This window comes from Tabrizicola sp. (assembly GCF_036781545.1).
Taxonomy (GTDB): Bacteria; Pseudomonadota; Alphaproteobacteria; order Rhodobacterales; family Rhodobacteraceae; genus Tabrizicola.
Map to the genome: position 1 here is coordinate 1 of NZ_DAIQAT010000012.1, position 49,103 is coordinate 49,103.

Here is a 49,103-nt window from a genome sequence, read left to right on the forward strand (position 1 = left end):
GCCTTCAACTGGTCGCCGGAAGGCGTGGTCAACGAATACCTCAACGACTGCGAAGTGATCGAGGAAGGCGTGCTGAAATCGGTCTCGGCGATGGAATGGCTGGAGACGATCTATATCGACGGCATGCAGCTTGAGGCTTTCACCACCTCGGGCGGTCTGGGGACGATGTGCGAAACCTATGCCGACCGGATCGAGAACCTGGATTACAAGACGATGCGTTATCCGGGCCATGTGAAGCTGATGAATTTCTTCTTCCACGAGCTTCTGATGCGCGAGAACCGAGCCGAGGCCGGGCGGATCCTGACCAATGCCAAGCCCCCGGTCGATGAGGATGTGGTCTATGTCCATCTCGCCGCCGAAGGCTGGCAGGGCGGCCAGCTGCGCCGCAAGGAGTTCGTCCGCTCCTATTACCCGATCGAGATCGGCGGCAAGATGCGCACCGCGATTGCCTGGACGACCTCGGCCTCGGTGGTGGGCGTGATCGAGATGGTGCGCGGCGGCCACCTGCCGCAGCAGGGTTTCCTGAAGCAGGAGTCGATCCCGCTGGAGCCCTATCTGAAGACGCGGACCGGCAATTACTACTCCGTCGGCCACCGCAGCCGCCACGCCTGAGCGGTCTCGGGACGAAGGGCCTGACCGCCATCCGGTTCAGCACATTCCGGGCCGGGGCAGTCCCGTTTCGTTCTTCCCCGACTCGGATGCGCCTGCTACAGATGGGGGCATGACGCTTCACACCCCCAAGATAACGGGCGCGCAAGGCCGCCCGGTGATCCGGCAACTGGACGAGGCCGCGATCAACCGCATCGCTGCCGGCGAGGTTGTGGAACGCCCGGCCTCGGCGGTGAAGGAACTGGTGGAGAACGCGCTGGACGCGGGCGCCGCCCGCATCCAGATCGACATCGCCGATGGCGGCAAGACGCTGATCCGGGTGACGGATGACGGCTGCGGCATGACGGCTGAAGACCTGCCGCTGGCCCTCTCGCGGCATGCCACCTCGAAGATCGACGGATCGGACCTTCTCGACATCCGCAGCTTCGGTTTCCGGGGCGAGGCTTTGCCCTCGCTCGGCGCCGTGGGCCGGTTGACGATCACCTCCCGCGCCGAGGGCGAAGCCGCGCAGATCGGTTGCGAGGGCAGCCGGATTACCCCCATCCGCCCCGCTGCCCTGACCCGCGGCACGGTGGTCGAGTTGCGCGATCTGTTCTTCGCCACCCCGGCCCGGCTGAAGTTCCTCCGCTCCGACCGCGCCGAGATGCAGGCAGTGACGGAAGTCATCCGCCGCCTGGCGATGGCCGAGCCGCAGGTGGGCTTCACCCTGCGTGACGTTTCGGGGGGTGAGGCGCGGGTGCTGTTCCGGGCCGATCCGCAAAGCGGAGACCTGTTCGACGCGCTGCAATCCCGGCTGGCCACCGTCATCGGGCGCGACTTCACCGACAACGCCCTGCGGATCGACGCCGAACGCGAGGGGCTGCGCCTGCAAGGCTATGCCGCGCTGCCGACCTATTCCCGCGGCTCGTCGGCGCAGCAGTACCTCTTCGTCAACGGCCGCCCGGTGCTGGACCGGATGCTCTACGGCGCGCTGCGGGCGGCCTATTTCGACGTTCTCAGCCGAGACCGGCACCCCGCCGCTGTCCTGAACCTGATCGCCGACCCGCAGCGGGTGGACGTGAACGTGCACCCGGCCAAGGCCGAGGTCCGCTTCCGCGAGCCCGACGCCGCGCGCAGCCTGATCATCACCGCGCTGAAATCGGCGCTGACCGGCGCAGGCCACCGCGCCTCCTCCACCGTCAGCGCGGCGACCTTGCAGGCCTTCCGGCCCGAACCGGCCCGTGTCTACCAGATGGACCGCCCCAGCCAGCCCGCGCTGTCCCGCGCCTTCGCCTTCCAGTCGCCCGCGCCGGGCTTTGCCGAGGCGCCGATGGCCCCGGCCTTCGCCCCGGTCGAAACCGAAGAAGACCCGCAGTTCCCCTTGGGCGCCGCCCGGGCGCAGTTGCACGAGAACTGGATCGTCGCCCAGACCGCCACCGGCATCGTCATCGTCGACCAGCACGCCGCGCACGAACGCCTGGTCTACGAACGTCTGAAACGCCAGATGGCCGAAACCGGCATCCGCGCGCAGGCGCTGCTCATCCCGGAAATCGTGGACCTTTCCCCCACCGACGCCGCCCGCCTCCTCGACGCCGCCCCCGCGCTGGCCCGGATCGGCCTTGCCCTCGAACCCTTCGGCGGCAGCGCCATCGCCATCCGCGAGACCCCGGCGATCCTCGGCCCGGTCAACGGCGAAGCGCTTCTCCGCGACATCCTCGACGAACTCGCCGACGCCGGCGACAGCCAACTGGTGCAGGCGAGGATCGACGCCATCCTCTCCCGCATGGCCTGCCACGGCTCCGTCCGCTCCGGCCGCCAGATGCGCCCCGAGGAAATGAACGCCCTCCTGCGCGAGATGGAGGCGACGCCCTTGTCCGGCCAGTGCAACCACGGGCGGCCGACCTATGTGGAACTCAGCCTCCACGACATCGAACGCCTGTTCGGCCGCCGATGATCACGCTTTTCGGCCAGACCTACGCCTGGAACGCGCCGGAGATGCTCCTCCTCGGCGGGGCTGCGCTGGTCCTGCTCGGCTTCCTGATCCTCATCCTCCGCGCCGCCGCCCGCGCCTCCTCCACCGCCGAGCCGCTGCTGCGCGAGGTGTCGTGGCTCGCCTCCCGCGTCCAGACGCTGAACGACGGGCAGGAACGGCTGGCGGGCGGCCTGCACCATGTCTCCGAAACGCAGGCCGTCAGCCAGACCGCGATGCTTCAGGTGATGGAGCAACGCCTCGCCGAGGTGCAGCGCCAGATGACCGAGGCGCTGCACGGCACCTCCACAAGAACCGCCCGCAGCCTGGGGGAACTCCAGCAGCGGCTGGAAACCATCGACAAGGCGCAGGCCAATATCGAGAAGCTGTCGGGCAATGTCCTCTCCCTCCAGGACATCCTGTCGAACAAGCAGACGCGCGGGGCCTTCGGGGAAATCCAGCTCAACGACATCGTGCAGAAGGCCCTGCCGAAGGACGCCTATACGATGCAGGCCAAGCTCTCGAACGACCGGCGGGCCGATTGCCTGATCCACCTGCCCAATCCCCCCGGCCCCATCGTGATCGACGCCAAGTTCCCGCTGGAAGCCTACGAGGCCCTGCGCCGCGCCGACACCCCCCGCCTCGCGCAAGAGGCCGCGCAGCAGATGCGCGCCGCCGTCCGCAGCCATATCCGCGCCATCGCCGAGCGCTACATCGTCGAAGGCGAAACGGCGGATGGCGCGCTGATGTTCCTGCCCTCGGAAGCGGTCTATGCCGAGCTTCACGCCAATTTCCCCGACCTCGTGCGCGAAGGCTTCGCCGCGAAGGTCTGGATCGTCTCGCCCACCACCTGCATGGCGACGCTGAACACCATGCGCGCCGTGCTGAAGGACGCAAGGATGCGCGAACAGGCCGGGGCGATCCGCAAGGAGCTGTCGCTTCTCTACACCGATGTCGAACGCCTCGGCGCGCGGGTGGAAAACCTCGACCGCCACTTCGGCCAGGCGGCGAAGGATATCGAGGAGATCAAGATTTCCTCCGAAAAGGCCACCAAGCGCGCCCGGCGGCTGGACAATTTCGACTTCGAGGAACTGGCCCCGGACGCGGCGCCAAAGGTCATCGGCCCGACCGCGGCAGAGTGACTCGACCGATCCGCCGGAAAGGCGCAAGCTGGTCTGCATGGCGGAGGAGGACCCGGCCATGACCACCCAGCACGATCCGTTCCTTGCCCAAGAGCGTACTGCCTTCGATCCCGACGGACGGCAGGCGATGCAGGCCGCGGCGCACCATGCCATCGCCTTTCGCGACGGCGTTGACGGTGGCGCGGCCCGCCCCAAGCTGCGCCCGGCCGATCTGGTCGGCCGCTTCGACGGCCCGCTGCCCGAGACGGGCGAACCAGCCGCCTCCGTCATCGAAGCGCTGGTGCGGGACGCCGCCGACGGCATCCATCCCCATCCCTCGCCGCGCTTCTTCGGCTATGTCATCGGCGGGTCGATGCCGGTCGGCACGGCGGCGGATTTCCTGGTCTCGTCCTGGGGCCAGAATGCCGCCTCCTCCTGGGAAAGCCCCGCCGTCGCGGTGATCGAGCAAACCGTGTGCCGCTGGTGCCTCGATCTTCTCGGCCTGCCTGCCGACTGCGGCGTCGGTATCGTCACCGGCGCGACTCTGGCCAACACTCAAGGGATCATGGCAGCGCGCGATGCCCTCCTCGCCCGGCAGGGCTGGGATGCGGGCGAGCGGGGCCTCTTCGGCGCGCCGGAAATCCCGGTGCTGATCAATGCCGACGCCCATTCCGCGCCCGTCGCCGCGCTGCGCTATGCCGGGTTCGGCCCGGGTCGTGCGATCCGGCTGGAGACCGACGATCAGGGCCGCATCCGGCTGGATGCGCTGGAGCGGGCGCTGACCGCTTGCCCCAACCCGCCGCTCGTCGTCTTGCAGGCAGGACAGATCAACACCGGCGCTTCCGACCCTTTTGCCGAAGCCATCCCTGTGATCCACCGCCACCACGGCTGGGCGCATGTCGACGGCGCGTTCGGCCTTTGGCTCCACGCCGTCCCCGGCCTGCGTGACCGGCTGAAAGGGGTGGAGGCCGCCGACAGCTGGGCGGTCGACCTGCACAAATGGCTGAACGCCCCCTATGACGCGGGCCTTTCCATCACCCGCGACCGGGCGGCGCTGGTAGACGCGATGACCGCGCGCGGCGCCTATCTGCCAGAGCCCGGCAAGACCTGGGAGCCGAGCGATTCCACTCTGGAACTCAGCCGCCGCGCCCGCGGGGTGCCAAGCTATGCCATCCTGCGCCACCTCGGCGCGTCAGGGGTGCGCGACATGATCGCCCGCCATTGTGCGCTCGCCCGGTATCTGGCCGACCGGCTTGCGCGTGAGCCGGGGATCACCGTGTTGAACGAGGTCGTCAGCAATCAGGTCGCGCTGGCCTGCGCCGACGATGCCACGACGCAAAGGGTGCTGGACCGCATCCAGACCAGAGGCCGCGTCTACCCCAGTCACGGGCTCTGGCGCGGGCGCAAGATCATCCGCTGTTCGATCAGCAACCACGCCACCGACCGGGCCGATATCGACCTGCTGGTGGAGGAGTTGCTTGCCGCGCTGCGGGAACGATCCCCGTCCCGGGCTTGACCCGGGACCTCGTTTTCCCACAAGTTGTCCTCCTTCCCCCAAGCGCCGCACCCGTTGAACACGAGGTCCCGGGTCAAGCCCGGGAGGGGGGCAGAGGACTTCGCCGTCGGCATCGAGATTCTCACGGTTCCCCTCCCAATCGCACAGGATCGCGCCGGATGCCCACCTTGTCCCGCTCGCCCAGATCGCGGAACATCACCGTCGCGGCTGCCGGCTTTTCAGGGGCCGCCGAGCCATAGGACACCCATGATCCATCTCACCGCCAAGGACTATATCCGCCAGCCGTGGAAGAACGGGCGCGGCACGACTGTCGAATTGCTGCACCTCCGCGACCCCGCCAGCGGCGCCACGCTCCTCCGACTGTCGCGGGCCAGCGTGGTCGAGGACGGCCCCTTCTCGCTCTTCCCCGGCATCGAGCGGAACCTGACCGTCCTCTCCGGTCCCGGCTTCAGGTTGAGCGGGCCGGGCCTGGATCTCCGCTGCGACCCGCTGGTCTCGGTCGCCTTCCCCGGCGATGTGCAGGTCATGGCCAGCGAAACCGGCGGTCGTCAAAGCGACGATTTCAACGTGATGACCGCCCGCCATCTGCCCCGCCCCGAAGTGGTCGTGGCGCAGAACGACAGGTTCGATGGAGAGGGACGACTGGCGTTCTACGCTCTCGGCCCGTGCCGGGTGAACGATCAGTCCATGGCCCCGGATGATCTGATCCTGACCAGCGGACCGGCAAGCCTGACCGGCGAGGGTCGCGCAATCGTGGTCCGGTATTTCGAGGAATAGACAGGCGGGACTACGCCATGGATAGATAAATCCGAGAATTTTCTAGAAAATTCTTGGGCTGCGACCAACCGACCAAGCGCACCCGCCAGTCGGTCCGACGCTTCTCAAATCCGCAGGAAAGGCTGTGCCAGCCGCGGGATCAGCCCCCGGAACCGCAGCGGAGCATCGGTCGCCGCAAGGCAGATGCAATCCTGTCCGGCAAGAACCGTCGGCGTATGCTCGACGGTCTCATCCGAAATCTCCACGTCGCCGCGGGCAAAGCTCTGATCCTCATCGGCGAAGGCGCCTTGCAGGACCAGCGTCAGCTCCATCCCTTGATGGCCGTGGTCGGGCACGGCCCTCCCCGCCGGGATATACAGCAGCCGCGCCGTCGCGCTCCCACCAGTGGAGAGGATCGCCTGTCTGACGCCCCCGCCCACCCGCCGCCAGCGCACCGCATCGGGGCCGCCGCCCACATACGCGGCCAGCGGCGCGGGAAAGATGCCCGCCGGTTTCGGCGCTCCGGACCTTCCCTGCGGCAGGCCCTCGATCCGCGCCAGAGTCTGCGCCAGGGCATCCTCGCCCATCGCCGTCTCCCCGGCCTCTTCCAGAAGCGCGCCCCCCACCGCGTCGAAGGACCCCGCTTGCGCCCGGCAGTCGTCGCAGAGCGACAGATGCGTGGCCACGACCAGGCTGAAGGCTTCGGGCAGCTGACCGGCCGCATAGGCCATCAGCAGCTGGTCCGAAAGATGGTGGCGTATCGTCATTCGCGTCCTCGGTCCCTCAACCCATCTGGCGGCGCAGCTTCTCCAGCGCCAGCCGTATCCGTGATTTGATCGTCCCCAGCGGCAGCCCCGTCTCGGCCGCGATCTCGCTGTGCGAGAGGTCGCCGTAGAAGGCGCGCTCGATCAATGTCCGTTGCGGGGTGGGCAGCGCCCCCAGCGCGCGGACCAGCCGCTCCGTCTCTTCCTGCGCCGCCAGCGCCTCGGCCTGGTCGGGCGCGGGCTCCGGCCCCCAGTCCAGCTCTTCCGGCTCGGCCCGGCGGGCCTTTCGCAGCACGTCGATCCGCCGGTTGCGGGCGATGGTGTAGACCCAGGTTGCCACGCTGGCCCGCCCGGGGTCGAAGAGATGCGCCTTCTGCCACAGCACAGCCATCACATCCTGCGCGCATTCCTCGGCCAAGGCCGCCCCCGCGCCCGACTTCATCAGGAAAGCCTTCACCCGCGGCGCGAAATGCCGGAACAAGGCCGCAAAGGCCGCCCGGTCCCGGTCATCGCGCACCTTCGCCAGAAGGCCCGCCCAATCCGTCTCGTTGTCCGCCTTCGCCAACGGTGCTTTCCTTTTCCGCCGCGCTCCGACCTTCGCGGGCGCCATCCACAGGAACGGCCCGGCTTCCTCCGTCATAGCGGCTCTGCTGGCATCTAGCATCATGGCATTCGTTACGCGGGCAAGACCGGACCGGATCACCTGCCCCGAAACTTTCCCACCCCTCCGCCCGTATCTCTGCCGATGCGCCAGAACTGATCCGCCAGGCCCCCCGGCGCGTAATGCGTGAAAGTCCAGCACGGGAACCTGACATGCCCTTCGAGAACCTCGGCCCCGCCCCCCGCCGCATCGCCGTCATCGGCGGCGGCATCTCCGGCATGGCCGCCGCGCATCTCTTGGCCGAGCGACATTCCGTCGTCGTCTACGAAGCCGAACCCCGCCTTGGCGGCCATGCCCGCACCGTCCTCGCGGGGAAACGCCGCGACCAGCCGGTCGATACCGGCTTCATCGTCTTCAACCGGGTGAATTACCCGCACCTCACCCGGCTCTTCGACCGGCTGAATGTCCCCGTCACGACCAGCGCCATGTCCTTCGGCGCCTCGATCCGCGGCGGGGCGATGGAATACGGCCTCGCTTCCATCGACACGCTCTTCGCCCAGCGGCGGAACGCCTTCTCGCCCCGCTTCCTGCGGATGCTTTCCGACATCCTCCACTTCAACCGCAACGCCGAGGCCCTGGCCAGCGACCCCACCATGACCATCGCCGACCTGCTTTCCCGCCTCGGCACCGGCCCCTGGTTCCGCGACCATTACATCACCCCCTTTTCCGGCGCGATCTGGTCCACCCCCACCGCCGGCATTCTCGACTTCCCGGCGCAGGCGCTGGTCCGCTTCTTCCGCAACCACGCGCTGATGGACATCACTGGCCAGCACCAGTGGTTCACCGTGAAGGGCGGCTCCGTCGAATATGTCCGCCGACTGCAAGCCGCGATGGCCGCGCAGGGGGTGGATATCCGCACCGCCACCCCCGTCGCCTCGGTCCGGCGCGAGGCCGGGTCGGTCTTCCTCCGCGCCCATGGCTGCGAACCCGAGCTTTTCGACGACGTCGTCTTCGCCACCCATTCCGACATCACCCTGCGCCTTCTGCCCGACGCCACCCCCGCCGAAACCTCAGCCTTGTCGGCGATCCGCTTCCAGCCCAACGAAGCCGTGCTGCACGCCGACCCCGCGCTCATGCCGCGGTCGCGCAAGGTCTGGTCCTCCTGGTCCTATGTCGAGCCCGCCTCCGGTCCCGGCGACCGGATCGACCTGACCTACTGGATGAACTCGCTGCAACCGATCCCGCAGGACGACCCGCTTTTCGTCACGCTCAACTCCACGCGGCCGATCCGCGATGAGTTGATCCACGACCTCACCACCTTCCACCACCCGGTCTTCGATGTGGCCGCCTTCGCCGCGCAGGACCGGCTCCGGGCGATGAACGGCTCCCGCAATACCTGGTTTTGCGGTGCCTGGATGCGGAACGGCTTCCACGAGGACGGCTTCGCCTCGGCGGTGGAGGTTGTCGACGCCATGGCGGAACGCCAATCCCTGCGGCTGGTGGCGTGATGCCCGGCCTTGATCCCACCGTTCAGCGCATCCCGGCGGAAACCTTTCACGGCCGCAAGGGCGCAGTCCGGAACGCCTTCCGCTATTCGGTGGACTACCTGCTGCTCGACCCCGATCAGGCGGAAGGCCCCGCCCTCTTCTCCCGCAACCGCCGCAACCTCATGTCGCTGCAGGACGCCGACCACGGCGGCCCGCCGGGGCAGGGGCGTGGCGCGGACTGGGCGCGCGAGGTGCTGGCCGACCACCAGCTTCCCGCCGACCGCCTGCGCCTCCTCGCCCAGCCGCGCCTTCTGGGCCATGTCTTCAACCCGGTCAGCTTCTGGCTGGCGCATGATGCCACAGGCCAACTCCGCGCCGTCATCGCCGAGGTGACGAACACCTACGGGGACCGCCATTCCTATCTCTGCCACCGCCCCGACCGCGCGCCCATCACCCGTGAGGACACCATCCGCGCGCAGAAGATCTTCCACGTCTCGCCCTTCCAGCCGGTCGCCGGAACCTACGACTTCCGCTTCGACCTCCGGCCCGGCAGGATCGGCATCTGGATCGACTACACCACGCCGGGAGGCGGGCTTTTCACCAACCTGATCGGCCCCTGCCTGCCCCTCACCAACCGGGGCATCCTCGCCAGCACCCTCCGCCGCCCCTTCGGCTCGCGTCGCGTGCTGGCGCTGATCCACTGGCAGGCGCTGAAGCTCTGGCTGAAGCGGGTCGGGTTCAACCATCGCCCGGCGCCCCCCGCCGAAGACGTCTCGTGATGAGGGACTTCCGCGGCAAGACCTACTGGCTGGTCGGCGCGTCCGAGGGCCTGGGTCTCGCGCTCGCCCGGAAGCTCAGCGCCGCCGGGGTCCACCTCGTGCTCTCCGCCCGCAGGGCCGAGGCGCTAAAGCAAGCCGCCGCCAGCCTGCCCGGCCCCGCCACCATCCTGCCGCTGGATGTTTCCTCCACCGACAGCGTCACCGCCGCCGCCACGCAGCTGCCGAACCTCGACGGCATGGTCTTCCTCGCCGCCGTCTACCAGCCGATGCGCGCGCAGGACTGGGACGCGAAGGCCGCCGAGGCCATGGCCGACATCAACTTCACCGGCCTCGTCCGCACTCTCGGGGTGGCGCTTCCGCCCATGGTCGCCCGCAACCGGGGCCATATCGTCATCACCGGCTCGCTCTCCGGCTTCCGCGGCTTGCCCGGCGCGATCGGCTACGCCGCATCGAAGGCCGGAACCATGGTGCTGGCCGAATCGCTTTACGCCGATCTGCGCAAGACCGGCGTCACCGTGCAACTCGCCAATCCCGGCTTCATCCGCACCCGGCTGACCGAGAAGAACGACTTCGCGATGCCCTTCATTCTGGAGCCCGAAGCCACCGCCGAAATTCTGTTCCGCCACATGGCCCGGGGCGGCTTCAAGACCAGCTTCCCGACGCTCTTCTCATGGCTCTTCCGGGGCAGCCAGTTCATGCCCGACTGGCTCTATTACCGGATGTTTCCACCAAAATAGCCCTTCCTCTTGGCGAAAATGCTCAAGCGCCGCCCGCCGTCGGGATCATCGCCAGTCCCGGCGGACCCGGGCGAAACACCCTCTTGCCGCTTCAAGACCAGCCCTTTCCAAAAGGCCTCCCTCCCCCTCGTGGGAAGGGGTAGGGGCGGGGGCTCCCACGGCAGTCAGGACGAACAACCCGCGCCTCCCCGGACCTTTCGTCCGTCGGCCGTTCCGGCCTACACTTTCCCGCGCCGATGCCCACGGGTTGCCACCAAGATGCCAGACCTCCTGCAGTCCTTCGACTTCCTGCTTCTGCCCTGCCGCGACAATGCCGGGCCGGAGCATTGGCAAAGCCATTGGCAGGCGGCGCTTCCCAACATGACGCGGGTCCAGCAGGACGACTGGGTCTCGCCGAAGTTCGGCCCCTGGGCGGCGCGGCTTGACGACCATGTCGCCCGCGCCCGGCGGCCCGTCGTGCTGATCGCCCACAGCCTCGGGACCTCGCTTATCATGCATTGGGCGCGGACGGAGGATACCTCGCGCATCGCGGGCGCCTTCATGGTCGCCCCTTCCGACCGCGGCCCCGCCGACATCTGGCCCGAGGCCGCGGACAGCGGTTTCGCCCCGATGGTGTTGGAGCCCCTGCCGTTCCCCGCGATGGTCCTGGCCAGCCGCAACGACCCCTATGTTGCCTTCGACCGCGCCCAGCTCTTCGCCGCCGGCTGGAGGGCTACACTGGTCGACATGGGTCCGTCCGGCCATATGGGCAATGCGGCCAACCTGGGACTCTGGCCCGTGGGCCTCATCCACCTCGGCGCCTTCCTCGCGACGCTTTCAAGTCGCGCATGACCTGTAGGTCGGGCTTCAGCCCGACTCTCCGTCAGAACAGCCCGTCGCCGCCCTTGTCCTGCTCGACCACCTCGTCGGCCACCACGGCCGCCGCGCCGCCCACCAGCAGCGGCGCGCATCCCGCGACAGTCATCGCCAGAACCGCCGCCAGCATCGCCAGACCCGTTTTCCGCATCCTCTTCCCTCCCGTTGCAATCCTTGCCAAAGCGTTAACGTCCGCAGGCAAGCCCTTGATTCCGTTTAGACCAGAAAGCTGCCCGCGCGCGGGCAGCCCCTAGAACTCCACCCCCGGCTGGCCCTTGATGCCGGACCGGAACGGATGCTTGACCAAGGTCATCTCCGTCACCAGATCGGCGGCCTCGATCAGCTCTTCCTTCGCATTCCGCCCGGTCAGGACGACATGGGTCAGGGGCGGCTTCTCGGCCTTCAGGAAGTCCAGCACCTCACCCAGATCCAGATAGTCGTACCGCAGCGCGATGTTGATCTCGTCCAACAACACCATCCTGATCTCCGGGTTCCGGATCAGCTCCTTCGCCTTCTCCCACCCCGCCCTTGCGGCAGCGATGTCGCGGGTCTTGTCCTGCGTCTCCCAGGTGAAGCCCTCGCCCATCGAATAGAACTGGCAGAGGTCGCTGAAATGCCCGGTGATCAGCCGCCGCTCACCGGTATCCCAGGCCCCCTTGATGAACTGCACCACCGCGCAGGGCATCCCATGGGCGATCGAGCGCAGGATCATCCCGAAGCCGCTGGACGACTTCCCCTTGCCCGCCCCGGTGTGGACGATGATCAACCCCTTCTCACCCTCCTTCCCCGCCATGATCTTGTCCCGCGCGGCCTTCTTCTTCGCCATCTTATGGGCGTGGCGGGCCAGATCGTCGGTCTCGGGTGTCGCAACAGTCTCGGTCATGGTCGGTCGTGTCCTTGACAACGGGGGGGTGCTTGCCTCAGGTGGGCGGGCGCTGGTTCCTGTTTATGACAGGCGAAGAGGGAATGCGACAGGGGTGGAAATCCCTGCAGGCAGCCGCCCCCGCGACCGTGACCGGAGAGGTCCCAAGGCCACTGACCGCAGGGTCGGGAAGGCGGGGGCCGGTGGGCCCAGACTTTCGGCGTCCAGTATCCGCAAGCCGGGAGACCTGCCCGCGCAAGAGGATGAACCGGCGGACGGGGTGTGCCGCGACCGGGGGATGGGCGAAAGCGCCCGCTCTGGCCCTGCTCCCCCCACGCCATTGGAAGGCTTCGATGGGCGCGACCCTCTACGTCTGCACCACCTGCAAGGCCGGTCTGCCAGTGCCCGAGGGCGAGCTGCCCACCGGCCTGCGGCTCTATGCCGCCCTGAAGCATGCGGGCCCGCCCGAAGGGGTGCGCATCGTCGGCGTCGAATGCCTGTCGGCCTGCAACACCGGCTGCGCGGTTTCCCTGACGAAGCCCGGCGCCTGGTCCTATGTCTACGGCCGCCTGACCCTTGACGACGTCCCCGCGATCCTGGAAGGCGCGGGGAAATACGCGGCCACGGCGGACGGCATCGTCCCCTGGCGCGACCGCCCCACCGTCTTCCGCAAGCAGAGCATCGCCCGCATCCCGCCCCATCCGCCCCTAGAGGAGGCCGCCGAATGACCGACCTGACCAAAATCCCCGTGACCGTGATCACCGGCTTCCTGGGCTCGGGCAAGACCACGCTGATCCGCCATCTGATGCAGAACCCGCAGGGCAAGCGCCTGGCGATTCTGGTCAACGAATTCGGCACCGTGGGGGTGGACGGCGACATCCTGAAATCCTGCGCCGACGAGAATTGCCCGGTCGAGAACATCGTCGAGCTTGCCAACGGCTGCATCTGCTGCACCGTGGCCGACGATTTCATCCCGACCATCGAAAGCCTGATGGCCATGCCGCAGCGCCCCGACCATATCCTGATCGAGACCTCGGGCCTTGCCCTGCCGAAGCCGCTGCTGAAGGCCTTCGACTGGCCGGCGATCCGCAGCCGCATCACGGTGGACGGCGTGATCGCCCTTGCCGATGCCGAGGCGGTGGCGGCGGGGCGTTTTGCCCCCGACGTCGACGCGGTCGAGGCGCAACGCGCCGCCGATCCCTCGCTGGACCATGAAACCCCGCTCAGCGAGGTGTTCGAGGACCAGATCCTTTGCGCCGACCTGATCCTTCTGTCGAAGGCCGATCTCGCCGGGGATGCGGGCCTCGCGGCCGCCAAGGAGGTCATCACCGCCGAGCTGAACCGCCCGGTCCCGATGCTGCCGATGACCGAAGGCGTGATCGACCCGCGCGTGGTGCTGGGCCTTGCCGCCGCCGCCGAGGACGACCTCGCTTCGCGCCCCTCGCATCATGACGGGGCCGATGACCACGAGCATGACGATTTCGACTCGGTGGTGATCGACCTGCCCGAGCAGGCCGATCCCGAGACGCTGTCCGCCGCCATCCAGCGCCTCGCGCAAGAGCTGAACATCCTTCGCGTCAAGGGTCATGTCGCCGTCGCAGGCAAGCCCTTGCGCCTGCTGGTTCAGGCGGTGGGTGCCCGTGTCCGGACGCAATACGACCGCCCCTGGGGGCAGGAGCCGCGCCGGTCGCAGCTGGTGGTCATCGCCGAGCACGACGACATCGATGAAGCCGCGATCCGCAAGGTGCTGGGGGTCTGATCCGTGACGCGGCTCCGCACCACCCTTGGCCGTTTGGAGTCTCCCTCGCCCCTTCTTGGGAGAGGGCTGGGGTGGGGGAGCTGGCCCATCCTACGGTCGGGAGCCTGACCGATGCATGTCGTCTTCCGCGAAAGCCATGGGCTGGAAGAAACCGAGACCCCGTTCGACCTGGGCCAGGACCCGGCCGATCTGGTGGTGCTGTCCTTCTCGGACAGTGACCTCGGTGCTTTCGCGGCGGGCTACGAACGGATGCGCAGGGTCGGGGTGCAACCCACCGAAGGCACGGCGGGGCAAAGCCCCACCCTGCGGCTTGCCAATATCGTCGCGCTCAAGCACCCCGTTTCGGTCGACACCTATGCCGAGCGCACGCTTTCCGGCGCGAAGGCCATTCTCGTCCGTCTGATCGGGGGCGAGGCCTACTGGCCCTACGGTTTGGCCACGCTGCAGGATCTTGCCCGCCGCAATGGCACGGCGCTGGCGGTGCTGCCCGCTGACGGCAGGCCGGACGAAAGGCTGGACCAGCTTTCGACGCTGCCGGTCTCTACCCTTCGCCGGTTGCAGGCGCTGTGCGACGAGGGCGGGGCGGTCGCCGCCCATGCCGCGCTGGCGCAGCTGGCGCTGGCGGCGGGCCTCTATGTGCCGCCTGTGGTGGGCGACAAGACCGTGCCGCAGATGGGGTTCTACGATCCGGAGAAGGGGGTGATTCCCGCGCCGGATGCAGGGCAACCCCGTCCCGGGCTTGACCCGGGACCTCTTCCCGACACCGGCGCTCCCTTGGTAGGACGAGGTCCCGAGTCAAGCCCGGGACGGGGTTCCTGCGGATCGGCAGGGCAGAACGATAGCAACGCCGCAACCCGCGCCTCCCCTCCCCCCACGTGGGGAGGGGATGGGGGTGGGGGGCAGCCGGACAAAGGCCCCGTCCTCGTCACCTTCTACCGCAGCTACCTGACCTCCGGCGACACCGCCCCGATCGACGCGCTGATCCATGCGCTGCGCGCAGAGGGGTTCTCCGCCCATGGCGCCTTCGCTCCCAGCCTCAAGGCCCCCGGCGTGGCCGACTGGCTGACCGCGCATCTGTCGCAGCACCCGCCTGTCGCGGTGATCAACGCCACCGCCTTCTCCGCCCGGTCCGACGACGGCCAGACCCCTTTCGACGCGGCCTCCTGCCCGGTGTTCCAGGTCGCCCTTTCCGGTGCCCGCCGCCGTGACTGGCTGGCGTCGGACCGGGGCCTGTCGCCTGCCGACCTCGCCATGCATGTCGTCCTGCCCGAAGTGGACGGCCGTATCCTCGCGGGCCTGATCAGCCACAAGAGCCCCGGCAAGCGCCATCCTGATCTGCAATTCTCCCGCTTCGCCCATCACCCCGACGCAGACCGTATCCAGGCTGTGGTCCAGCGGGTGAACCACTGGCACCGCCTTGCCGCCACCCCCGCCGCCGGGCGCCAGCTGGCGGTCATCCTCTCTACCTATCCCGGCCGGGCGCACCAGATGGCCCATGCGGTCGGCCTCGACGCCCTGGCCTCGACCGAGGCGCTTCTTGCCACCCTCGCCGCCGAGGGCTACGGCACCGTCGAAGGCACGCCCCTGCCAGGGGCGCTGGCCGAAACCCTGGCTTGGCCGCTGACCGACTATCTTTCTGCGCTGGAAACCCTGCCCGAGACGCTGCACCGGGACCTCGCCGAAGCCTGGGGCGACCCCGCCGCCGACCCTGTGGTCAAGGATGGCGCCTTCCACTTCCCCGCCACCCGGCGCGGCCATGTCCTTGTTGCCCTGCAGCCCGAACGCGGCGAGGTCCAGACGCGGGACAGCGACTACCACGACCTCTCCCGCACCCCGCGCCATGCCTATGTCGCCTTCTATCTCTGGCTTCGGTCGCAGGGGCTGCACGCCCTGGTCCACATGGGCGCGCATGGCACGCTGGAATGGCTGCCCGGCAAATCCGTGGCCCTGTCAGAGACCTGCTGGCCCGAGGCATTGATCGGCCCGCTGCCGGTCATCTATCCCTTCATCGTCAACGACCCGGGCGAGGCCGCGCAAGCCAAGCGCCGGATCGGGGCGGTGACGCTGGGCCACCTGCCGCCGCCGATGCAGGCCAGCGCGGTGCCGGCGGAACTCCTCCGTCTTGAACGCCTGCTGGATGAATATTCCACCGCCGACGGGTTGGACCCCGCCCGCCGCGGCCGGTTGATCGCCAGCATCCGTGACGAGGCCGCCGCGTCGGGCGTCGCCGCCGACCTTGGGCTGTCTGCCAACGCCACCCCCGCCGAGGCGATCACCCGGATCGACCGCTTCGTCTGCGACCTGAAGGAAAGCCAGTTTGGCCACGGCCTGCATGTCTTCGGCAATGGCGAGGGCGAACGTGCGGGGCTGCTCACCGCGCTGAACGGCCAGAAGGTCGCCCCCGGGCCTGCGGGGTCTCCCAACCGCGGCCGCAGCGACGTGCTGCCCACAGGGCGGAACCTGTTCTCTGTCGACCCGCGCGCCGTTCCCTCGCGCAATGCCCAAGCGCAGGGGGTGAAGCTGGCCGAGGAACTGGTGCGCCGCCACCTGCAGGACCATGGCGACTACCCGCGCGGGCTGGTGGTCGATCTCTGGGGCAGCGCCACCATGCGCACGGCGGGCGAGGAATTCGCCATGGCGCTGCACCTCGCGGGCCTCGCGCCGACCTGGGACGAGGGGTCCGCCCGCGTCTCCGGTTTCGAGGTGCTGCCGCTTGCCCTGCTGGGGCGGCCGCGGATCGATGTCACCCTCCGCGTCTCGGGCCTCTTCCGCGACGTCTTCCCCGGCCTTGCGCAACTCTTCGAGGCGGGGGCCGAGGCGCTGGCCAGCCGTGACGAAAGCCCGGAGGACAACCCCTACACCACCCGGCTGGCGCGGGTTTTCGGCCCGAAACCCGGCCTCTACGGGTTGGGCATGGGCACCGCCGCCGACAGCTTCACCGAGGACGCCCGACAAGCGGCCGGAGAAGCCTGGCTCGACGCCTCAAGCTGGGCCATCGGCCCCGACGGCCAGTCGACCGAGGCGCGCGCCGCGCTGGAGACCCGTGTCCTGTCGGCGGAAGCCTTCGTCCACGCCCAGGACCTGCCGGAAACCGATGTCCTGATCGCCGCCGACTATGCCGCGCACGAGGCGGGCTTCGCCGCGGCCGTGGCGAAGTTGGGCGGATCGAAGCCCACCCTCTACCACCTCGACGCCACAAGGCCGGACAGCCCCCATGCCCGGACGCTGACCGAGGAGATCGCCCGCGTCGTCCGCGCCCGCGCCGCCAACCCCGACTGGGCGCAAGGCATGATGAACCACGGCTTCCGCGGCGGAGCCGAGATTGCCGCCACGCTCGACCATATGGCCGCCTTCGCCCATCTCGCGCAGGTGGTGCCGCCGCATCTTTTCGACCTCTACCACGAGGCGACGCTCGGCCGCGATGACGTCCGCGACTTCCTTGCGCGCGAGAACCCCGCCGCCCTGCAAGCGATGGAAGACCTCTTCCGCCGCCTGCGCGACGCCGGTCTCTGGCAGACCCGCCGCAACTCCATCGCCGCAAGGCTGGATGGTGCAGCATGATCTTTGCCTTTCACATTTGTCCAAATATCCCCGCCGGAGGCACCGCCGAGGTTCTGCGCGTTCTTCACGCGCAGGGCCGAGACCATAGGCTTGCGGCGCAGCCGCTCGATTCAACAGCCGCCCCGACCCGAGGTCGCTCCGCATGACCGCCTGGGAGATCAAGGGCTGGTGCCCCGGCGCGCTTCGGCCCATGCAATCCGGCGACGGCCTCGTCGTCCGCATCCGTCCGCCGCTCGGCCGGTTGACACCCGCGCAGGCGCAGGCTGTCGCGCAGGCGGCGGAAGCCCATGGCAATGGCATCATCGACCTCTCCGCCCGCGCCAACCTGCAACTGCGCGGCGTGACCGGGGCCAGCCATGGCCCGCTGATCGACGACCTCCGCGCGCAAGGGCTGATCGACCCGGATATCGAGACCGAGTCGCTGCGGAACCTGATCGTCACCCCGTTCCGCAGCGTGTCCTTCGCTTCGGAACGTCCCCCCGCCCCACCCCTCCCCCACGCGGGAGGGAGGGAGACGACCACGCCGACTATTGCAACCGACGCCACCACTCCGCGCCTCCCCTCCCCCTCGAGGGGACAGGTCAGCGGTGGGGGGCACGACGCCGGTCAAGCGCATGACAACACAGACTTGCTGGCCGCTACCCTCACCGCCGCCCTCGCAAAGATGCCGCGCCTTCCCGGCAAGTTCGGTTTCGCGCTGGACACCGGCCCGCGCCCTGTCCTCAGCGGCGCCTCGGTCGACATCCGTGTCGAGCGCGCCGCCGATGGAAGCCCGATCCTGCGCCCCGAGGGTCATCCGCTTGGCCAGCCCGTCACCGACCTCGCCCGCGATGCCATTGCCATGGCCGAATGGTTCGTCGCCAACGGGGGCGTCAGCAATGGCCGGGGCCGCATGGCCGCGCTCATCGCCAAGGGCATCGTCCCTCCTGGCTGCACCACTGCCCCCGCTGCGCCGCTGCCAAGGCCGACCCCCGGCCTCTGCCCGGACGGCGCCCTCGTCGCCCTTGCCTTCGGCCAGATGCGGGCGGAAACGCTTAAGGCCCTCGCCGCGCTTGGCCATGAAATCCGCCCGACCCCCTGGCGGATGCTGCTCCTCGTGGGCGCGACCAGCCTTCCGGCGATCCCCAATGTGATCACCGATCCCGCAGACCCGATTCTTCGCGTCACCGCCTGCACCGGGGCGCCCGGCTGCCCGCAGGCCTTGGGCGACACGAGACACCTCGCGCGTCAGCTTGCCCCGCATGTCGCCGCGGGCCAGACCCTGCACCTCTCCGGCTGCGCCAAGGGCTGCGCCCATCCCGGCCCGGCACCTCTCACCCTCACCGCCACCGGGCAGGGCTATGACCTGATCCGGAACGGCTCCGCCTCCGACACTCCCAGCCTGACGGGCCTGACCCCGCAGGCGATTCTGAACCACCTGAAAGTCCCCGATGCCCCACCTTTATGAAACCGACGGCGCTGCGATCTACCTGCAAAGCTTCGCCATGATCCGGGCCGAGGCCGACCTCGCCCGCTTCACGCCCGAGGAGGAAATCGTCGCCGTCCGCATGATCCACGCCGCCGGAATGGTGGAGCTTGCGCCGCACATCCGCTTCACCCCCGGCATGGCCATCGCCGCGCGGGCCGCGCTGGAAGACGGCGCGCCCATCCTCTGCGATGCGCGGATGGTCAGCGAGGGCATCACCCGCGCCCGCCTGCCGCGGAACAACGACGTGATCTGCACCCTGCACGATCCGCAGGTTCCGGCGCTGGCGAAAGAGATGGCAAACACCCGCTCCGCCGCCGCGCTGGAACTCTGGCGCCCGCATTTGCAAGGTGCCATCGTCGCCATCGGCAACGCCCCCACCGCGCTCTTCCACCTGTTGAACATGCTGGAAGACCCCGCCTGCCCGCGCCCCGCCGCGATCATCGGCTGCCCGGTCGGCTTCGTCGGCGCGGCGGAATCGAAGGACGCGCTGATGGCTGCGCACCCGGTCCCCAGCCTGATCGTCCAGGGTCGCCTCGGCGGGTCGGCGATCACCGTGGCCGCCGTCAACGCCCTCGCCAGCCGGAAGGAATGACCATGGGCCGCGTGATCTGTGCGGGCCTCGGCCCCGGCGACCCCGACCTGATGAGCCTCCGCGCCGCCCGTGCCATCGGCGAGGCCCGCCATGTCGCCTATTTCCGCAAGGCGGGCCGGGCGGGCCAGGCGCGGCGGATCGTGGAAGGGATGCTGAGCCCGACCGCCACCGAATACCCGATGGAATATCCGGTCACGACCGAACTTCCCTTCGACAGCCCGGACTACACCCAGGCGCTGGCGCATTTCTACGGCGACTGGGCCGACCGCCTCGCCACGCTGGCTGCCACGGATGACGTCCTCGTCCTTTGCGAGGGCGATCCGTTCTTCTACGGCTCGTTCATGCACCTGCATTCCCGCCTGCAAGGCCGCGTTCCGGTCGAGGTGATCCCCGGCATCACCGGCATGACCGGCTGCTGGAATGCCACCGGCACGCCGATCACCTGGGGCGACGATGTGCTGACCGTGCTGATGGGCACCCTGCCCGAGGAGGACCTGGTCCGGCACATGGAACAGGCCGACGCGCTGGTCGTCATGAAGACCGGGCGCAACCTGCCCCGCGTCCGCCGGGCGCTGGAGCGGGCCGGGCGGCTTGACAGCGCCTGGCTGGTGGAGCGTGGCACCATGCCGGGCCAGCGCGTTGCCCGCCTCAGCGATGTCGAGGACCACGACTGTCCCTATTTCGCCATCGTCCTCGTCCACGGCCATGGCCGCCGCCCGGAGATCGCGGAGTGAGCGGCTGGCTCGCCATCGCGGGCCTCGGGCCGGGGGATGACCGGCTGGTGACGCCCGAGGTCGCGGGGGCCCTGTCCCAGGCGACTGATGTGGTGGGCTACATCCCCTATGTCGCGCGTGTCGCGCCGCGACCGGGCCTGACGCTTCACCCCTCCGACAACCGTGTGGAGCTTGACCGCGCCCGCGCCGCGCTGGAGATGGCCGCTGAAGGCAGGCGCGTCGTGGTGGTGTCGTCAGGCGACCCCGGCGTCTTCGCCATGGCCTCCGCCGTCTTCGAGGCGCTGGAGGGCCGCCCGGACTGGCAGGCGCTCGACATCCGCGTGCTGCCCGGCATCACCGCGATGCTTGCGGCAGCGGCGGCTGCGGGCGCCCCCCTGGGCCACGATTTCTGCTGCATCAACCTCTCCGACAACCTGAAGCCCTGGGAGGTGATCGAGACCCGCCTCCGCCACGCCGCCCGCGCCGATTTCGCTATGGCTTTCTACAACCCCCGATCCGCCAGCCGCCCCGAAGGGTTCGTGAAAGCGCTGGCCGTGCTGCGCGAGGAATGTGGGCCGGGGCGGCTGATCACCTTCGCCCGCGCCGTCTCCACCCCCGAGCAACGCATTGTCACCGTCACGCTGGGCGAAGCCACGCCCGAGATGGCCGACATGCGCACCGTGGTCATTGTGGGAAACTCCGCCACCCGCCGGGTCGGACCTTGGGTTTATTCTCCCCGGAGCGCGCGATGAATCCGGGTCCCCTCGTCGCGCACTTCGTGTCCTCCTCGGAAGCTTGCGAGGAGTGCACGAAGTGCTCGACGAGCCTTCGCCTAGAGATCCAGCCAGGCCATGACCTCGGCCACAGTCCGCGCCACCCTTCGCTCCGGCACCTGTGGCCGGTCGATCAGCACCACCGGCAGCCCCAGCTCCCGCGCGGCGGTCAGCTTGGCCTCGGCCCCCGCGCCGCCGGCGTTCTTGGCGACGATCATCTCGATCCGGTGATCCCGCAGAAGCGCCCGGTCGCCTTCCACCGTGAAGGGCCCACGGGCGATGACCGCCTCGGCATCGGGCAGGGGCAGCGCCTCGGTCGGCGGATCGACCAGCCGCAGCAGGTAATGATGCTGTGGAGCCGCCGCGAAGGCGGAGAGGTTCTGCCGACCGATCGCCAGGAACACCCGGCGCGGGGCCTGTCCCAGCGCGGCGACGGCGGCGGGAAGGTCGGGGACATGGGTCCAGAGGTCGCCCTTGTCGGCCTGCCATGGCTCCCGCTCCAGCGCGATCAGGGGAGTGCCGGTTGCGGCACAAGCTGCCACCGCGTTCCGGCTCATCTGCGCCGCGAAAGGGTGGGTCGCGTCGATCAGATGGGTGATGCCCTCGGCCCGAAGATAACCCGCCAGCCCCGCCACACCTCCGAACCCGCCGGTGCGGACGGGCAGCGGCTGCGCGACCGGAGCCTCGGTCCGGCCCGCATAGGAATAGACCGCATCAGCCCCTGCCTCGGCCAAGGCGCGGGCCATGCGGGCGGCCTCGGTGGTGCCGCCGAGGAGAAGGATGCGGGGCATGGCTGATCCCTGGCTCACGATCATCGGTCTGGGCGAGGATGGACTGGCGGCGCTCATGCCCGCAAGCCATCGTGCGATCACGAAGTCTGTGGCCGTTTTTGGCGGCCCGCGACATCTTGCATATGTCGATGTCGGACGAAAGGCACACCCTTGGCCTGTCCCCTTTGACCCTACCTCTGTTCTTGCGTTCCGCGGCCAGCCCACTGTCGTCCTCGCCTCGGGTGACCCGTTCTGGTTCGGTGCAGGCGGCAGCCTGATGGCGCATCTTTCCCCCGGCGAATGGGTTTCACATCCCGCCCCCTCCACCTTCCAGTTGGCGGCCAACCGGCTTGGCTGGCGGCTGGAGGAGACGCTCTGCCTCGGCCTCCACGCCGCGCCCTTCGCCCGCCTGCGCCCCGTGCTGGGCCGGGGCGTCCGCGCGATCTGCACGGTCCGCGACGGGGCTGCGGTGGGTGACCTTGCCAGTTGGCTGACGGCGAACGGCCACCCCAATGCCCGGCTGACCATTCTTGAACGCCTCGGCGGTCCCCACGAACGCATCCGACAAGTAACCGGCCATCCGCCACCAGACATCGCCGCCCCGGTCGCCCTTGCCATCGAGGGCCGGGACCCCGGCCTGCCACAAGCCTCCGGCCTGCCGGACGACCTTTTCCAGCACGACGGTCAGCTCACCAAGCGTCCCGTCCGGGCGCTGACGCTCTCCGCCCTCGCCCCCCGCCCTGGCGAGACGCTCTGGGACATCGGCGCGGGCTCCGGGTCCATCGGGATCGAATGGCTCCTCGCCGGGGGCGCCCGCGTCGAGGCGCTGGAGGCCGACCCAACCCGCGCCGCCCGTGCGCGCGGGAATGTGGAAAGCTTTGGCCTCGCCCACCGCCACCGTCTGCACGAGGCCCGCGCGCCCGAGGGGCTGGAAGGCCTGCCCGCCCCCGACGCCGTCTTCATCGGCGGCGGCGCCTCGCATGATTTGCTCTCCCGGCTCTGGGACCTGATTCCGCCCGGAACCCGCCTTGTCATGAACGCCGTGACGCTGGAAACCGAGGCGTTGGTGCTGGACTGGTCCTCCCGCCACGGCGGAAGCCTGCTGAAGATCGAGCTTTCCGAACCCGCCGCCCTTGGCGCTAAGCGCGGCTGGAAATCCGCCCTGCCGATCCTGCAATGGAGCACCACCCGATGATCGTTGCGGGCTTCGGGCTTCGGTCGGGGGCGACCCTTGCCGCGCTTCAGGACGCGCTGGCGAAAGCCGGGGGGCCGGAGGGCGTGACGCATCTGGCGACACTGGCAGCGAAGGCCGAGGGATTGCGACCCCTGTCGCAGGCACTGGACCTGCCGGTCCTGCCGCTGGTAGCGGAGGCCCTGCACGGTATCCCGACGCTCACCCGTTCCGACCGCATCGAGGCGCTGTTCGGCACCGGCTCGCTGGCCGAGGCGGCTGCGCTGGCCGCAGCGGGGCCGGGCGCGCGCCTGAGGGCACCGCGAGCGGTATCGGCGGACGGAACGGCGACGGCGGCGATTGCGGAGGGGTCTGGATGAAGAGCCTCCGGCGGGGATATTTGGGCCAATGTGAAAGGGCAGGGGTGCGCCCTTGCGAGGAGAAGCGATGACCGTCCATTTCATCGGTGCCGGACCCGGCGCGCCGGACCTGCTGACGCTGCGGGGCCGCGATCTGATCGCCGCCTCGCCGGTCTGTCTTTATGCGGGCTCGCTGGTGCCCGAAGGCGTGCTCACGCATTGCCCGCCCGGCTGCCGCATCGTGAACACCGCGCCGCTGTCGCTGGACGAGATCGTCGCGGAAATCCAGACCGCCCATGCCGCCGGGCAGGACGTGGCGCGGCTCCATTCCGGCGACCTCTCGGTCTGGTCCGCGATGGGCGAGCAGCTGCGCCGCCTGCGCGACCTTGGCATCCCCTATGACGTGACGCCCGGCGTGCCCTCCTTCGCGGCGGCGGCGGCGGCGCTGGGGGTAGAACTGACGCTGCCCGGCTTGGCGCAATCGGTGGTGCTGACCCGCACCGAAGGCCGGGCGACGCAGATGCCCGCGCGCGAGACCCTGCCCGCCTTTGCCGCCACAGGGGCGACGCTGGCGCTGCATCTCTCGATCCACCTGATCGACAAGCTGGTGGCCGAACTGACCCCGCATTACGGGGCCGACTGTCCGGTGGCGGTGGTCTGGCGTGCGTCATGGCCCGACCAGCGGATCATCCGGGCGACCCTTGCCACGCTTGCCGCCAGCGTTCCGCCCGAGGTCGAGCGCACGGCGCTGATCCTCGTCGGGCCCGCGCTGGCGCAGGACGGGTTCGAGGTAAGCCGCCTCTACGCCGGGGACTATGACCGCCGCTACCGCCCCGTCGGCACCCACCCGCGCTTTCCGGGGACGGGCAGGTGACGCCCCGTTCTGCTCCACCGGGCCTGATCATCGCCGCCCCGGCCTCGGGCACCGGCAAGACCACGGTCATGCTGGGGCTTCTGGCCGCGCTGCGGGACAGGGGGTTGGTGGTGCAGCCCTTCAAGAACGGGCCGGATTACATCGACCCGGCCTTCCACCGCGTCGCGTCGGGGCGGGAATCGGTGAACCTCGACACCTGGGCGATGGGGCCTGGGATGCTGGCGGGGCTGGCATCCACGGGGCAGGGGTCTGATCTGGTGCTGGCGGAAGGCTCGATGGGCCTTTTCGACGGGGTCGCGCGCAAGGGAGCGACGGGCACCGGCGCCGGAGCGGACCTTGCCGCGCTGATGGGCTGGCCGGTGGTGCTGGTGATCGACGCCTCCGGCCAGGCGCAGACGGCGGCGGCGGTGGCGCTGGGGCTGGCGCGGTTCCGGTCGGATGTGCAGGTCGCAGGGGTGATCGTGAACCGTGTCGCCTCGCCCCGGCACGAGGCGCTGGTCCGCGCGGGCATGGCCGAGGCGGGCCTGCCGGTGCTGGGCGTCCTGCCGAAGCGCGGGGCCATCGCCATGCCGGAACGCCATCTGGGACTGGTGCAGGCCGAGGAACAGCCCGCCCTGCAGGCGCTGATCTCCGACGCCGGCCAGCTTGTGCGCGAGAATGTCGATCTCGACGCCCTGATCGCCGCCGCCGCCAGCACGGCCACCCCCGCAGCGCCGCCAAGGATCACGCCCCCCGGCCAGCGCATCGCCCTTGCCCGCGATGCCGCGTTTTCCTTCGTCTATCCGCATCTGTTGCAGGGCTGGCGCGCGGCGGGGGCCGAGGTCATCCCCTTCTCGCCGCTGGCAGACCAGCCCCCCGATCCGTCCGCCGATGTCTGCTGGCTGCCGGGCGGCTACCCGGAACTGCATGGGGCGACGCTTGCCCAAGCGCACCGCTTCCGGTCCGGGCTCCGGGCCTTTGCCGAAACGAAGCCCGTCCATGGCGAATGCGGGGGCTACATGGCGATGGGCGAGGCGATCATCGACAAGGAGGGCATCCGCCACCCGATGACCGGTCTGCTGGGGCTGGTGACGAGCTACGAGAAGCGGAAGATGCACCTCGGCTACCGCAGCGCTGTGTTGCGACAGGCGATTCCCGGTCATGTCACGGGCGGTGCGCTCCGGGGGCACGAGTTCCACTATTCCACGATAGTCACCCAGCCCGACGCACCCTTGGCCGATGTCACCGACGCCAATGGCGACCCCGTGCCGGAGACCGGCAGCACTCGACTCCAGCCGGGGGGCGGGCTATCGACCGGCACCTTTTTCCATCTGATCGCGGGCGCATCATGACCGGCAGCACCAAGGGCCATGTCACCTTCGTCTCCGCTGGTCCCGGCGACCCGGATCTGTTGACCGTCAAGGCGGTGAAAGCATTGGCCGCCGCCGATGCCGTGCTTTACGACGACCTCTCCTCCGGCCCCATCCTGGCGCTGGCGCGGCCCGGCGCGGATATGGTGGGCGTGGGCAAGCGGGCGGGCCGCGCCTCGCCCAAGCAGGACCATGTCAGCCGCTTGCTGGTGGACTATGCGCTGGCCGGGGCCAATGTCGTGCGGCTGAAATCGGGCGACAGCGGCATCTTCGGGCGGCTGGAGGAAGAGCTGACCGCCGTCCGAGCCGCCGGGGTTTCCTGCGAGATCATCCCCGGCGTGACCTCGGCCGCCGCCGCCGCCGCCGCCGCGGGCATCCCCCTGACCCGCCGCCAGCACGCCCAGCGGATCCAGTTCATCACCGCCGCCGATGTGACCGGCGACCTGCCGCCCGGCCTGAACATCCCGGCGCTGGCCGACCCGCAGGCGACCACCGTGATCTACATGGGCAAGCGCACCTTCCCCGCGCTGGCGCAGCTGCTGGTCGCCGCGGGCCTGTCGCCCGATACCCCCGCGCTCCTGGCCGAAGCCGTCTCTACACCCGAGCAATACCTCCATCGCTCGACCATCGCCGAACTGGCACGCGAGCTTGCCGAGGAACGTTCGCCCCGCCCCGGCCTGATCATCCTGGGTGCGCTGGCCGAGGGGACGCCGTGATCGTCACGCTCTGCGCCAGCTGCGCGCTGGGGCGCTCCGGCTTTGCCACACCTCTGCAGACGGCGCTGACCGCCGAAGGCCTGACCGCCCGGGTCGCCACCGTCGACTGCATGTCCGGCTGCACCCGTCCCTCGACCTGCGCCTTCCGCGCGCCCGGCAAGACCGCCTATCTCTTCGGCGACCTCACCGCCGACGACCTGCCCGACCTCCTGACCTTCGCCCGGCACTATGCCGCCTCGCCCGACGGCAACCTGCCCGATGCGCGAGTGATCGGTGGCCTGCGGATGAAGGCCATCGCCCGTATTCCGGGCTGACTCGTCGCATTCCGCCCGAGAGGGGCGCAAATCGCCTTGACCCGCGCCCCCGGCTGATGGCAACTGAAGCGGCATGGTGTCCAACATGGCGCAAAGCGTCCGGACTGAAACGGGAATGGGAAGGGGTGTACCGTGAACGGCGCCCTGAACCCGACCGCCCCCGCGACTGTATGCGGCGAGCGGCTTTCCATCGGCCACTGGTCCCTTCGGGGACTGGGAAGGCGGAAAGCAGGCTGCGACCCGCGAGTCAGGAGACCGGCCAGGCGAGAGGTAACCCGAACTGCCGTCGGGTGTGACGGCAAGGAGCATGAGATGACGACGACCACCTCCTCGACCCGCGCCTCGGACAAGACCGCCGCGCTTGTGCCGCTGATCGCCATGGCGCTGCTTGGCGTGGCGCTGATCTTCGCCGCCGGCCACGCGCATTCGGCAACGATCCACGATGCGGCGCATGACGTGCGCCACGCGTCCGGCTTCCCCTGCCACTGACGCCTGACGCATCATGACCCGGAAATTGCTGACCAGCGCGATCGGCGCTGGCTGTGTGGCATGGCTGCTGGCGGCCGTGCTGCATTTTGCATTCATCCAGGAGTTCATTCTCCTCGGTGAAGAGTATGAAACTGGCGCGGCGGTGCACTATGCCGGCGTTCCCGCGGCCGAGGAAGAGGCCGCCCCCGCAGAGGGCGATGCCGCCGCCGAACACAGCCATGACGGCGCGGAAGCCGCGCATGACCACGGCGACGAGGGCGAGGCTTCGCCCTTCACCCGCAATCTCTTGACCACGATCTTCTACGGCGTGGTCTATGTGGGCTACGGGCTGATCCTGGTGGCCGGTTTCGGCATCGCCAGCCTCTACGGCAAGACGATCACCGCGCGCGAAGGCCTGCTCTGGGGCCTTGCCGGTGGCGCCGCCTTCCTGCTGGCCCCGGCGCTGGGTCTGGCGCCCGAGCTTCCGGGCACGCCTGCCGCCGATCTTGGCGAGCGGCAGATCTGGTGGTGGGGCACCGTCATCGCGACGGCACTGGCGCTGGGCCTTCTCGCCTATGGCCGCAGCCTCCTTGCCGCAGCCGTGGCCATCGTCCTTCTGGCCGTGCCGCATGTGATCGGCGCGCCCGAGCTGGAAGGCTTTGCCGGCGTCGCCCCGCCCGAAGTGGCCGGGGCTTTCGCGGCGCGGGTTCTGGTCATCGGCATCACCGTCTGGGCGGTCCTCGGCTGGGTGGCGGGTTATATCTGGGCCCGAGAGGCTGACACGTCCGCCTGACTGCGCTAACCAGACTGCGGCCCCTGTCCGGGGGCCGCAGTCCCGGAAGACGAATATGACCACGCTCCACCTCATCGGCATCGGCACCGGCAATCCCGACCATGTCACCGGCCAAGCCATCCGCGCGCTGAACGGGGCCGACCTGATCCTGATCCCCCGCAAGGGCGAAGCGAAGTCGGATCTCGCCGACCTTCGCCGCCAGATCCTGCACCAGGTGCTGACCGCACCGGTCCCGGTCGCCGAATACGACGTGCCGCAGCGGGCCGACCAGGACGATTACCTTGGCGCGGTGAACGACTGGCACGATGCCATCGCCCAAGTCTGGGCCGAGACCATTGCCGCCCACCATCCCGACGCCGCCAATGTCGCGCTGATGGTCTGGGGCGACCCCTCGCTCTATGACAGCACGCTGCGCATCGCCGCCCGGCTGCCAGGCCTGACGGTCAAGGTGGTCCCCGGCGTCACCTCGCTTCAGGCGCTGACCGCGGCCCATGCCATTCCGCTGAACACCCTCGCCGCGCCCATCACCATCACCACCGGCCGCCAGCTGCGCGACCACGGCTGGCCGGAGGGGGCTGTCACCCTCGCCGTCATGCTGGACAAGGGCGGCGCTTTCACCACGCTCGATCCTACCGACACGCAGATATGGTGGGGCGCCTATGTCGGAATGCCCGAGGAGGTGCTGATCCATGGCCCCCTCGCGGAAGTCGCGGACCACATCCTCACCACCCGCGCGCAGCATCGCGCCAAGCACGGCTGGATCATGGACATCTACCTCCTCCGCCGGGGCGGTGATGTCTGATCTGATCGCCCGGGCGCTGCCGGTCTACGGCCTGCCGCCCGACACTCCGCTCACCCTCCTCAACCGTTCGGAAAACGAGACCTGGCGGGCCGGGCCGCTGGTCCTGCGCCTGCATCGGCAGGGCTATCATACCAAGGCCGAAATCGCCTCCGAACTCGCCTGGCTCGGCGCCCTGCAAGACTTGCCCGGCCTGAACACCGTCCGCCCCCTCACCGGCGCGCAGGGTCTCGTCACCGAAGTGGACGGTCGTTTCCTTGTCGCATTCGCCCCGATCCCCGGCCAGGAACTCCAGCCCGGCGACGACCTCGCCCGCTGGTTCGCGCCGCTGGGCGAGATCACCGCCCGCCTGCACCTGCACGCACGGAAATGGACCCCTCCCCCGGGCTTCACCCGCAAGCGCTGGGACGTGGAGACCATCCTTGGCCCCCACCCGCATTGGGGTCCCTGGCGGCAGGCGCAGGGGCTTGACCCGCAGGCCGAGGCGCTGCTGTCCCGCGCCACGGAGGCCCTCGCGGCGCGGCTCACCGCCTATGGCACCGGGCCAAAGGTCTTCGGCCTGATCCACGCCGACCTGCGCCTTGCCAACCTGATGGTGGATGGCGACACGCTCAGCGTCCTCGACTTCGACGATTGCGGGTTCAGCTGGTGGGTCTACGACCTCGCCGCCGCCCTGTCGTTCTATGAGACCGACCCGCGCCTGCCGGACCTCATCGCCCGCTGGGTGGACGGCTACACCCGCATTGCCCCGCTGCGCGCGGAAGACCGCGCGATGATCCCCTCGCTGATCTTCCTGCGCCGGGTGCTGCTTACCGCCTGGCTTTCCACCCGCGCCGACAGCGACACCGCGCAGGCGCTTGGCGGTCCGGCCTACACGCAAGGCACGCTGCAGCTGGCGGAGCGCTACCTGACCGACGGCCTTCGCGATTTCCACCCCTGACCGCCCCTCGTTCGCCTTCGGCGCCTCGTCACCCGCGATGAGAAACGAAGGGAACGACGAGCCGCTATTCCTTCAACAGCAACCCCAGCGCCAGCACCGTCAGCGCGACGCCCACCAGTACCAGCCCCGGCGGCACCGCGCCGTGCAGCGCGATTTCCCAAAGGATCACCCAGCTCGGCACCAGATAGGTATAGGCCATCACCTTCGCCGCGGGCAGCCTCAGGGTGGCATATTGCAGGAGGACGAAGGTCAGCGCGCTCGCCGCCACCGCGACATAGACCAGCGTCACCCAGACCACCCAGGGCAGCGCCGCCCAGTCGGTCACCAGCACGGCGGGCCCGGCGTAAAGCGCCAGCAGGACCGTCCCGGCCAGCATCATCCCGAAGGTGAAGACCACCGCCGGCTCGCCCCGGTTCAGCTTGCGGACCAGCGGCGCATAGGCCGCATGGGCCACGCAGCCGACGAAATAGATCACCTCGCCCCGTCCGATCGCCATCGCCTTCAGCGCGGCAAGGTCGGCGCGGAAGATCACCCATAGCGCGCCCACGCCGCCGATCCCCAGTGCCACCACCATGCGCCCGGTCAGCCGCTGCCGCAGGAACAGCCAGCCGAACCCTGCCGCCATCAGCGGCGTCAAGGTGAAGACCGCCGCCGCCGAGACCGGCGGGGCCGTCTTCAACCCCTCGAACATCAGCACGAAATAGGCGCCCAGCAGCCCGCCCAGCACCAGATAGCGCCAGGGCGCAACCCAGGCGCTGCGCGGGATGCCCGTCGTCGCCACCGCCGCCATGCCGACCAGCACGCCCGCCAGCGCGAAGCGCACCACCGACAGGGCGCCCGGGTCGATATGTGGCGCGGCCAGAACCCCAAGAGAGAAGGACCCGGCGACCAGCGCCGAGAAGACCAGCATCGCCAGATGACCGCGCGCGGGCTGCGACAGGCCGGAAAGCATCAGGTGCAGAACTTCCACTCCTTCGCCGCATCCTTCAGATGCGCCAGGAAGGCCTGCACCTTCCGCGTTCGATGCAGGTCAACATGGGTGACGATCCGCAGCGCCGATTCCCATTCGGGCCGCGGCGGCAGCACCTCGACGAGGTTCGCATCTTCGTAGGCCCGAAAGCCCATCATGAAGCCGATCCCCGCCCCCTGCCGCACCGCCTGTTCCAGCGCCGCCGGTTCGGTCGCGGCATAGGCGATCTGGTCGGGATGAACCGTGGCCCGCAGCCAGCGGTGGAACGGCGCGCGCGTGACCTCGGCATCGGTGCAGACGAAGCGATGGCCTGCGAACTCGGCCTCGGACGCAGGCTTGCCGAAGCGGTCAATGTAGGTCTGCGCGGCATAGAGACCGGCCTTCATCCGCACCAGCGGCTGCACCACATTGTCCGGCTCCTCCGGCCCGTTGCCCGCCCGCAGCGCCACATGTGCCTCGCCATAGTCCAGCCGGAACACCCGCATGTCGGTCAGGAAGCGCACCCGGACCTCGGGGAACTTCTCCTGGAACCCCACCATCACCGGCGTCAGCAGATCGGCGATCCCGGCGATGGAGGTGACCACCAGCTCGCCCGAGACGCTTTCGCCCTGACCCTTGATCCGGCTGACCAGATGGGCGAACTGCTCTTCCGTCGTCTGCGCCACGGCCAGCAGGTCGCGGCCGGATTCCGTCGGCGTATAGCCCCGCGCATGGCGTTGGAAGAGCTTCACCCCCAACCGCTTTTCCAAAGCGTCGATATGGCGGATCACCGTGGCATGATGCACCCCCAACACCTCGGCCGCGCCTGAGACGGTGCCCAGCCGTGCCACCTGGAATGCCGTGCGGATCTCGTCCCAGTTCTCCATCTCGTCTCCCGCCTGTGCGTCTGCGCACAACAGCCGGTTTCCGCCCCGGGCGCAAGAGCCGGACGGCAGCCCCGGCTTGACTTGCCGCGCCAGTCTGGTGCTCTTGCTGGCCAGCAGGAAAGGGAGTGGTCCGGGGTGTTCGACAGGCGGCCGATCTACGGGCATATCCGGTTTTCGTTCTACGGAATCACCGACACCCGTACCCAGCCCGACAGCGATGGCACGGCGCTGGCGCGGCTTTATGATGAAACCCGCATGGCCCGCCGGTTCTTCCTGTTCGAGAACCTCACGCTGCCCAGCCTGATACACCAGACCGACCGCGATTTCCGCACCGTCATCATGTCCTCGAAGGTCATGCCGGACCGCTACAAGCAGCGCCTGGATACGTTGGCCGCCCGTCTGCCCGGCGCGGTGGTCGAATATTCCCACCACGAACGCGGTGATCTCGCCTTCCACAAGTACGTGGTCGAGGCGGCGGGTCATAAGGGCCGAGGCCATTCGGTGCATTTCCGGCTGGACGACGACGATGCGCTGTCGGTCAACTACATCTCCCGTCTGCGCGAGATCAGCAGCATCCTGTCGCCCTCTACCCATATCACCTTCCCGACCGGCATCTTCCTGTTCCCGGCCAGCGCGACCGAACCCGTCGGCACCTCGATGATGCAGCAGCGCTTCCTGACCGCCATCGGGCTTGCAACGGTGAACGGCGGCGGCTTCCAGAAGAACCCGTTCCAGATGATGCACGGCAATGTCTGGACCCGCTGGCCCGTGGTCTCGGACCCGGGCTTCGCCGCCCATATCCGCAGCCAGCATTTCGACAACGACACGGCCGTGCATCAGGATCGGATCCTCACCGGCCTGCAACGCGAACGGGCCAGTCGCCGAGGCACAAGACATGCCGCCACCGTCGACCGCCGCTTGGCGGAAACCTTCCCCTGGATCGACCGCGAGACGCTGGACGGCCTGATCGCCCGCTGCGAGGCGGTGAAAGGCATGTCCGACCTGCCGTCCCTGACATGATTCGTCTGCCAATGGAGTGTCCGCGATGATCCATCACCTGCCCATGGGCCTGATGTGGAACATGCCGATCCCGGTTGCATGCTCGCTTGCGGTTGCCACCGGCGGGCTGGCGGTCACCTGCGGTCAGTGTCCGCTGGATGCTGAGGGGCGGGTGCAGGCGCCGGGCAACGCTGCTGCGCAGTCGGCGCAGGTGGCCGAGATGGGGCAGGGCGCGCTTGCCCATCTGCCAGAGCCGCACCACGCGGCCCTTCTCGTGGTCTACCACGATTGCGACGACCCGGCCGAGGTGCTTGCCCCTCTCGCCGAAACCTTTCCCGATGCCGAACTCGCCCCCATCCGCCTGCCGCATTTCTACTATCCCGGCATGCGGATCGAGGTGGACATCTACGCCACCGCCGCGCCTCCGCGCCGAACCACCACGGAGAACGGCCCTGCCCGGTTGACACGCGTCGAGGGTGGCCCGCTGACATTGCTGCACCTCTCGGCGCCGGACATGGCCTCGGGCCTGCGGTTGCTGGCCGAAGTCGATGCCGGGCATCTTCTCTCGGCCCAGTGGTTTTCGGACGAACCACCGCCGGCTTCGCATCTGCCCGACCCGGCGGCGCGGGTTCTGCCGCCGCAGGGCGGCGTTTCGGCGATCCTCACGCTGGCGCCGGATCCTGTCGTCGCGCAAACCACGCCGGGCGGCGCCATCCTGCGCCGGGCCGGTCGCTTCGCCTGGCTTTCCGCACAGGGCACCGCGCCCGACCTTGCCGCCGCCGCGCATCAGGCGATGGATGCGCTGGCGCTGCCCGATATCCCCGGCCTGACCGTGCTGAAGGCGACCACCCATTACCGGGGCGGGCCCGACCCGCAGGATCTTCATGCCAACCTTTCCGTGCGCCACGCCCGGTTTCCGCTGCCCGGCCCCGCCTCGACCGGGGTGCCGGTGGCGGGGCTAACGGGCGCCACCCTCGCCATCGACATGCTGGCCGTGATTGACTCCTCCGCCGGTTCGGCGTAACCCACCCCAATTCCCCGGAGGCCAAGGCTTCCGGTCCCTTGGGCATTGCCCGGGATCGCCATCCGTCAGCGCGTCTGCGCCCACGGGTGACGCTCCGCTTTGCAGCAAGGCTTCGCCGCCCCATATCGGGGCGAACGTGAACGAAAGGGTGACGCGATGTTCGAAAGCCTGTCAGAACGCCTTGGCGGCGTCTTCGACCGTCTGACCAAGGCCGGCGCCCTGACCGAGGCCGATGTCGTCACCGCGCTGCGCGAAGTCCGTGTCGCCCTGCTGGAGGCCGACGTCTCGCTGCCGGTCGCCCGAGACTTCATCAAGCGCGTCACCGAAAAGGCCACCGGCTCTGCTGTCACCAAGTCGATCACCCCCGGCCAGATGGTGGTGAAGATCGTCCATGACGAGCTGATCCGGGTGCTGGCGGGTGACGATGCACCGGAAGCACTGAAGATCGACAACCCGCCTGCGACGATCCTGATGGTCGGCTTGCAAGGCTCGGGCAAGACCACCACCACCGCCAAGCTCGCCAAGCGCCTGAAGGACCGGAACGGCAAGAAGGTTCTGCTCGCCTCGCTCGACACCAACCGCCCCGCGGCCATGGAGCAGCTGGCGATTCTCGGCACCCAGATCGGCGTCGACTCGCTGCCCATCGTCAAGGGCGAAACCGCCGTCCAGATCGCCAAGCGGGCGAAGACGCAGGCCAACCTCGGCGGTTATGACGTCGTCTTCCTCGACACCGCCGGGCGTCTGCACATCGACGAAGTCCTGATGGACGAAGTGCAGGCGGTGCGCGACATCGCCCAGCCGCGCGAAACGCTGCTGGTGGTCGATGGCCTGACCGGGCAGGACGCGGTCAACGTCGCCACCGAATTCGACGGCAAGGTCGGCATCTCGGGCGTCGTCCTGACCCGGATGGACGGCGACGGTCGGGGTGGTGCGGCGCTGTCGATGCGCGCGATCACCGGCAAGCCGATCCGCTTCGTCGGCCTCGGCGAGAAGATGGATGCCATCGAGCCTTTCGAGGCCGAGCGCGTCGCAGGCCGCATCCTGGGCATGGGCGACATCGTGGCCCTGGTCGAGAAAGCGCAGGAAACCTTCGAGGCCGAGCAGGCCGAACGGATGGCCAAGCGCTTCGCCAAGGGCCTGTTCAACATGAACGACCTGAAGATGCAGCTCGACCAGATGCTGAAGATGGGCGGGATGCAAAGCCTGATGGGCATGATGCCCGGCATGGGCAAGATGCAGGCCCAGGCCGAAGCGGCAGGCATGAACGACAAGATGCTGCACCACCAGATCGCGCTGATCAATTCGATGACCAAGAAGGAACGCGCGAACCCCGATCTCCTCGCCGCCAGCCGCAAGAAGCGCATCGCCGCCGGTGCGGGCCTCGATGTTGCCGATCTCAACCGCCTGCTGAAACAGCACAAGCAGATGGCGGACATGATGAAGAAGATGGGCAAGGGCGGCATGATGAAGCAGATGATCAAGCAGTTCCTCGGCAAGGGCGGGATGCCCGACCCGTCGAAGATGTCGCCCGATCAGCTTGCCGAAATGGCCAAGGGCATGCAGCAGGGCGGCGGCCTTGGTGGCATGGGCGGCGGTCTGCCCCCCGGCCTCGGCGGCCTGCCGCGCGGCATCACCCTGCCTGCGGGCCTGTCGGGGCTGATGAAGAAGAAATGATCGCCCGCCCGCAGCATATCGCGCATCCCTCGGCGCCGGTCCTCACGACCGGGCGGCTGCGGCTGCGCATGCCGCGGTATGAGGATTTCGCACATCGGCTGGCCTTCTACGCCTCGGACCGCGCCGTGTGGGAAGGCGGGCCCTACACTGCCCGGGAGGCGTGGCGCCTCTTTGCCTCCGAAGTGGGTCAGTGGCCGCTGATGGGCTTCGGGCCGTTCTCGGTCGATGACATCGGCAGCGGGCAATACCTGGGCGAAGTCGGGATTTACCAGCCCGAGGGCTATCCTGAACCCGAACTCGGCTGGTTTGTCGTGGATGGGGCCGAAGGCCGCGGTATCGCCGCCGAAGCTGCCCGGGCCGTGATGGAATGGGCGGCCCAGGTCTTCGGCTGGGATCATATCGACAACTACATCGACCCCGGCAACCAGCGATCCATCGCATTGGGTCTGCGGCTCGGGGGGGTCATGGTTGACGCCCCCGGCGATGACCCAACCGATGTCGTGATCCGGCACGACCTGAGGGCGCTCGCATGACCTACGCGATGCCCCTGCCCATTCCCACCCTGACGACCGAGCGTCTGATTTTGCGCGCCCCGCGCGAGGCGGATTTCCCGGCGATGCTGGCCTTCAACGAAAGCCCCCGCACCGCTTTCGTCGGTGGCAAACGGGACAGGCAGCTGGTCTGGCGCGGGCTTCTGGCCAATATCGGCCTCTGGGCGCTGCGCGGTCACGGGCTCTTCTCGGTCGACACCCACAAGGGCGATTTCATCGGTCGCGTCGGCGTGCTGTTCCATGATGGCTGGGACGAGCCGGAGCTTGGCTGGCACCTGTTCGACGGCTTCGAGGGCCACGGCTATTGTGTCGAAGCCGCCCGCGCGGCACGGGCCGACTATCACGCCCGCCTGACTCTGGCCCCCCTGATCAGCTACATCGATCCGGCGAACCCGAAGTCCGAGGCCGTGGCACGGCGTCTGGGAGCCGCGCCGGAACGCGAGACAGTGTTCTTCGACAAGACCATCAATGTCTGGCGCCACCCCGCCCCGGAGGCGCCGCAATGATCCGCGCCCCGCATGAAATCCCGGTGCCCGGCCCGGCTGCCGATTTCGCCGCTGCCCTGTCGGCCCAGTTGCCGGTGATCGAGACCACCCGCCTGCGCCTGCGCGCGCCCCTGCTCACCGATTTCGACGCCTGGGCCGAAATCTTCTGCGGCCCCGCCGGTCCCCATCTTGGCGGCCCCTTCACCCGGGATGAGGCCTTTGCCGAATTTGCCACCACCATCGGCACCTGGCTTCTGCGCGGCCATGGCCTCTGGACGGTCGAGCCGAAGGCGGGCGGCGAGGTGCTGGGCTTCGCCCTTGTCGGCTTCGAGCCGGGCGATCAGGAACCCGAGCTTGGCTATCTGCTCCGCCCCGCCGCCGAAGGGCAGGGCTATGCCACCGAAGCCGCCCTTGCCCTGCGCGACCACGCCTTTTCCCGGCTCGGGATGCAGCATCTGCTCAGCTATATCCACCCGGAGAACGCCGGGTCGGTCCGTGTCGTGCAGCGTCTGGGCGCAACCCGCGCCGCCGATCATGACGATGCGCAGGTCTGGGTCCACCGGCCTGCCGGTTCCGCGCAGCACCCGGTCACCGTTCAGATGTCGAAAAGGGGGGATTGATGGATACCGCAACCCGCGCCGCAGCCTTGCTGAAAGAGCATCGCGAGTCGATCGACCGGCTGGACGCGATCCTGGTCTACACCCTTGCCGAACGCTTCAAGCAGACGCAGGCGGTCGGTCGGCTCAAGGCCGAACACGATCTCCCGCCCTCGGACCCGGACCGTGAGGCCCGGCAGATGGCGCGGCTTCACGAACTGGCAACCGCGGCCGACCTCGACCCCGACCTTGCCAAGAAATTCCTGACCTTCATCATCTCCGAAGTCATCAGGCATCACGAGAAACTACAGAAATAACAGGGGCATGCCCCATTACCAGCCAAATAGGAGTAACATCATGGCTATGAAGATCCGTCTTGCGCGCGGTGGTTCCAAGAAGCGCCCGTTCTATTCCATCGTCGCCACCGACTCGCGGATGCCGCGTGACGGCCGCTTCCTGGAAAAGCTGGGCACCTACAACCCGCTGCTCGCCAAGGACGACGAAAAGCGCGTGGTGATGAACATGGAGCGCGTGAACCACTGGCTGAGCCAGGGCGCCCAGCCGACCGACCGCGTCGCGCGCTTCCTGGAAGCCGCCGGTGCCCGTCCGAAGGCCGCCCGTTCGAACCCGAAGACCGGCACCCCCGGCAAGGCGATGGCCGAGCGCGCCGCCAAGAAGGCCGCCCGCGCTGCCGAACCGGCTGCCGAGTGACCCTGTGACCCGGAGGGCGGCACCGCCTTTGGTGCCGCCCCTCCCCAGCGCGGGACCCCGCCCATGACCGGACCGGACCTCATCTGCATCGGTGCCATCGCCGGGTCCTTCGGCGTGTCCGGCGAGGTCCGGCTGAAGAGCTTCTGCTCCGAGCCCACCGACATCGCCACCTACGGCCCGCTCTTCACCGAAGACGGCAGCCGCCAGTTCCATATCACGCTGACCCGGCCCGTCTCCGGCGGTCTCGGGGCGCGGATCGAGGGTGTCAGGACCAAGGAACAGGCCGATGCCCTGCGCGGAACCAGCCTCCACGTCCCGCGCGACCGGCTGCCATCCCTGCCGGACGACGAGTTCTACCACGCCGATCTGATCGGCCTTGCCGCCCATGACCCCGGCGGCGCGCTGATCGGCAAGGTCATCGCGATTTACAACCATGGCGCGGGCGATATCCTCGAAATATCGACCAACCGTCATAAATCGGCCCTGCTTTTGCCCTTTACCACGGCAATCGTGCCCAATGTCGATCTGGCAGCGGGCCGCATCGTGGTGAACCTGCCGGAAGATTCCGACGAATAGTCGCGTTTCGGGCTGTCCCGGCGCGCGCGGGGACAGTGAAGGGGGTGACATGCTGACACGTATGCGCCTGGTCAAGGGGGCCACGGCACTTCTGTATTTCGGCCCTCTTCTCGCCGGGCTCTGCGGCTTCGGCTGGGACATGGTTGCCTCCTTCTCGGCGATCTTCGTCGTCTGGCTCATGGTGCTGCGTCCCGAACAATGGCCCGCCTCCCCCGTGGAATGGCTGACCGGACGCTCCTGGCTCTCTGCCCTGGCCCAGATCCTGTCGCAGGTGCTTCTGGTCGGCATTCTCTTCGGCGTCGGGCGCGGTTTCGGCGGGCTTGCCAATATCGGCACCCTCAGCGTCAATCCGGTCCTGCCGCTCGCGGTGTCCTTCGTCTCGATCCCGCTCTGCCGGATGCTGTGGGATGCGGACGAGGCCGCCAGCCAGGGCTACTTCCTGGATGACGAGGCCGAGTTCGCCTATGCCGGCAACGCCGCCGGGCAGGCCGCCGCCGCGGTCATCCCGCTGCTCAACCTGGCCGACACGGCGCCGGATGCCGAGGTGACGCAGGCCGTCGCCACCGCGCTGGACGTGCCCGCCGCCGACCTGCGGCTGAATGCGCTGACGGCAGCGCTTGCGCATCCCGACCGCAGCCACGCCGCGCTGCGCCGCGCGCTGGTGCTCTGGGCCACGGAACCCGAAATCGTGGCGCCCGGTCATGTCCCCGGCAGCATGGCCAGCGCCTTCAGCATCGCGGGGGGCAATCTCGACCTGTTGCGGCTCTACGTCCCGCGCGCCATTGCGCTGATCGCGGCCTTTCCGAATCGGGCGGAGGACTTTCCACCGCCCGACCTGCTGATCGAGGCCGCCGAGGCAGAGCCTGCGCCCGATTCGGACCTGCCCGCCCATCTCCAGGCCGATCTCGCCGATGGCCTGCGGGCGCTGGCCCGGTCGGTCGAGGCGGCATCTGGCGGGGCAGACCGGGCGGTGGCGGCGCAGGATCCCGCGCCCGTTGCGGCCATCACCCGGCGCACCGCCTGAGCCGGGGCTTTCCGCAGCCCCGCTTCTGCGCTAATCCCGGCCCATGTCCGACCCCGATGCCAAACCGAAAAGCCACGGCCGCCTGCAGGTCCGTGCCAGCCTGAAACCCCGCGACCTGATGGAGGAGCCGCGGCTGGTGAAGGGCGCCTTCCACGCCAAGGTCATCACCCTTTTCCCCGACGCCTTCCCCGGCACGCTGGGCCTGTCGCTCACCGGCAAGGCGCTGGACCTCGGGCTCTGGCATCTTGACCCCATCGATCTGCGCCCCTTCGGCGAGGGTCGGCACCGCAATGTCGACGACACGCCCGCCGGGGGCGGCGCGGGCATGGTCCTGCGCCCCGACGTGGTTGACGCCGCCTTCCGCCATGCGCGTGAGGGCACCCCCGTCGACCGCGCCCGCTGGCCCGTGGTCTACCTGTCCCCACGCGGCGCGCCGTTCACCCAAGCCACCGCCCGCCGCTTCGCCGCCGCCGAGGGCATTACCCTTCTGTGCGGCCGGTTCGAGGGGGTCGACCAGCGCGTTCTCGACCACCACCAGGTCGAGGAAGTCTCGCTTGGCGACTTCGTCCTGACCGGCGGCGAGATCGCCGCGCAGGCCGTCCTGGATGCCACCGTCCGCCTCCTCCCCGGCGTCCTCGGCAACGCCGCCTCGACCGAGGAGGAAAGCTTCTCCGACGGCCTTCTGGAACACCCGCACTACACCCGCCCCGCCACCTGGGAGGGCCAGGACATCCCCGCTGTCCTGCAATCCGGCAACCACGGCGAGATCGCGAAATGGCGCCGCGAACAGTCCGAAGAACTGACCCGCGCTCGCCGCCCTGACCTGTGGGCGAAGCGAAAGTAGGGCGCGTCTTCAGACGCACCATGGCAGCCCCGCCCCTTGACCGAACCCCTCCTTCCCCCTATACGCGCCCGGTCCGGGGCGTTCAGCCCATCGGACCCGATTCCCCTTGCCTGCCTGCCTTCTTCCGCAGGGTCACCGCAGGGGGCGCGGACCACACATAGGCAGGCGCCACCTGCGGCGGGCTTCTTGGCGTACCAAGGGGGACCCGGACGAAGACCGGAAGCTCTGGCGCGGCATCACCTCTGCGGACATACCGCAGGCAGAAAAGGAACCCGCGAGATGAACCTCATCGCGCAGATCGAGGCGGAGCAGATCGCCGCCCTCGGCAAGACCATCCCCGATTTCAAGGCCGGCGACACCGTCCGCGTCGGCTACAAGGTGACGGAAGGCTCGCGTTCGCGCGTACAGGCCTATGAAGGCGTCTGCATCGCCCGCAAGGGGGGCGCCACCATCGCTGCCTCGTTCACCGTCCGCAAGATCTCCTTCGGCGAAGGCGTGGAACGGGTGTTCCCGCTCTACTCGACCAACATCGACTCGATCGAGGTGGTTCGTCGCGGCAAGGTCCGTCGCGCCAAGCTCTACTACCTCCGCTCGCGCCGCGGCAAATCGGCCCGGATCGCCGAAGTCACCAACTACAAAGAAAAAGCCGAGTAAGGAGCGGAGAGATGAAAACCGAAATCCACCCGGACTACCACACGATCACCGTCAAGATGACCGACGGCTCGACCTATACGACCCGCTCGACCTGGGGCAAGGACGGCGACACCCTGTCGCTCGACATCGACCCGCTGGCGCATCCGGCCTGGACCGGCCAGCAGGCCAAGCTCCTCGACACCGGCGGTCGCGTGTCGAAGTTCAAGAACAAATACGCCGGCCTGGGCTTCTGATCCCTGCCGCTGCGGATTACCGGGGGCGTGCCGAAAGGTGCGCCCTTTTGCTTTTCTGCCTCCTCATCTTCGGCGAAATCCCGCTTTCCCCCCGTCTGCCGTCCGCATAAGAAAGCGCCGGGACAGGAACAGGGAACAGCATGGCGCGGATCATCGTCGTCGGGAACGAGAAGGGCGGTTCGGGCAAGTCCACCACCTGCATGCATGTCGCGACCGCTTTGGCCCGGCTTGGCCAGAAGGTCGGCGCGCTGGACCTCGACCTGCGGCAACGCTCCTTCGGTCGCTACATCGAGAACCGCCGCGCCTGGCTGGCGCAGGCAGGCCTCAATCTTCCCACCCCCGACTATCGCCCGCTGCCCGAGGTCGACCCCGCCAGCATGGCCGAGGGCGAGAACGCGCAGGACCAGCGCCTGACCCGTGCCATCGAGGCGATGGACGGCGAGATGGACTATATCGTCATCGACTGCCCCGGCAGCCACACGCGGCTCAGCCAGGTGGCCCATACCCTGGCCGACACGCTGATCACGCCGCTGAACGACAGCTTCGTCGATTTCGACCTTCTGGCGCGGGTCGACGGGCTGACCGGCAAGATCAAGGGGCCGTCGATCTATTCGGAAATGGTCTGGGGTGCGCGGCAGATGCGGGCGCAGGCCGGGTTGCAACCGATCGACTGGATCGTGGTCAGGAACCGGCTCGGCGCGCAACAGATGCACAACAAGAAGAAGGTCGGCGCTGCGCTGGAGGAGTTGTCGCGCCGCATCGGCTTCCGCGTGCTCAGCGGTTTCTCCGAACGGGTGATCTTCCGCGAACTGTTCCCGCGCGGCCTGACCCTTCTCGATCTCAAGGACACCGGCGTCGATCAGTTGAACCTGTCGAACATCGCTGCCCGGCAGGAACTTCGTGACCTGATGACGGGGCTCAGGCTTCCGTCTCTGCAGATCGGCTTTTGAACACCGGCCCGCCCAGCCCGCGATGGTTCACCACCAGGGTCCGGTTCACCTTCTTCAAGCGCTTTTCAAAGGGTTCGTCCACCTCGGCCCGTTTGACGCGGCCAAGGCCAAATTTCTTCAGCAGCATGATTGTCTTTTTCATTATGGGCGTCCTCTAGGTCATCCCCTCTTTTCCGGTCCCGTTACGGCAGGACTAAGGCATGCTAGGATAAATGCTGCGTCCGGTTTACGCTCATTTGGCGACAATCCGTGTCCGATTCCGCCACACAATTTAAGCGGGAATTAATCTTCCGGGTGATCGCCTTATTGCGCCCGGCTGCCCAGCCATCCGGCCCAGGCCTGCTTCGATCCGGCGAAGACGTTGATGTCGACCCGCCCAGCGATCCCCGGCACCAGCCCGGTCGAGGTATACTGCCAGAAGCTCCAGGAATTCCCGTTATACACCCCATGCGGATGGTCCGCGACCGAGCGCAGCCAGAACTCCACCCCCTGCAAGCGCCACAGCTCGGTGTCCTGGAAGAAATCCACCGTGGTATAGATCATCGGGCGCTGGCCGTAATGTCGCTCCAGGATATCCAGGAAGATGCGCGCCTCTTCCCGGATGGTCGCCCCGTCGCGGCGGATGGTGCAGGTCGGGCTGGTCGGCGTCCATTCCATGTCCAAGACCGGCGGCAGGGCGCCGGGCGTCCTTGGCACCTGCTTGATGAACCAGCGCGCCTGTTCCGCCGCCGGGCGGCAGTGGTAGAAGAAATGATAGGCCCCGCGCTTCACCCCCGCCCGCGCAGCCCCGCGCCAGTGGTCCTCGAACATCGGGTCCACCCGGTCGCCGCCCTCGGTCGCCTTGATGAAGGCGAAGTTCACCCCGTTCGCCCGCGCCTGGCCCCAGTCCACGCTGGTCTGGAACCGCGAGAGGTCGATGCCATGCACCGGATAGCGGTCGGGCGATCGCCCCGGCCAGGCGGTCGGGGCGCTGTCGTCGAAGTTACTGCTGATGACGGTGACTTCGTCCGGGGCAGACCCCCGACCGCTGTCACGGGAACCGCCGCAGGCGGCAAGGGCGGCAAGGGCAATCAGGGAAAGGGCGCGCAACATGCGCCGATGCTGCCGCGCCTCGCGCGCCCTGTCACGGGGGATTTTCGCGTCTCGGCGGAAACCCCGTCACGCCGCCTTCGCCGCCAGCTCGTCCCAGCAGGCCAGCGCGTGACCGGCATACATCAGCCCCGGCCCGCCACCCATCTGGATTGCCATCGCCAGCACGTCGCCCAGCTCCTCGCGGCTGGCCCCGGCTTTCATCAGCGCCTCGACGTGAAAGTTGATGCAGGGCTCGCAGCGCAGGATCACCGACATGCCGAGCGCGACGAATTCCTTCTCCTTCGCCCCCAGCGGGCCATTGTCCTTGACCCCTTTGGACAGGGCGCCAAAGCCCTTGGCCGCCTCGGGCACCAAGGCGTTCAGACTGCGCAACTCCTTGCGCATCGCGGAAATCTTGTCGGCATACAGCGTCTCGGACATCGGGGCCTCCTTGGTTCCGCCCCCCATGCCACGGTCAAACCCAGCCCGCGTTGACGTGGGTCAACCGAAGCGTGCGGGCGCCAGCCGGGCCACCAGCCCCGCCTCCAGCTCCGGTGCGCGCCCTCCGATCAGGTCCGCCGCCAGCCGGCTTGCCGCCGCGCTGGTCTGGAAGCCATAGCCGCCCTGACCTGCCAGCCAGAAGAACGAAGGGTCCCGCGCATCCGGTCCGATCACCAGCACCCGGTCCGGCGCAAAGGTGCGCAACCCGGCCCAGTTCGAGATCAGCCGCGTCACCGGCTCTGTCACCATTTCCTCATACCGCGCCAGACCCTCTGCCAGCACCATGTCGTCGGCCCAGGCGTCATGCGGCTCCATCAGATGCTCCTCGGCCGGGCTGACGATCAGCGCCCCCGCGTCGGGCTTGGCATACCAGGATTCGCCCGGCCCGAACATCATCGGCCATTTGCTCACATCATGCCCGCCCGGCGCCGGAATCCGCGCCATCGACCGCCGGTAGGGCGTGAACCCCAAGGGCCGCACCCCGGCCATAGTGGCCACCTGGTCGACCCAAGCCCCGGCGGCATTGACCACGATCCGTGCGGTGAAGCTGCCCGCCGCGCTATCCACCCGCCAGCCCGCGCCCGCCTTCGCAATCGCCGTGACCTTCGTGCCGGTCACGATCCGCGCGCCCCGACCCCTGGCCTCGCGCGCGAAACCCTGCACCAGCACATCGGTATCGATGTCCTCGCCATGCATGGCATGTCCCGCCATCACCACCACATCGGGGTTCAGGATCGGCACCATCCTCCGCGCCTCTTCCACCGTGATCCGCTGGAAGTGCATTTCCTCCATATCGTGCTCGAAATCCTCGACCCCGTCGGCCTTGCCCACCAGCAACAGCCCGCGCGGGCTCAAAAGCCCCGGGACCGAGCGGAAATAGGCCTCCGACGCCATCGACAGCCCAACCACCGCCGGCGCCCCGTAGCGCGGCTCGAACAGCGCCGCCGACCGGCCGCTGGCATGATGCGCCAGCGCCCCCTCGGCCTCCAGCACGATCACCGACCCCAGTTCCGACATCCGCGCCGCCGCTGAGACCCCGGCGATCCCCCCGCCGATGATCAGAAAATCCGCGTCCATGTCTTGTCCTCCACTGGAAAGGGCACGGGAAATCCCATGCCCTTTCATCTTTGTCCAAATATCCCGGGGGCGCGGGGGCTGGCCCCCGCTTTCCGACGGAATTTACTGCGGGATGTCGCCGGTGATGCCTTCGACGTAGAAGTTCATCCCCAGAAGGTCGCCATCCGGCGCCGTCGCGCCCTCGGCCAGCCAGTCCGACCCGTCCTGCTTCTTGAGCGGCCCGGTGAACGGATGCACCGTCCCCGCCCCGATCGCATCGCGCAGCGCCTCGGCTTCCGCCTTCACCTCGGCGGGCACCTTGTCGGTGATCTCGCCGATCAGCACTTCGCCGCCCGAGATCCCGGCCCAGATGTCGGCCTGCGCGTAGCTGCCGTCCAGAAGGGCGCCAACCCGCTCGATGTAATAGGGGCCCCAGTTGTCGATGATCGAGGTCACCCGCGGCCCGTCCTTGTATTCCGCCATGTCGCTCGCCTGGCCGAAGCCGATCACCTTGCCATTGGTCTTGGCGGCCTCGGCCAGCACGGCGGTGGAATCGGTATGGCTGGCGATCACGTCGACGCCCTGGTCGATCAGCGCCTTGGCGGCATCGGCCTCTTTCGCCGGGTCGAACCAGGTGAAGGCCCAGACCACCGACAGCTGCACATCCGGGTTCACCTTCTTGGCGGCCAGATAGTAGCTGTTGATTCCCATGATGACCTCGGGAATCGGGAAGGACCCGATATAGCCGATCTTGTTCGAGCTGGTCATCCGGCCTGCGATCAGGCCTTCCACCGCGCGGCCCTCATAGAAGCGCGCGTTATAGGTCGACACGTTGGCGCTGTCGCGCTTGAAGCCCGTGGCGTGCTCGAACTTCACATCCGGGAACTTGGCGGCCACCGCATTGGTCGCGTCCATGTAGCCGAAGGAGGTGGTGAAGATGATGTTGCAGCCGCCCAGTGCCATCTGGGTCAGCACCCGCTCGGCGTCCGCGCCTTCCGGCACGCTTTCCTGATACTGGACCTCGACCTTGTCGCCGAATTTCTCCTGCATCGCCAGCACGCCCTGATGGTGCTGGTAGGTCCAACCGCCGTCGCCGATCGGGCCGACATAGACGAAGCAGGCCTTCACATGGTCCATACCCTGCGCAAAGGCCGCGCCGCTTGCCAGCATCAGCCCCATCGCAGCGCTCGCCAGCAGATTTCTACGTTTCATTCCGTTACTCCCGTTGGTGGCGGGGTCTTTGCCGACCCCGCAGTTATGCGCCTCAGCGCGAGGCGTGAAAGTTCTGTCCCAGCGCTGCCGGGGCCGCACTGGACTTGCCCTTGCGCCCCGCCGACATGACGACCAGTACAAGGATGGTTATCAGATAGGGGGCCATGGACAAGTACTCGACCGGGATGCCCGAGCCTGCGACCTGCAGGTTCAACTGCAACACCGTGATTCCGCCGAAAAGGTAGGCGCCGATCAGCACTCGCCAGGGCTTCCAGCTGGCGAAGACCACGATGGCCAGCGCGATCCAGCCCGCGCCCGCGGTGATCCCGTCCACCCATTGCGGCACGCGCGCAAGGCTGACATAGGCCCCGCCCATCCCGGCCATCGCGCCGCCGAAGGCGATGCACATCAGCCGGATGCGGTTGACCTTGTAGCCCAGCGCATGGGCCGCCTCGTGGCTTTCGCCCACCGCGCGGATGATCAGGCCGATCCGCGTCGCCTTCAGCACCCACCACAGCACCACCGTCATCGCGATCGAGAAATAGACCACCCAGTCATGCCCGAAAAGGATCGGTCCCACCACCGGCAGATCGGCCAGCGCATCGGGCAGAAGCTGCCCGGTATGCGGCGGCTTGATCCCGTTGTAGCCCTGCCCACCCAAGGAGGAGACCCCCAGCCCGAACAGCGTCAGGGCCAGCCCCGTTGCCACCTGGTTCGCCAGGAACACCTGCGTCAGCAGCGCAAAGATCAGGCTCAGCGCCGCCCCTGCTACCGCCCCGCCGATAAAGCCCAGCACCGGACTTCCCGTCGTCACTGCCGTGACGAAACCGCCCAGAGCGCCGATGATCATCATCCCCTCGACGCCAAGGTTCAGAACCCCCGAACGCTCCACCACCGTCTCGCCCAAGGCGGCGAGAAGGATCGGCACCGCCGAGGCCATCAGGGTTGCGATCAGGATGACCGGATTGATACCGCCAAAGTCCATCAGTGTGCCCCCACAGCCAGCCGGAACCGATAGTTCGTCAACACATCCACCGCCAGAAGGAAGAACAGCAGCATCCCCTGGAACACCTGGATCGCCGCCGAGGGCAGGCCCAGGTTGGTCGAGGCCATCTCGCCCCCCACATAGGTCAGCGCCATCAGGAAACCTGCCAGCACGATCCCCAGCGGATTCAGGCGGCCGAGGAAGGCCACGATGATCGCCGTGAACCCATAGCCCGTGTTGAAGTCGATGCTGATCTGTCCCGCCGGCCCCGTGACCTCGAACATACCCGCCAGTCCCGCCAGCGCGCCGGAGATTCCCATGCACAGCACAACCAGCCGCGCAGGGCTGACGCCATGGAACCGCGCCGCCCTTGGCGCCTGCCCGGCCAGCCGGATCTGGAACCCGGCCTGATGCCGTGTCAGCAGGATATAGGCCAGCACCCCCGTCACCAGCGCCGCCACGCCGCCCCAATGCAGGCCCAGCGGCTCATACAGATAGGCGTTCTGCGCCGCCGGATAGCTGGAGAAGTTGCGGCTGCCCGGGAACCCCATGCCCTGCGGGTTCTTCAGGAACCCGGTCGAGGCCTTGGCCAGGATCGTCTCGGCGACATAGACCAGCATCAGGGACACGAGGATTTCGTTGGTGTTGAACCGCGTCTTCAGGATCGCCGGGATCATGGCCCAGACCCAGCCGCCGAAGGCCCCGGCCAGGATCATCACCGGGAAGATCAGCCGGTTCTCGGTCGGAAAGACCGCCAGCCCCACCGCCGCGCCGCAGACGGCCCCCATGATGTACTGGCCCTCTGCCCCGATGTTCCAGATGCCCGCCCGGAAGCCCAGGGCCAGCCCGATGGCGATCAGGATCAGGGGACCCGCCTTCACCAGAAGCTGGCCGCGCAGGTAGAAGGCGAATTGCCCGAACATCGGGTCCCAGAAGATGGTGCGGATCACCTCGAACGGGTTCTTCCCCATCGCGGCGAACAGGACGCCCCCCGCGATCATCGTCAGCAGCACCGCCACCGGCGGCGTCGCGTACAGCCAGAACCGGCTGGGCGTCGGGCGCTTCTCAAGCCTCAACATGATGTGCGACCTCCATCCCGTGGGCGCCGCCCATCATCAGCCCGATCTCGTCCATCGTCAGTCCTTCCGCGGGCCTCGGCTTCGTCAGCCGCCCCTCGTTCAGCACGGCGAATGTGTCCGAGACCTCCAGCAACTCGTCCAGGTCCTGACTGATCACCACCACCGCTGCGCCTTCGCCCGCCCGGTCCAGGATCGATTGCCGGATCTGCGCCGCCGCCGCCGCATCCACCCCCCAGGTCGGCTGGTTGATCACGATGACTGACGCCCCCTGCATCAACTCGCGCCCCATCAGGAACTTTTGCAAATTCCCCCCCGACAGCGCCCGCGCCGCCACATCCGGCCCCGGCGTGCGCACGTCATAGGCCGCGATGATCTCCTCGGCAAAGGCCCGTGTCCCCGCCCAGTCGACAAAGCCGTTCTTCACCAGCCCCTTGCGTACCCCCGCCGTCAGGAAAGCGTTCTCGACCAGGCTCATGTCCGGCGCCGCCGCATGGCCGTAGCGATCCTCCGGCGCGGCCACCAGGCCCACCTTCCGCCGCTCCACCGGCCCCAGATCGCCCACCGCATGGCCCGCGACCCGCACCTTGTCCGGCGCCGCCTTCAACTCGCCCGACAAGGCCAGCAGCAACTCGTCCTGCCCATTGCCCGCCACCCCGGCGATGCCCAGCACCTCGCCCTTGGCGACCGTGAAGCTGATCCCCTTCAGCGAGGTCCCGAACGGAATGGGCGAAGCTGCCGACAGGTCCGAAACCCCCAGCGCGACCTCTCCTTTCTCGGCCACCCGCCGCTCCGGCGTCTTCAGCGCGGTGCCGACCATCAGTTCCGCCATCTCCCGCGCCGTCCGCTCGCGCGGGGTGCAGGTGGCCACCACCTTGCCCCGCCGCAGGATCGTCGCCTCGTCGCAAAGGCTTTTGATCTCTTCCAGCTTGTGGCTGATATACAGGATCGCCGTCCCCTCGCTGGAAAGCTGCCGCAGCGTCTTGAACAGGATCTCCACTTCCTGCGGCGTCAACACGCTGGTCGGCTCGTCCATGATCAGCAGCTTCGGATCCTGCAACAGGCAGCGGATGATCTCCACCCGTTGCCGCTCGCCCGCGCTCAGATCGCCCACCATCCGCGACGGGTCCAGCGGCAACCCATACTCCTCCGACACCGCCCTGATCCGCGCCGCCAGTTCCCGCATCGGCGGCGGGTTCTCCATCCCCAGCGCCACGTTCTCGGCGACATTCAGCGCTTCGAACAGCGAGAAATGCTGGAACACCATCGCCACGCCCAGCCGCCGCGCCTCGGCCGGCTTCGACGGCTGATAGGCCGCCCCGCGCAGGGTCATCTGCCCGGAATCGGGCCGGATCAGACCATAGATCATCTTGACCATGGTCGACTTGCCCGCCCCGTTCTCGCCCAAGAGCGCGTGGATCTCCCCCTCGCCGATGGCAAAGGAGACATCGCTGTTCGCGATCACCCCCGGATAGGCCTTGGTGATCCCCTTGACCGCCAGAAGTTCAGGCCGAGCGCCCCCGTCTTGTCTTTCCGTCCCTGTCATCCGCGATCTCCGTCTCGGATTTGTGTTTGTTCTTCAATAGCTGCA

General features: G+C 68.4%; 55 protein-coding genes and 2 riboswitches. Of the genes, 40 read left to right on the forward strand and 15 right to left on the reverse strand.

Annotation, left to right across the window (positions count from 1 at the left end; genetic code table 11):
• The 5 genes from V7Q39_RS03980 to V7Q39_RS04000 form a co-directional block, all read left to right on the forward strand.
• Positions 1-612: saccharopine dehydrogenase family protein (locus V7Q39_RS03980; protein ID WP_333815152.1), on the forward strand; the 612-nt coding region annotated here is incomplete at its 5' end.
• A gap of 109 nt (positions 613-721) precedes the next feature.
• Positions 722-2,542, forward strand: coding sequence for a DNA mismatch repair endonuclease MutL (gene mutL / locus V7Q39_RS03985; protein WP_333815154.1), 1,821 nt, complete (start codon positions 722-724; stop codon positions 2,540-2,542).
• Complete coding sequence (locus V7Q39_RS03990) at positions 2,539-3,699, forward strand: DNA recombination protein RmuC (protein WP_333815156.1); 1,161 nt, start codon at positions 2,539-2,541, stop codon at positions 3,697-3,699. Before mutL ends, V7Q39_RS03990 begins: the two co-directional genes overlap by 4 nt.
• A gap of 58 nt (positions 3,700-3,757) precedes the next feature.
• On the forward strand, positions 3,758-5,194 hold the full coding sequence (locus tag V7Q39_RS03995) for a pyridoxal phosphate-dependent decarboxylase family protein (RefSeq protein WP_333815158.1): 1,437 nt from the start codon (positions 3,758-3,760) through the stop codon (positions 5,192-5,194).
• Between the two features lie 246 nt (positions 5,195-5,440).
• Positions 5,441-5,971, forward strand: coding sequence for a HutD/Ves family protein (locus V7Q39_RS04000; protein ID WP_333815160.1), 531 nt, complete (start codon positions 5,441-5,443; stop codon positions 5,969-5,971).
• A gap of 104 nt (positions 5,972-6,075) precedes the next feature.
• Here the strand turns inward: V7Q39_RS04000 and V7Q39_RS04005 are convergent, their stop codons facing one another.
• Both V7Q39_RS04005 and V7Q39_RS04010 read right to left on the reverse strand, forming a co-directional pair.
• Entirely contained in the window at positions 6,076-6,717 is a 642-nt protein-coding gene (locus tag V7Q39_RS04005; RefSeq protein ID WP_333815162.1) for a ChrR family anti-sigma-E factor, read from the reverse strand.
• A 16-nt stretch (positions 6,718-6,733) separates the two neighbouring features.
• Positions 6,734-7,279 (reverse strand): sigma-70 family RNA polymerase sigma factor, encoded by a 546-nt coding sequence (locus V7Q39_RS04010; RefSeq protein ID WP_333815164.1) that lies wholly within the window; start codon positions 7,277-7,279, stop codon positions 6,734-6,736.
• Between the two features lie 248 nt (positions 7,280-7,527).
• On the opposite strand from V7Q39_RS04010, the gene V7Q39_RS04015 reads away from it, so the two are divergent.
• The 4 genes from V7Q39_RS04015 to V7Q39_RS04030 all read left to right on the forward strand — a co-directional run bounded on the left by V7Q39_RS04015 (position 7,528) and on the right by V7Q39_RS04030 (position 11,149).
• Entirely contained in the window at positions 7,528-8,823 is a 1,296-nt protein-coding gene (locus V7Q39_RS04015) for an NAD(P)/FAD-dependent oxidoreductase (protein WP_333815166.1), read from the forward strand.
• Positions 8,823-9,581: a DUF1365 domain-containing protein gene (locus tag V7Q39_RS04020; protein WP_333815168.1), complete on the forward strand. Its 759-nt coding sequence runs from the start codon at positions 8,823-8,825 to the stop codon at positions 9,579-9,581. Before V7Q39_RS04015 ends, V7Q39_RS04020 begins: the two co-directional genes overlap by 1 nt.
• Entirely contained in the window at positions 9,581-10,318 is a 738-nt protein-coding gene (locus V7Q39_RS04025) for an SDR family NAD(P)-dependent oxidoreductase (protein ID WP_333815170.1), read from the forward strand. Before V7Q39_RS04020 ends, V7Q39_RS04025 begins: the two co-directional genes overlap by 1 nt.
• Before the next feature lie 258 nt (positions 10,319-10,576).
• Positions 10,577-11,149 carry an RBBP9/YdeN family alpha/beta hydrolase gene (locus V7Q39_RS04030; protein ID WP_333815171.1) on the forward strand — a complete coding sequence of 191 codons (573 nt, stop codon included), beginning with the start codon at positions 10,577-10,579 and terminating at the stop codon, positions 11,147-11,149.
• Between the two features lie 31 nt (positions 11,150-11,180).
• Here the strand turns inward: V7Q39_RS04030 and V7Q39_RS04035 are convergent, their stop codons facing one another.
• Positions 11,181-11,324, reverse strand: coding sequence for a hypothetical protein (locus V7Q39_RS04035; protein WP_333815172.1), 144 nt, complete (start codon positions 11,322-11,324; stop codon positions 11,181-11,183).
• 99 nt (positions 11,325-11,423) lie between these two features.
• Complete coding sequence (gene cobO / locus V7Q39_RS04040) at positions 11,424-12,056, reverse strand: cob(I)yrinic acid a,c-diamide adenosyltransferase (RefSeq protein ID WP_333815173.1); 633 nt, start codon at positions 12,054-12,056, stop codon at positions 11,424-11,426.
• A gap of 36 nt (positions 12,057-12,092) precedes the next feature.
• Positions 12,093-12,304, forward strand: a riboswitch (cobalamin riboswitch).
• A gap of 84 nt (positions 12,305-12,388) precedes the next feature.
• Here cobO and V7Q39_RS04045 point away from each other — a divergent pair.
• The 7 genes from V7Q39_RS04045 (at position 12,389) to cobJ (ending at position 20,880) form a co-directional block, all read left to right on the forward strand.
• On the forward strand, positions 12,389-12,763 hold the full coding sequence (locus V7Q39_RS04045; RefSeq protein ID WP_333815174.1) for a DUF1636 domain-containing protein: 375 nt from the start codon (positions 12,389-12,391) through the stop codon (positions 12,761-12,763).
• A complete protein-coding gene (gene cobW, locus V7Q39_RS04050; RefSeq protein ID WP_333815175.1) occupies positions 12,760-13,794 on the forward strand; it encodes a cobalamin biosynthesis protein CobW in 1,035 nt (344 codons plus the stop codon). Before V7Q39_RS04045 ends, cobW begins: the two co-directional genes overlap by 4 nt.
• 111 nt (positions 13,795-13,905) lie before the next feature.
• A complete protein-coding gene (cobN, locus tag V7Q39_RS04055; RefSeq protein WP_333815176.1) occupies positions 13,906-17,355 on the forward strand; it encodes a cobaltochelatase subunit CobN in 3,450 nt (1,149 codons plus the stop codon).
• 142 nt (positions 17,356-17,497) lie between these two features.
• Positions 17,498-18,802, forward strand: coding sequence for a precorrin-3B synthase (locus tag V7Q39_RS04060; RefSeq protein WP_333815178.1), 1,305 nt, complete (start codon positions 17,498-17,500; stop codon positions 18,800-18,802).
• On the forward strand, positions 18,786-19,415 hold the full coding sequence (locus tag V7Q39_RS04065) for a precorrin-8X methylmutase (RefSeq protein ID WP_333815180.1): 630 nt from the start codon (positions 18,786-18,788) through the stop codon (positions 19,413-19,415). Before V7Q39_RS04060 ends, V7Q39_RS04065 begins: the two co-directional genes overlap by 17 nt.
• Before the next feature lie 2 nt (positions 19,416-19,417).
• Positions 19,418-20,149: a precorrin-2 C(20)-methyltransferase gene (locus V7Q39_RS04070; RefSeq protein WP_333815182.1), complete on the forward strand. Its 732-nt coding sequence runs from the start codon at positions 19,418-19,420 to the stop codon at positions 20,147-20,149.
• Positions 20,146-20,880, forward strand: coding sequence for a precorrin-3B C(17)-methyltransferase (cobJ, locus tag V7Q39_RS04075; protein WP_333815183.1), 735 nt, complete (start codon positions 20,146-20,148; stop codon positions 20,878-20,880). The genes V7Q39_RS04070 and cobJ overlap by 4 nt, the downstream gene beginning before the upstream one ends.
• Before the next feature lie 80 nt (positions 20,881-20,960).
• Here cobJ and V7Q39_RS04080 read toward each other — a convergent pair whose 3' ends face one another.
• Positions 20,961-21,692, reverse strand: a complete 732-nt coding sequence (locus V7Q39_RS04080) for a cobalt-precorrin-6A reductase (protein WP_333815185.1) — start codon at positions 21,690-21,692, stop codon at positions 20,961-20,963.
• On the opposite strand from V7Q39_RS04080, the gene cbiE reads away from it, so the two are divergent.
• From cbiE to V7Q39_RS04130, 10 genes are all read left to right on the forward strand, one after another.
• Entirely contained in the window at positions 21,691-22,866 is a 1,176-nt protein-coding gene (cbiE, locus tag V7Q39_RS04085; RefSeq protein WP_333815186.1) for a precorrin-6y C5,15-methyltransferase (decarboxylating) subunit CbiE, read from the forward strand. The genes V7Q39_RS04080 and cbiE overlap by 2 nt on opposite strands.
• Entirely contained in the window at positions 22,863-23,222 is a 360-nt protein-coding gene (locus V7Q39_RS04090) for a cobalamin biosynthesis protein (protein WP_333815188.1), read from the forward strand. Before cbiE ends, V7Q39_RS04090 begins: the two co-directional genes overlap by 4 nt.
• A gap of 67 nt (positions 23,223-23,289) precedes the next feature.
• Positions 23,290-24,075, forward strand: a complete 786-nt coding sequence (cobM, locus tag V7Q39_RS04095) for a precorrin-4 C(11)-methyltransferase (protein WP_333815190.1) — start codon at positions 23,290-23,292, stop codon at positions 24,073-24,075.
• Positions 24,072-25,406 carry a cobyrinate a,c-diamide synthase gene (locus tag V7Q39_RS04100; RefSeq protein WP_333815192.1) on the forward strand — a complete coding sequence of 445 codons (1,335 nt, stop codon included), beginning with the start codon at positions 24,072-24,074 and terminating at the stop codon, positions 25,404-25,406. The genes cobM and V7Q39_RS04100 overlap by 4 nt, the downstream gene beginning before the upstream one ends.
• Entirely contained in the window at positions 25,403-26,140 is a 738-nt protein-coding gene (gene cobA, locus V7Q39_RS04105) for a uroporphyrinogen-III C-methyltransferase (protein WP_333815193.1), read from the forward strand. The genes V7Q39_RS04100 and cobA overlap by 4 nt, the downstream gene beginning before the upstream one ends.
• Positions 26,137-26,454 (forward strand): DUF1636 domain-containing protein, encoded by a 318-nt coding sequence (locus tag V7Q39_RS04110; RefSeq protein ID WP_333815194.1) that lies wholly within the window; start codon positions 26,137-26,139, stop codon positions 26,452-26,454. The genes cobA and V7Q39_RS04110 overlap by 4 nt, the downstream gene beginning before the upstream one ends.
• A 57-nt stretch (positions 26,455-26,511) precedes the next feature.
• A riboswitch (cobalamin riboswitch) is annotated at positions 26,512-26,732 on the forward strand.
• Between the two features lie 34 nt (positions 26,733-26,766).
• Complete coding sequence (locus V7Q39_RS04115; RefSeq protein ID WP_333815197.1) at positions 26,767-26,943, forward strand: CbtB domain-containing protein; 177 nt, start codon at positions 26,767-26,769, stop codon at positions 26,941-26,943.
• Between the two features lie 13 nt (positions 26,944-26,956).
• Positions 26,957-27,715 carry a CbtA family protein gene (locus V7Q39_RS04120; protein WP_333815199.1) on the forward strand — a complete coding sequence of 253 codons (759 nt, stop codon included), beginning with the start codon at positions 26,957-26,959 and terminating at the stop codon, positions 27,713-27,715.
• A 55-nt stretch (positions 27,716-27,770) separates the two neighbouring features.
• Positions 27,771-28,517 (forward strand): precorrin-6A synthase (deacetylating), encoded by a 747-nt coding sequence (gene cobF / locus V7Q39_RS04125; RefSeq protein WP_333815201.1) that lies wholly within the window; start codon positions 27,771-27,773, stop codon positions 28,515-28,517.
• Positions 28,510-29,454: a phosphotransferase enzyme family protein gene (locus V7Q39_RS04130; protein ID WP_333815203.1), complete on the forward strand. Its 945-nt coding sequence runs from the start codon at positions 28,510-28,512 to the stop codon at positions 29,452-29,454. Before cobF ends, V7Q39_RS04130 begins: the two co-directional genes overlap by 8 nt.
• A 64-nt stretch (positions 29,455-29,518) precedes the next feature.
• Here V7Q39_RS04130 and V7Q39_RS04135 read toward each other — a convergent pair whose 3' ends face one another.
• Both V7Q39_RS04135 and V7Q39_RS04140 read right to left on the reverse strand, forming a co-directional pair.
• Complete coding sequence (locus tag V7Q39_RS04135) at positions 29,519-30,394, reverse strand: DMT family transporter (RefSeq protein WP_443082487.1); 876 nt, start codon at positions 30,392-30,394, stop codon at positions 29,519-29,521.
• A gap of 11 nt (positions 30,395-30,405) precedes the next feature.
• Positions 30,406-31,290: a LysR family transcriptional regulator gene (locus tag V7Q39_RS04140; RefSeq protein WP_333815205.1), complete on the reverse strand. Its 885-nt coding sequence runs from the start codon at positions 31,288-31,290 to the stop codon at positions 30,406-30,408.
• Positions 31,291-31,425: 135 nt separating this feature from the next.
• On the opposite strand from V7Q39_RS04140, the gene V7Q39_RS04145 reads away from it, so the two are divergent.
• The 14 genes from V7Q39_RS04145 to V7Q39_RS04210 all read left to right on the forward strand — a co-directional run bounded on the left by V7Q39_RS04145 (position 31,426) and on the right by V7Q39_RS04210 (position 41,611).
• Positions 31,426-32,310 (forward strand): glycosyltransferase, encoded by an 885-nt coding sequence (locus V7Q39_RS04145; RefSeq protein ID WP_333815206.1) that lies wholly within the window; start codon positions 31,426-31,428, stop codon positions 32,308-32,310.
• A gap of 25 nt (positions 32,311-32,335) precedes the next feature.
• On the forward strand, positions 32,336-33,313 hold the full coding sequence (locus V7Q39_RS04150; RefSeq protein ID WP_333815207.1) for a hypothetical protein: 978 nt from the start codon (positions 32,336-32,338) through the stop codon (positions 33,311-33,313).
• A 156-nt stretch (positions 33,314-33,469) separates the two neighbouring features.
• On the forward strand, positions 33,470-34,987 hold the full coding sequence (gene ffh, locus V7Q39_RS04155) for a signal recognition particle protein (RefSeq protein WP_333815210.1): 1,518 nt from the start codon (positions 33,470-33,472) through the stop codon (positions 34,985-34,987).
• Positions 34,984-35,520, forward strand: coding sequence for a GNAT family N-acetyltransferase (locus V7Q39_RS04160; protein WP_333815211.1), 537 nt, complete (start codon positions 34,984-34,986; stop codon positions 35,518-35,520). The genes ffh and V7Q39_RS04160 overlap by 4 nt, the downstream gene beginning before the upstream one ends.
• On the forward strand, positions 35,517-36,044 hold the full coding sequence (locus V7Q39_RS04165; protein WP_333815212.1) for a GNAT family N-acetyltransferase: 528 nt from the start codon (positions 35,517-35,519) through the stop codon (positions 36,042-36,044). Before V7Q39_RS04160 ends, V7Q39_RS04165 begins: the two co-directional genes overlap by 4 nt.
• Positions 36,041-36,643 carry a GNAT family N-acetyltransferase gene (locus tag V7Q39_RS04170; RefSeq protein WP_333815213.1) on the forward strand — a complete coding sequence of 201 codons (603 nt, stop codon included), beginning with the start codon at positions 36,041-36,043 and terminating at the stop codon, positions 36,641-36,643. The genes V7Q39_RS04165 and V7Q39_RS04170 overlap by 4 nt, the downstream gene beginning before the upstream one ends.
• Positions 36,643-36,936: a chorismate mutase gene (locus V7Q39_RS04175; protein WP_333815214.1), complete on the forward strand. Its 294-nt coding sequence runs from the start codon at positions 36,643-36,645 to the stop codon at positions 36,934-36,936. Before V7Q39_RS04170 ends, V7Q39_RS04175 begins: the two co-directional genes overlap by 1 nt.
• Positions 36,937-36,976: 40 nt before the next feature.
• Positions 36,977-37,330, forward strand: coding sequence for a 30S ribosomal protein S16 (rpsP, locus tag V7Q39_RS04180; protein ID WP_333815215.1), 354 nt, complete (start codon positions 36,977-36,979; stop codon positions 37,328-37,330).
• Between the two features lie 63 nt (positions 37,331-37,393).
• Positions 37,394-37,906, forward strand: coding sequence for a ribosome maturation factor RimM (gene rimM, locus V7Q39_RS04185; RefSeq protein ID WP_333815216.1), 513 nt, complete (start codon positions 37,394-37,396; stop codon positions 37,904-37,906).
• A gap of 49 nt (positions 37,907-37,955) precedes the next feature.
• Complete coding sequence (locus tag V7Q39_RS04190) at positions 37,956-38,930, forward strand: hypothetical protein (RefSeq protein WP_333815218.1); 975 nt, start codon at positions 37,956-37,958, stop codon at positions 38,928-38,930.
• 43 nt (positions 38,931-38,973) lie between these two features.
• Complete coding sequence (gene trmD / locus V7Q39_RS04195; RefSeq protein WP_333815219.1) at positions 38,974-39,774, forward strand: tRNA (guanosine(37)-N1)-methyltransferase TrmD; 801 nt, start codon at positions 38,974-38,976, stop codon at positions 39,772-39,774.
• A gap of 279 nt (positions 39,775-40,053) precedes the next feature.
• On the forward strand, positions 40,054-40,428 hold the full coding sequence (rplS, locus tag V7Q39_RS04200) for a 50S ribosomal protein L19 (RefSeq protein ID WP_333815220.1): 375 nt from the start codon (positions 40,054-40,056) through the stop codon (positions 40,426-40,428).
• An 11-nt stretch (positions 40,429-40,439) separates the two neighbouring features.
• Positions 40,440-40,661 carry a 50S ribosomal protein L31 gene (gene rpmE, locus V7Q39_RS04205; RefSeq protein ID WP_333815222.1) on the forward strand — a complete coding sequence of 74 codons (222 nt, stop codon included), beginning with the start codon at positions 40,440-40,442 and terminating at the stop codon, positions 40,659-40,661.
• Between the two features lie 140 nt (positions 40,662-40,801).
• Positions 40,802-41,611, forward strand: coding sequence for a division plane positioning ATPase MipZ (locus tag V7Q39_RS04210; protein ID WP_333815223.1), 810 nt, complete (start codon positions 40,802-40,804; stop codon positions 41,609-41,611).
• Here V7Q39_RS04210 and V7Q39_RS04215 read toward each other — a convergent pair.
• The 8 genes from V7Q39_RS04215 to V7Q39_RS04250 form a co-directional block, all read right to left on the reverse strand.
• Entirely contained in the window at positions 41,580-41,753 is a 174-nt protein-coding gene (locus tag V7Q39_RS04215) for a hypothetical protein (RefSeq protein ID WP_333815224.1), read from the reverse strand. The genes V7Q39_RS04210 and V7Q39_RS04215 overlap by 32 nt on opposite strands.
• Before the next feature lie 161 nt (positions 41,754-41,914).
• A complete protein-coding gene (locus V7Q39_RS04220) occupies positions 41,915-42,703 on the reverse strand; it encodes a glycoside hydrolase family 25 protein (protein WP_333815226.1) in 789 nt (262 codons plus the stop codon).
• Positions 42,704-42,769: 66 nt separating this feature from the next.
• Entirely contained in the window at positions 42,770-43,123 is a 354-nt protein-coding gene (locus V7Q39_RS04225) for a carboxymuconolactone decarboxylase family protein (RefSeq protein ID WP_333815227.1), read from the reverse strand.
• Between the two features lie 60 nt (positions 43,124-43,183).
• Positions 43,184-44,260, reverse strand: coding sequence for an NAD(P)/FAD-dependent oxidoreductase (locus V7Q39_RS04230; protein ID WP_333815229.1), 1,077 nt, complete (start codon positions 44,258-44,260; stop codon positions 43,184-43,186).
• A gap of 102 nt (positions 44,261-44,362) precedes the next feature.
• A complete protein-coding gene (locus V7Q39_RS04235; protein WP_333815230.1) occupies positions 44,363-45,451 on the reverse strand; it encodes a BMP family ABC transporter substrate-binding protein in 1,089 nt (362 codons plus the stop codon).
• 52 nt (positions 45,452-45,503) lie between these two features.
• Positions 45,504-46,436, reverse strand: a complete 933-nt coding sequence (locus tag V7Q39_RS04240; RefSeq protein ID WP_333815231.1) for an ABC transporter permease — start codon at positions 46,434-46,436, stop codon at positions 45,504-45,506.
• Entirely contained in the window at positions 46,436-47,515 is a 1,080-nt protein-coding gene (locus V7Q39_RS04245; protein ID WP_333815232.1) for an ABC transporter permease, read from the reverse strand. Before V7Q39_RS04245 ends, V7Q39_RS04240 begins: the two co-directional genes overlap by 1 nt.
• Complete coding sequence (locus V7Q39_RS04250; protein WP_333815234.1) at positions 47,502-49,058, reverse strand: ABC transporter ATP-binding protein; 1,557 nt, start codon at positions 49,056-49,058, stop codon at positions 47,502-47,504. The genes V7Q39_RS04245 and V7Q39_RS04250 overlap by 14 nt, the downstream gene beginning before the upstream one ends.
• Positions 49,059-49,103 lie beyond the last annotated feature (45 nt).

Coding starts and splice junctions, on each gene's coding strand:
- mutL (WP_333815154.1), top strand. CDS start 722: ATGACGCTTCACACCCCCAAGATAACGGGCGCGCAAGGCCGCCCGGTG.
- V7Q39_RS03990 (WP_333815156.1), top strand. CDS start 2,539: ATGATCACGCTTTTCGGCCAGACCTACGCCTGGAACGCGCCGGAGATG.
- V7Q39_RS03995 (WP_333815158.1), top strand. CDS start 3,758: ATGACCACCCAGCACGATCCGTTCCTTGCCCAAGAGCGTACTGCCTTC.
- V7Q39_RS04000 (WP_333815160.1), top strand. CDS start 5,441: ATGATCCATCTCACCGCCAAGGACTATATCCGCCAGCCGTGGAAGAAC.
- V7Q39_RS04005 (WP_333815162.1), bottom strand. CDS start 6,717: ATGACGATACGCCACCATCTTTCGGACCAGCTGCTGATGGCCTATGCG.
- V7Q39_RS04015 (WP_333815166.1), top strand. CDS start 7,528: ATGCCCTTCGAGAACCTCGGCCCCGCCCCCCGCCGCATCGCCGTCATC.
- V7Q39_RS04020 (WP_333815168.1), top strand. CDS start 8,823: ATGCCCGGCCTTGATCCCACCGTTCAGCGCATCCCGGCGGAAACCTTT.
- V7Q39_RS04025 (WP_333815170.1), top strand. CDS start 9,581: ATGAGGGACTTCCGCGGCAAGACCTACTGGCTGGTCGGCGCGTCCGAG.
- V7Q39_RS04030 (WP_333815171.1), top strand. CDS start 10,577: ATGCCAGACCTCCTGCAGTCCTTCGACTTCCTGCTTCTGCCCTGCCGC.
- V7Q39_RS04035 (WP_333815172.1), bottom strand. CDS start 11,324: ATGCGGAAAACGGGTCTGGCGATGCTGGCGGCGGTTCTGGCGATGACT.
- cobO (WP_333815173.1), bottom strand. CDS start 12,056: ATGACCGAGACTGTTGCGACACCCGAGACCGACGATCTGGCCCGCCAC.
- V7Q39_RS04045 (WP_333815174.1), top strand. CDS start 12,389: ATGGGCGCGACCCTCTACGTCTGCACCACCTGCAAGGCCGGTCTGCCA.
- cobW (WP_333815175.1), top strand. CDS start 12,760: ATGACCGACCTGACCAAAATCCCCGTGACCGTGATCACCGGCTTCCTG.
- cobN (WP_333815176.1), top strand. CDS start 13,906: ATGCATGTCGTCTTCCGCGAAAGCCATGGGCTGGAAGAAACCGAGACC.
- V7Q39_RS04060 (WP_333815178.1), top strand. CDS start 17,498: ATGACCGCCTGGGAGATCAAGGGCTGGTGCCCCGGCGCGCTTCGGCCC.
- V7Q39_RS04065 (WP_333815180.1), top strand. CDS start 18,786: ATGCCCCACCTTTATGAAACCGACGGCGCTGCGATCTACCTGCAAAGC.
- V7Q39_RS04070 (WP_333815182.1), top strand. CDS start 19,418: ATGGGCCGCGTGATCTGTGCGGGCCTCGGCCCCGGCGACCCCGACCTG.
- cbiE (WP_333815186.1), top strand. CDS start 21,691: ATGGCTGATCCCTGGCTCACGATCATCGGTCTGGGCGAGGATGGACTG.
- V7Q39_RS04080 (WP_333815185.1), bottom strand. CDS start 21,692: ATGCCCCGCATCCTTCTCCTCGGCGGCACCACCGAGGCCGCCCGCATG.
- V7Q39_RS04090 (WP_333815188.1), top strand. CDS start 22,863: ATGATCGTTGCGGGCTTCGGGCTTCGGTCGGGGGCGACCCTTGCCGCG.
- cobM (WP_333815190.1), top strand. CDS start 23,290: ATGACCGTCCATTTCATCGGTGCCGGACCCGGCGCGCCGGACCTGCTG.
- cobA (WP_333815193.1), top strand. CDS start 25,403: ATGACCGGCAGCACCAAGGGCCATGTCACCTTCGTCTCCGCTGGTCCC.
- V7Q39_RS04115 (WP_333815197.1), top strand. CDS start 26,767: ATGACGACGACCACCTCCTCGACCCGCGCCTCGGACAAGACCGCCGCG.
- V7Q39_RS04120 (WP_333815199.1), top strand. CDS start 26,957: ATGACCCGGAAATTGCTGACCAGCGCGATCGGCGCTGGCTGTGTGGCA.
- cobF (WP_333815201.1), top strand. CDS start 27,771: ATGACCACGCTCCACCTCATCGGCATCGGCACCGGCAATCCCGACCAT.
- V7Q39_RS04130 (WP_333815203.1), top strand. CDS start 28,510: ATGTCTGATCTGATCGCCCGGGCGCTGCCGGTCTACGGCCTGCCGCCC.
- V7Q39_RS04140 (WP_333815205.1), bottom strand. CDS start 31,290: ATGGAGAACTGGGACGAGATCCGCACGGCATTCCAGGTGGCACGGCTG.
- V7Q39_RS04150 (WP_333815207.1), top strand. CDS start 32,336: ATGATCCATCACCTGCCCATGGGCCTGATGTGGAACATGCCGATCCCG.
- ffh (WP_333815210.1), top strand. CDS start 33,470: ATGTTCGAAAGCCTGTCAGAACGCCTTGGCGGCGTCTTCGACCGTCTG.
- V7Q39_RS04160 (WP_333815211.1), top strand. CDS start 34,984: ATGATCGCCCGCCCGCAGCATATCGCGCATCCCTCGGCGCCGGTCCTC.
- V7Q39_RS04165 (WP_333815212.1), top strand. CDS start 35,517: ATGACCTACGCGATGCCCCTGCCCATTCCCACCCTGACGACCGAGCGT.
- V7Q39_RS04170 (WP_333815213.1), top strand. CDS start 36,041: ATGATCCGCGCCCCGCATGAAATCCCGGTGCCCGGCCCGGCTGCCGAT.
- V7Q39_RS04175 (WP_333815214.1), top strand. CDS start 36,643: ATGGATACCGCAACCCGCGCCGCAGCCTTGCTGAAAGAGCATCGCGAG.
- rpsP (WP_333815215.1), top strand. CDS start 36,977: ATGGCTATGAAGATCCGTCTTGCGCGCGGTGGTTCCAAGAAGCGCCCG.
- rimM (WP_333815216.1), top strand. CDS start 37,394: ATGACCGGACCGGACCTCATCTGCATCGGTGCCATCGCCGGGTCCTTC.
- V7Q39_RS04190 (WP_333815218.1), top strand. CDS start 37,956: ATGCTGACACGTATGCGCCTGGTCAAGGGGGCCACGGCACTTCTGTAT.
- trmD (WP_333815219.1), top strand. CDS start 38,974: ATGTCCGACCCCGATGCCAAACCGAAAAGCCACGGCCGCCTGCAGGTC.
- rplS (WP_333815220.1), top strand. CDS start 40,054: ATGAACCTCATCGCGCAGATCGAGGCGGAGCAGATCGCCGCCCTCGGC.
- rpmE (WP_333815222.1), top strand. CDS start 40,440: ATGAAAACCGAAATCCACCCGGACTACCACACGATCACCGTCAAGATG.
- V7Q39_RS04210 (WP_333815223.1), top strand. CDS start 40,802: ATGGCGCGGATCATCGTCGTCGGGAACGAGAAGGGCGGTTCGGGCAAG.
- V7Q39_RS04215 (WP_333815224.1), bottom strand. CDS start 41,753: ATGAAAAAGACAATCATGCTGCTGAAGAAATTTGGCCTTGGCCGCGTC.
- V7Q39_RS04220 (WP_333815226.1), bottom strand. CDS start 42,703: ATGTTGCGCGCCCTTTCCCTGATTGCCCTTGCCGCCCTTGCCGCCTGC.
- V7Q39_RS04225 (WP_333815227.1), bottom strand. CDS start 43,123: ATGTCCGAGACGCTGTATGCCGACAAGATTTCCGCGATGCGCAAGGAG.
- V7Q39_RS04230 (WP_333815229.1), bottom strand. CDS start 44,260: ATGGACGCGGATTTTCTGATCATCGGCGGGGGGATCGCCGGGGTCTCA.
- V7Q39_RS04235 (WP_333815230.1), bottom strand. CDS start 45,451: ATGAAACGTAGAAATCTGCTGGCGAGCGCTGCGATGGGGCTGATGCTG.
- V7Q39_RS04240 (WP_333815231.1), bottom strand. CDS start 46,436: ATGGACTTTGGCGGTATCAATCCGGTCATCCTGATCGCAACCCTGATG.
- V7Q39_RS04245 (WP_333815232.1), bottom strand. CDS start 47,515: ATGTTGAGGCTTGAGAAGCGCCCGACGCCCAGCCGGTTCTGGCTGTAC.
- V7Q39_RS04250 (WP_333815234.1), bottom strand. CDS start 49,058: ATGACAGGGACGGAAAGACAAGACGGGGGCGCTCGGCCTGAACTTCTG.